The organism is Dyadobacter jiangsuensis (genome assembly GCF_003014695.1).
In the GTDB taxonomy this organism is placed as follows: Bacteria; Bacteroidota; Bacteroidia; order Cytophagales; family Spirosomataceae; genus Dyadobacter; species Dyadobacter jiangsuensis.
In genome coordinates this window covers 115,343-173,013 of record NZ_PYAS01000014.1, presented here as the reverse complement: position 1 = coordinate 173,013, position 57,671 = coordinate 115,343, and the positions used below count along the sequence as shown (strand labels likewise).

Below are 57,671 nucleotides of genomic sequence, written 5' to 3'. Positions count from 1 at the left end.
GCGGTCAATCGCAACGATTACGAGCGTTTCTACCAGCGATGCAAGTTCGGAGGGATATTTGATTGAATGCCTGTCCAGGAGTTTGGTGTTTCCGGCGAGGACAGTCCTGCCATCAACCGTACCTTTAAGGCCGTGCCCGGCGATTTCTTCGACATTGAGCGGCTTAGTCAACACGGCTGCGTCCGCAGCGGCCACCACTGCTTTGGCAACTGGGTGTGTGGAGTAACTTTCCAAGGACGCCGCGATCCGTATGAAATCGCCCTTATCAATGCTTGTTTCCACTTTTTGGACTTTAAAAACACCTTTGGTGAGTGTTCCCGTTTTGTCCGAAACAACCGTATCGATTTTGGTGATAACATCCAGAAAATTAGCGCCTTTGACCAAAATACCATTGCGGGACGCCAGCCCGATGCCTCCGAAATAGCCTAATGGAATGGAAATCGTCAATGCGCACGGGCAGGCGATCACCAGGAAGACCATGCCGCGGTAGAGCCATTGGTCAAAGTTGTAATCGGTTACAAAAAGTGCCGGAACCGCCACGATGAGCAATGCAAGCAAAAAGACAGTAGGCGTATAACTGCGTGCGAGGCGACTGATCAGCAGTTGGGTGGGGGCTTTGCGGGCGCTTGCCTCCTGCACCATTTCCAGTATGCGGGAAAGTTTGGAATCCTTGAAAAGCGCTTTTACCTCTACTTCGACCGATTTTTCGATCGCAATCATACCGGCAAGTGCTTTCTGACCTTTTTCGATGATTTGCGGCTTCGGTTCGCCGGTGAGGGCTGCGGTATTGAATATGCCCGATTCGGAGAGCATTTCACCATCCAGCGCCACTTTTTCACCAGCTTTTACCAGTATTTTTTCGCCAATTTGAACCCCGTCCGGTGTGACTTGCATTGGTTTGTCGCCGCGCAACACGGTTACCGTGTCGGGCCGGATGTCCAGCAAGGCCTTAATGGAGCGCTTGGACCGGCTGACGGCAATATCCTGGAAAAGTTCACCGATTTCATAAAAGATCATCACCGCTACTCCTTCGCTAAACTCCCCGATGTAAAAGGCACCGAAGGTCGCGATAGTCATCAGCGTGAATTCATTGAAAAAATCGCCGCGGCTTGCCTTGCGGAATGCCATCGCCACCGTCTTGTTGCCGGCCAGCACATAGGCAACCAGCATCATCGCGATTTCGATTGTCCGCGGGAGTTCAATTTTGGCAATGTATGTCAAAATGAGAAACACGGCCAGTATCGTCAGGCTAAGCCACAGCATCCACCGACTTTTGAGAATGCCGGCGTCGCCATCCGCCCCGTGGCTGTGGTCACCGTGGTCGTGGTCGTGATCATGGTCATGACTATCACCGTGCGCGTGGTTGTGTCCATTATGTTTGCTGTGCTTGTCCGTTTTCGTCGAGCAGCAATCGTCATGCGTATGGGCGGAGGTATTTTCGTCGAGTTTCATAATGCGATCATTCAAATACAAAGACCTGTCTTGTGCGGGCAACCCGCCGCAGGATCATTACAAAGGTAGGTTGCAAACCCGTGCAACAGGGTTACAGGTGCTGAAAATCAAGTAATTGCAATATTGTTGCGATTGTTTTTAAACTATCGATCAGCCACTTGCACATTGGAACGGGCCAGGATTTTGAATTGTTATAACAAATTATAACTTTGTATTATGCTGACCAAAATTAGACGGATCGGAAATTCCCAGGGGATTTTGCTTTCCAAAACCATGCTGGATCAAGTGGACATTGAAGAGTATGTCAATGTGGAAGTCAAAGGAAACGCCATTATGATTTTTCCTGCTACTACGAATCCGCGTGACGGATGGGCAGAAGAGTTCCGACTTGCCAGTGAGGACGTTGCGGCGAACGACGACGAAAATCTGATGGATGATGTTTCAAACGCATTTGACGATGCCGAATGGACATGGTAATCCAGAGATTCGAGATCTATTTCGCGTCGCTGGATCCCACGCTGGGCAGCGAAATCAAGAAAACCAGGCCTTGTCTTGTTGTTTCCCCTGACGAAATGAACGACCATCTCAACACGGTCATCATCGCTCCATTGACTTCTACTATTCGCAAGTATCCGACGCGCGTTGATTGCCATGTCGATGGAAGAGATGGACAAATTGCGCTGGACCAGATGAGAGCTATTGATAAAGCAAGACTAACAAAGAAAATCGGGCAACTGAATCCGGCTACGTCGCAGCAAGTTTTAAGTTTACTGAGAAAAATGTTTGCCTGGTAAGATTTTCAAACAGTTTGTGCCCAGATCAAATCTCCCAATTTCTTTAAGCTGGCATCTATGGCTGCGCTGAAAGGTGCGCCGAAGCTGATGCGAATGTAGTTGCAGAATCGGGCGTCGGTGCTGAAAATCTGACCAGGCGCGATACTGATGCTTTCCTGAATGGCGCTTTCAAAGAGCTCAAATGCATTGACCCGCTTGTTGAGTTCGATCCACAAAACGTAGCCGCCCTGCGGTCGGACGAGCCGGGTGTCGGGAGGGAAGTATTCGCTGATCGCTTGCACGTAGCGCAGGCATTGCGTGTGAAGTGCTTTGCGTAAATGCCTCATGTGTAAATCATAACGGCCTGTTTCGAAGAAATTGGCCACTGCTGCCTGCGTCGGTGCAGCGGACGAAACGGTATGTGTGATTTTGCTGCTCAATACCTTGTCCTTGAATTTTCCCGGAAGGCACCAGCCAACCCGGTAACCCGGTGCCAGCGTCTTGGAAACCGATCCGCAGAGCATGACCAGCCCATTTTTATCGTAGCTTTTGCAGGTGCCTGGTCTGGTTTTGCCAAAATACATTTCGCCATAAATATCGTCCTCGATCAGCGGGATCTGTCTCACCGCCAGCATTTCGACCAATTTTTTCTTTCTATGATCGGGCATCAGCGCGCCGGTGGGATTGGAGAAATTGGGGACGAAAAGTACCGCCTTGATCGTAGTGCTTTCCAATGCCTTTTCCAGGTATTCCAAGTCTGCGCCCTCGTCAGGATGACAGGGGATTTCAAGGATTTTAAGGCCCAGACTCTTCATTATATTGAATATACCAAAGTAGATCGGGTTTTCTATCGCGACGGTATCGCCGGGCTCGGTGACTGCTTTCAGGCAAAAAATCAGCGCTTCCATGCAACCCTGGGTCGTAACCACCTCGTCCTCGCTTACATTTCCCTTCCAGTTGAATGCGTATTTGGCAATCTGTTTACGCAATGCGGGGTTTCCCTGTACGTCATCGTATTGCGTGCAGCTGTTCGGACTCTTTCTAAGCGCTTCAACCATCGCCTTGTTCAACTTCGCTTCCGGAATCAATTCGGCGGCAGGCGCGGCTACCGACAGGCGGACGACCCGCTCGTAGGTCATGGTCTTGTAAACAGTCCGGATCATCTCATCGACGTTCGCCTTTTCGATAAGGGGTCTGGGAGGGGTATTGTGAAGTCTTTCAGGGCTATTGAGTGTCGAAAAACGCACAAAATAGCCGGATTTCGGCCGTGCTTCGATGATGCCCTTGTTTTCCAGTTCTACATAAGCCTTGAACGCCGTACTGAGGCTGATGCCCTGTTCCTTGCTCAAAGCCCGCAATGAAATCAGCTTGTCGCCGGCTTTCAGAATGCCTTTTTCGATCTGCGCCGCGAGTCGGTCGGCTATTTGTGAGTAGAGAAAATCTTCCCGTACAGGTTCATCCACCATGTTTCGTGCCATTTTGATCTGTTATGCTTCAAAATAACAAAAGTGAATCTGTTTTATTAAACTTTGGAGCGGGAATTTTGTGGCGTTCAATGTAAAACGGCTATGAAAAGTAATCTGACGGCATATTTCGCATTAGTATTGGTGTGTTTCTTTTGGGGTACCACCTACCTCGCTGCCCGTATCGGCGTGACGGGCTTTCCGGCTCTTTTCTTCATGGGCTTCCGGAATTTGGCTGCCGGTGTCATATTGCTGGGATTTTTAGTACTCAGGAACCGGTCGTTTCCATGGGCTTGGGCCGACATCCGTTTGCAGCTCGTTCCCGGTTTTTGCATGCTCACTTTCGGTACCGGTCTGGTGGGCTGGTGTGTACAGTTTATTCCCAGCGGTTTGGCGGCATTACTCTATGCGACGGTTCCGATTTTTACGATATTGATCAATATGCTGGCGAGGAGGGACGAGCGTATTAATGCCCACGTGGCAACGGGTATGATGCTCGGTCTGGCGGGCGTGATGCTGGTTTTCAGGGATAATTTCGAATACCTCACCAACCGGAGTTCGTTCCTCGGAATATGCGTTACATTGGCGTCGTGCGTGTCGTGGTGTCTGGGAGGATTGTATACCAAAAGCTTTCCGGGCAAAACGGATTCGTTTTTCAACGCAGCCATCCAGATGATAGCCGGCGGGGTCGGTTTGCTGACGCTGAGCGCGTTCAACGATGACTGGACCAATTTGCCCCATATGCGGCCGCAATCCGTCATGGCATTGTTGTACCTGATTTTCTTCGGTTCCATTCTTGCATATGCTTCGTATCTGTTTGCCATGTCCAGGTTGCCCGCAGGATTGGTGTCGATTTATGCGTACATTAATCCGCTGGTAGCTTTGGTATTAGGCTTTTTCATATTGGATGAAAAGATTACCTGGCTCACAGCGCTGGCATTCACGGTAACGCTGAGTGGGGTTTTTCTGGTCAACCGCGGTTACCAGCTTCAAAAGCGAAAAAACACATTAACCTTGATAAACAGTCATGAATAGCGACATATTCGCCACCTTGTTCAGCCGGGATTTGAAAAAACTCCGGAAAGAAATTGAGCAGTACCATTCGGAAACCGCATTGTGGGTGAAGCTGCCGGGAACCATCAATCCGGGCGGGAATCTCTGTCAGCACCTGATCGGAAATTTACGTACCTACGTGGGCCTTACGCTGGGCGGATACGCTTACGTGCGCGATCGCGAGGCAGAGTTCAATCAAAAGACATTTACGCAAAAGCAAATGCTTACCGAGCTTGACGAGCTCCATGAAATCGTAATGAACACCTTGGCTACGCTGGATGAGCAAAGGATGGAAGAGGAGTATCCCCACGATGTAGTCAACCTGTTCCCGGAACAGACTGTGCGATTGGTTCTTACGCATTTATTGGCTCACCTTTCGTGGCATTTGGGACACATTAATTACCACCGCCGCTGGATAACGCAAGTACAGGCGGCACAACAATAAGCAATATGCATTTGACAGAACAAGTAGCGCAATCCTTTGCAGAACAATGGATTGATGCCTGGAATCGCCATGACCTTACCGCGATTATGGCGTTGTATTCCAATGAAATCCGGTTCTACTCGCCGTACATTATCAAGCTGGGAATGAATGAAGAAGGAGTAATTACCAGGAAGGACGAGCTGGAAAAATACTTTGGAAAGGCCCTGAGCATTTATACAGACCTGCATTTTGAGCTGAGGCAGGTGCTTACCGGTGCGGGTTCAGTGATCCTATATTATAAAAGCGTTAGCGATAGGATGGCAGCCGAGATGATGGAACTCGATGAGTCCGGTAAAATCAGTTTGGTAAAGGCACATTACAATGGATAGTTTATGTTTGAAGTATTTGAAAATGAATTAAATAACCTGCAATCGATATTGGTGCAGGTTAAGAATGCAAGTCTGGATTTTCTGGAAAATATCGCTGAAAAACCTACCTATATTGCCGATCAGGCGGTACCTGTCGCTGACCTTGCGGATGCGGGCATCGGCGCCTCCGGTAGCCTGGAAGTTTTTAGAAAGCATTACGAAAAACTGATGGTAGCCAGTCCCGGACCCCGGTACTGGGGATTCGTCACAGGAGGCGCAACGCCAGCCGCCATCGCGGGTGATTGGCTCACGGCTGTTTACGACCAAAATACGCAAAGTACGCAAGGTGCGGGTGATGTTTCGGCCATACTCGAAAAGGAGACGATCGGGCTGTTGTGCCAGCTGCTGCATTTGCCGGAGGATTTCAATGGTGGTTTTGTAACGGGTGCTACGATGTCCAATTTTACCGGACTGGCGGTGGCCAGGCAATGGGCGGGTGAGCGATCGGGCCGGGATGTATCGCGCGAGGGCGTATCCGGCGATCTCGTGGTAATGGCGGCCACACCGCATTCATCGGTTGTCAAATCGTTGGGTATGTTGGGCATCGGCAGTAATAATGTGGTGCGCATTCAGGCGCTGGAAGGTCGCGAGGCTATGGATCTGACTGATTTTGAGCAAAAACTCATGGATAATCAGCATCGCCCGGTTGTCGTCAATTGCAGCGCAGGAACTGTTAATACCGTCGATTTTGACGATATCAAGGCTATTGTGGCACTGAAAAAGAAGTACACTTTCTGGCTGCATATCGACGCGGCATTCGGAGGCTTTGCCGCCTGCCTGCCGTCCCAGCGGCATTTGCTGGCTGGTTGGGAGCAGGCCGACAGCATTACCATCGACTGCCATAAATGGATGAATGTGCCTTACGACAGCGCAGTTTCATTGGTGAGGAAGGAGCATAGTCGCTTGCAGGTGAGCACTTTCCAGAACTCGAATGCCCCGTACCTGGGCGATCCCTCGGAGAATTTCTCCTATCTCAACTTCCTTCCCGAAAATTCGCGGAGGTTCAGGGCATTGCCTGCGTGGTTCAGCCTCACCGCATATGGCCGGAATGGTTTCGAGTGGATCGTGCGGAACAGTATTGCCCGTGCGGAGGAGTTTGGTGCTTACATTCAATCCAGCGAGCATTTCGAATTGCTGGCGCCTGTCAGGTTAAACGTCGTCTGTTTTCGCTTAAAATCAGGCCATGAAAAGATGCCTGTTTTTCTGGACCGATTGAATCGCCGGGAAAAAGTTTTCATGACGCCTACTTTGTTATCGGGCGAATCGGCGATACGAGCTGCGTTTGTGAATTACCGAACGAGGAAAGAAGACATTTTGATAGCCATTCGTGAAATGGAAGAAGTATTGCAGACACTGTGAAATTCGTTAATAAAGCTGTACATTGATTCACGTACAGCTTTATTCAAATTACACATGCTAAGCATATTCCCCACGGCCGCCATTGCGCTCGTCGGCTTGCTGATGTTCGGTTGCAAGTCGGGACGTTCTGTGTTGACTGTCAGTGAACTACCCAACTACGATACCCGGTCGCCTGACCATCTTTTGTTTCTGACTTTTCGCATTACCGGCAAGCCCGGAGGCAATGAGCGTGTGGAGCTGTCGAGCGCGAGCGTGGCTAACGGGCGTATGAAAAATCTTGCATACCCCGTTCATTTTCCAGTTCAAATCAAGGCTATTCCGAGGTACTCTACCAGCGCAGTGGAGCAGGAAATGGTGTTCGAGCATCCGCTTTATCGGGCGGTCGAAGTGAGCGATCCGTCCGGCCATATGCGGCGAGAAGAAGTACGGGCTGGCGAGGGCTCCCTCATGATTCGCATGCCACTGCATTCAGGACTCAACGCTTTGGAGCTTTTCAGTGTCACACCCGAAAAGGGTTCAGTGAAAATCTATACGCTCAGTTTTAACTAGCTATGAAGAGTATTTTTAGCACATTGTATGCGATTTGCATTGCTGCCGTCTGTTTCGGTCAGGAATATCAGGTTGATACCCTCTATAAAACCGGGCCGATGGATAACCGGATCAACGTCGTGATTCTTGGGGATGGTTTCACGCAGGAAGAGCTTCCCAAATTTGCGACGGAAGCTAAAAACTTTGCTGATTTCTTCCTGGGCTATAATCCCTATCTCCATTATCGCAACTATTTCAACTTTTTCGCCATTCGCACGCCGTCCGCCGAAAGCGGTGTAACGAACCCAGGCACCGCTCCCGACGCTTATAAAGACCAGCCCGTTGGTGTAAAAAACACATTTTTTGGCTCCACTTTCGGTAGCTCCATTCACCGATTGGTAACAATTTCTAAGTACGACGTGCTCTATGCGCTTCTTGCCAAGCAGCTTCCGATGTATGATCTGGTGATTGTGCTCGTGAATACGCCTTTTTACGGCGGCTCGGGCGGAAGTATCTCCGTACACACGCTCCACACGCAGGCGAATACGATCGGTGTACATGAAATCGGGCACACTTTTTCACACCTCAACGACGAATATTGGGCAGGGCCGGGTTACGGATGGGAGGCCCCGAATATGACGAAGGAAAGCAGCCCAGCACTCGTTAAATGGAAAAACTGGCTGAGCCAAACAGGAATCGGCATTTATAAACATGGAGAGACCGGGGACGCGGCACTGTGGCATAAGCCTGCAAATGGAACCTGCCTGATGGAATATTTAAATCAGGAATTCTGTGCGGTATGCCGTGAAGCGACGGTGGAGACGCTTCTGAAACAGGTTAACCCTATCGAAAATGTGGAGCCGGCGGCCGGGAGTGTCGTGACTGTCAATGATGCGCAAACCTTTAAAGTCGGTTTACTGGCGCCTAGCCCCAATACGTTACAGGTGCAATGGACTGTCAATGGTGAGCTGCTTTCAACAACGGGTGCGGAACTTACGCTCATGCCTGAGCAGGCGCCCGACGGCGCCATTCTGGCCGCCTCTGTTTTCGATACTACCGATGTCAGCAGGTATGACGGCGCCAGGGCTGATCGTACGCGGACACTGGAATGGACGCTCAAATCCGGTACCCCCAATGTATTTCGGGTCACAGCATCGAAGGATACTATCTGTGTCGGTCAGGAAGTTACACTCACGGCCTATGGTTGCCGGGGTACATTAAGCTGGACGGGTGGAGCGGCGGGAGCATCATTAAAAGTAAAGCCCGAACAGACTACAACCTATTCTGTTTTTTGTAAGGTGGAAGGAGCGCCTACCCAAACGATTGAGGTGCCCGTGCAGGTAATGCCATTGCCGAACGCAACCGCAGTAAATGGTGGCCCCTACCTGGTGGGCGGCACCATAGAGCTTACTGCGACCGGCGGCATCAGTTACCTTTGGAGCGGCCCAAGATCGTTTGCATCTACATTGCCGCATGTTCTTCTGCACGATGCAGTCCTGGAAAGTGCGGGTACCTATGAAGTGGGGGTTACGGATGCAAATGGATGTTCCAAGTCGGCTCAGACAGAGGTGAAGATCGATCCGGTCCTCTCGGTCCCTACCGGTCCGGAAGCATTCGTCACCATTTCACCGAACCCTGCACGGGAATTTCTTTCTGTTGAAACCAGGTTGGGCGGGAGGTCGAGTATCAAACTGTATGACCAGGCTGGGAGGGAAGTGTTCTCAAAATCTTTTGAGAAGAAAACAGATATTAAGCTGAATGTGGCTACGGGGCTGTATCTGTACAGGTTCACAAATGGCGGTCGGGTAGTTTCCGGCAAAGTAGCTGTGCAGTAAGGATAGCAGTGGGATCGCATTAGTATGAATTTTGACATTTCCATACTGAGATAAATGAAGGCACTGATTTTTACATTTTGCTTGACATTCGTAGTTATCAGTGCTTCGGGACAACACTATGAGGTTGATACCCTTCAAAAGACCGGCCCGCTCGACAACCGGATTAATGTTGTTATTCTGGGTGATGGGTTTATAAGTAGCGAAATGCCGAAATTTGCCGAGGAGGCCCGAAAATTTGCTGCATTCTTTACGTCGTTTGAGCCCTACAATCAATACCGCGATTATTTCAACTTCTTTGCCATCCGTACACCTTCCAGGCAAAGCGGTGTTACCAACCCGGGCAATGCCCCTGATGCATATCCGGATCAGCCTGTCGAAAAGAAAGACACTTTTTTTGGGGCTACATTCGGTTCTTTCATCCACCGGTCGGTTCAAGTAACCAGGCAGGACGTTCTTTCTAGCCTTTTAGCCACGCATCTTCCTGCATATGATGTCGTTGTGGTATTGCTAAACACACGCTATTACGGAGGATCCGGGGGATTAGTAGCTGTTTTTACATTGAACGAAACTGCCAACACGGTGGGAATGCATGAGATCGGGCATACACTCGGCCGTCTCAGCGACGAGTATTGGGGCGGTGGCGTTGTCGGCAGGGAAACAGCAAACATGACAGCCGTTTCCGACGAAGCAACGGTTAAATGGAAAAACTGGCTTAATACCCCGCCCATAGCGATTTACCCGTATGGCTCAAATGGCGAGGCTGCATTGTGGAACAAGCCGGCAAACGGAACTTGTCAGATGGAATTTCATGACAAGCAATTATGTGCAGTCTGCCGGGAAGGTACCGTGGAGCGCATTCTGCAATTTGTCAACCCGATTGAGAAGATGGAGCCGGATACGACTGGTACGGTCGACGCGGATGCAAATCACAATTTTAAACTGAGCCTTTTAAATCCTGTTCCGAACACATTGCGGACCGAGTGGCGATTAAATGGACGGCTGCTATCCGTCTCGGGTAACGAGCTGGATCTCGAAAGTAGGCAAATACCTGATATGTCCCTACTGACTGCTTCTGTGTTCGATTCTGTCGGGTTAAGCCGCAGGGATGATGCAAAGGTTTTGCGCACACATTCTGTTGCGTGGAAGTTGAAGTCCTCCGTTCCCGCTGTATTTCATATTGTTGCGTCCGCGGACTCATTGTGTGCGGGCGAGCAACTGACTTTGACTGCATATGGTTGTCCCGGAACCTTGGAGTGGTCGACCTTCGAGAATGCAAAGACCATACAGATCAGGCCATCGACTTCGGGTAGCTACCAGGCTCAATGCAAGGTTGCGGGTAAGCCCACTATTACGGCTGAGGCGTCAGTTAAAATGTTGCCTTTGCCCAAAGGAGCCATCGCTGGTGGTGGAATTTACTATGAAGGACAAACCATTCAGCTCCGTGCCTCCGGCGGGCATAGCTACAAATGGACGGGCCCGGGCAATTTTTTCGCGGACACGCCGGATGTTTTAATTCAAAATGCAGGAACAGCCAACGCAGGAATTTATCGGGCGGATATTCTGAGCGCGCAGGGGTGTTCAGTGACTGCCAAAGCTGATGTAAAAGTCGATCTGCTGCTTTCCGCGCCCAATGACCCGCAAATGCCGGTGATTGTTTCCCCCAATCCTGCAAAGGATTACATTTCTGTGGAGACAAAGCTGCCAGGTAAATCCAATGTACAATTGTTTGACCCGGCTGGGCGCGAGCTGATTTCCCAGTACTTTGAAAAGAAAACGCATATCAAGCTGAATCTGGCGGCGGGGATGTATTTGTACCGGTTTATCAACGGGGGCAGGGCGGTTTCCGGGAAAGTAGCGGTGCAGTAGCGAGTCCTGCTGTGATACAGAATTGTTCAATAACACACTATATATTTTATGAAGAGATTATTTCTTGTACTTATGCTCTTGTGCGCTACATTCTGCGCTTTTTCCCAGCATTACCAAGTGGACACGCTTTACAAAACAGGATCGCTGGATAAACGTATTAATGTCGTCATTTTAGGCGATGGATTTACCAAGGACGAAATGCCCAAATTTGTCTTGGAGGCCCGAAAGTTCGCCGATTTTCTTCGTGAGTGCGAGCCATTTGTTCATTACCGTGATTACTTCAATTTTTTTACCATTCAGACTCCATCCCCGGAAAGCGGGATCACAAATCCCGGCACTGCGGCGGATGCAGTTCCCGGACAGCCTGTTGAAACCAAAAATACCTTTTTCGGGGTGTCTTTTGGTTCATACACTCAGCGGCTGATGACGATCGCAAAATGGGAGGTTTATCAGGCATTGCTCAAAAGCCATCTTCCCGAACAGAACCTTGTGATCATGCTCGCCAACAGTTCCTACCTCGGTGGGTCCGGAGGAAGTACCGCGATATTTACGCTGCAAGGAATGCCGAATGAGACCGGCAGGCACGAGGTAGGGCACACCTTCGCAAACCTTGCCGATGAAAGCTGGAACGATGCTGTTTTTGGAAGGGAAGCACCCAATATGACTTCTCAGGAAATGCCGGGGCCGGTTAAGTGGCACAGCTGGCTTAATTATCCACCGATTTCCATTTATCAATACGGCAGCGGTGAAGCTTCGCATTGGTGCCGGCCTTCGCCCGGCGAGTGCTCGATGGCATACCTTGATAAGCCATTTTGTGCCGTCTGCACAGAAGCCATCGTCGAGCGGATTTTTAGTCTGGTAAGCCCCATAGACCGGTTCATACCAGGTAATGCAAATGCGACAAACGTGGATGCGGGCGCAACCTTCAAACTCGACTTGGTTAAGCCGGTACCCAACAGCCTTCAAGCCGAATGGCGACTCAACGGAATGCTGATAGCAGACAACGTCGATCAAGTCGTTTTGAAGCCGGACGAGGTTACGGACTGGTCGACGCTTGCAGCTACTGTTTTTGACTCTACCGCATTAAGCCGGAAAGACAACGCACGTCAGTTGCGGACGAAAACGATCAGCTGGTCACTGCGGTCGTCCCTTCCGGCGGTGTTGAAAGTTGCGGCATCGAAAGCGGTGACTTGCGCCGGCGATACGGTCATCGTAACTGCCTATGGCTGTCCGGGCAAGGTAAGCTGGGCGAATGGGGCGGTGGGCAATTCACTGACCGCGGTTCCTACTCAAACAACCACTTATTCCGCGTCCTGTGAATTTACCGGATATCCATCCATGCGGGCAGAGGCAACGGTAACGGTGCTGCCGCTGCCCAATGCGACGGTCGATAATGGTAGCCCGTACACAGTTGGCGCAACAGTTGAGCTTCACGCGGCAGGAGGAGTGGAATATGAGTGGGCGGGACCCAGGCTCTTTCATGCCGATACGCCCGACGCCAAGTTTCGGAATGTGACCCTCAGCCATGCAGGTACGTATCAGGTAAAAGTCTCCGACGACAAGGGGTGCTCGAAAACTCTGTATACGGAGGTTCATGTCGATCCGATTCTGTCTATGCCGACCGACCCGACACAATGGGTCAAAGTTTCGCCCAACCCGGCGAAAGAGCGCGTAGCAGTGGAGACGATGTTGCCCGGGGAGTCGCTTTTCACACTATTCGATCAGTCGGGCAGGAAATTGGTCAGTCGTTTGTTTAAGCAGAAAATGGAGATCCGGCTGGAAGGTGCTGCGGGACTTTACATTTATAAGTTTACCAATGGTAAGCGGCAAGTAAGCGGGAAGATTGTGAAGCAGTAAATGCAATGCAACAAAAAAGTCTCCCTCTCAGGAGACTTTCTTTTTTTATACCAATGCCGATTTCGGTTTGCGGCCTACTTTCGTCCGGTTGCGTATCTTATCGGGGCGTGGACGGATTTCTTTGTCCTGGAAATATAGCTTTAAGGATTCGATGATGATGTCTTTTTGCGTCAGACCTTCCCAGTAACCGTAATCCTTCATATTTTCCATCAGCACAAAATCACAATCGAAGGTAACCTTGGTGGGGGCGCCGTCAACGACTTCGGCAGTGGGTGCCGGGGTAATTGCTACGACGGGCTCGTCCTGTACTTCGGGTAGCGGTAGTGGCGCAAAATCAAACTTCCTTTCCTTTGCCATACGTGTCAGTTATTTATTCGTTCCAGTATTTCTTTTGTTAACTTATAATAGTCTTCTGCTCCGTTGCTTGTTGGCGCGTAATCGAAGATCGTCGTTCCGTTGGCCTGCGCTTCCGACAATGCGATGTTGTCGCGGATGTACGCTTCCATGAAAACTTCACCCAGCTGCTCCCTCGTCGCCATGATCAGTTCGTGGCTGATCTTCTTCCGGATCTTCGGATTGTAACGCGTCGCGAACACACCGCCGAGGTTAGTGCTCGGGCTGATCTTCTTGATTTCCGCAGAGTACACCAGGAAGTTCCGCAAACCCTCGTAGCTTAAAAACTCTGCCTGCAACGGAACATAATACTGGTGGCATGACACCAAAGCCAGCCTCGTATTTCCGTAGAGGGCAGGAGGGCAGTCGATGATCACGAAGTCGTAACGGTCCTTCACTTTTTCCAATGCAATTTTCAGGTTGAAAGGAAAAACCGGTGCCGACTTGATCGTGTCTTCCCGGTGGATCATTTCGGCTGATCCGGGTAAAACATCAATGTCTCCAACTCGCTTAACGATCTCATCAAATTCGTATTCGCCGGTGATGAACGAGCCGCTGTCTTTTTTTAGGCCGGCATGATGAATGCCGAAACTTTTGGTAAGACTGGCCTGCGCATCCAGGTCAATTACCAGCACTCGCGCATTGGCAAATTTGCTGAGACCGGCAGCAATACTCTGGGCAGATGTAGTCTTTCCCACACCACCTTTGTTGTTGACAATACTGATGATTTTCATTTAAAAGTATTATAAGTATAAAAAGTTAATAGTTTATTTCGCGTCCAATACGTAAATAAACGTAAAATATTTTTATCCCTAATCCTTATAAATAGAAAGTCGTAAAAGTTTTTGTCGTGGTAAATGTATCAATCATTTTAAATGAATAAAAAGTATTAAAAGAATTTTTTTGTAATTATTTTATAATGATTTGATAATAAGAATGCTATAAAATGACTGTCACGCTGAGCGGACCGGGCCGCCGGGCGGTCGAAGCGCGGTCCAGTCTACTCAGCGTGACAATATAGTTAGTCAAAAACTTTTAAACCGCCGGATTAGGCGCATTCGCAGGTGCTACTGCTGCTAATTTTGCTGCAACATATTTATGAATACGGTACATAAGTAATGCGGTAACGATTACAGCGAACACAACCACATCACCCAACAATGGATAGTTTTCAATGAAGCCGGTGCTCGTTTCCGAAACAATAAATCCTGCGAGTAACGAGGCAAGCCCGCCGGCGATTTGCTGGATCGACGAGTTGATACCCATGTAGGCGCCGCGGTCCTGCGGGTCGGGAACTGCCGTCATGAGCGCCGAAGCGGAGATCATCCGGCCGGTAATTCCGATGAAGAGCAGGACGTTCAAACCGATGATAATCCAGAGCGGGGTCACGCTGAGATTGCAATAAATGAGGGTCATGATACAGGTCACCGTCGAGCCCATCAGGAACACTTTGTACTTCCCGGTTTTGTCGCTGAGCTTCCCGATCATCGGACTAAACACGAGCATCGAAATGCCCGTTACCATATACAATGTCGGGAGCGATCCTTCGGCGATGCCCAGGTTGTGTACACCAAAAGCAGTACCGAATGGCATGAGCATAAACCCGCCAGTGGCAAGCAGCGCAGTGGCGGCGAAGCCCTGAAGGTAGTCGGGGCGGGCGAGCGTTTTGGCCAGGTGCTGGAATGCATTACCCTTCCGCGGGTTCTTCAAGTGCGCGTCGATCGGTTTCATTTGGGTTACGATCAACACCCCGACAATCAGACCAAGTCCGACGATCATCAGGAACGGCGCATGCCAGCTGAATTGGTTGGCCAGATAGAGCCCGATAGGGATGCCCAGGACCTGGCTGCTGGCGAAAGCCATTTGTACAAAACCCATCACGCGCCCGCGAACATTGATCGCGAACAAATCGGTAATGATGGCAAAGCTGATCGAACCGATTACGCCTCCGAAAATGCCGGTGAATATGCGCGCCGCCAGCAACAAATGGTAGGTAGGTGCGATCCCGCAAAAGAGTGTCCCGATCAGAAAGCCGACATAAAAGAAAAGCAGCAGTTTTTTCCGGTCGAACTTGTCGGCAAAACCGGCGGTGAGCAGCCCGGAAGCACCCGCGCTGAATGCATAAGCGGATACGACCAGCCCGAACTGACTGGTGGTAATGGATAATTTGTCGAGCAGAATGTAGCCCAATGGCGATAGCACCATGAAATCGAGTACAACTGTAAACTGCAAAGTGGCTAAAAGCGCTATGATGAACTTTTCATAGCCGGTAAATGTGGGTTTGGCTTCGGACATAGAGTTTGATTTTGTAAATTTTTAGTCTGTTAATTCTTCGCATGCGTAGCCCGCACGGGTGACCAGCTCGATCACGGGCCCGCAATGCGCGTGAGTCGATTCGACGCGCAGCACTTTGTCGATATCGGCCAGGTCGACGTTCCATTTCAGGATGTCGGGACAGTTATCGAGCATAGTCGCAATCGATTTGACTTGCTTTGGGTTATTGATGTTGGTCTTAAAAACCAGCACAAACGCTTCGGTAATACTATGATCGTTCATGGCAAACAAAATAGGATGCGGACCGGTTTCAGCTTTCCGTTAAGGTTTTAAGGCTTTTAATACCAATCCCAGTGTGAGGTTGATTTTCTCTTCATCAAATACAAATGGAGGGCGGCCGGGCATACTTTTACCCGCAATATGAAATTTGACAAGCTGGTAGAGCGGCGCAAATGCGATCGACCAGTATATTTCTACCGGCAGTGGCATAATTTCCTTCCGGTCGATCGCATTATGGACAAACCGCTGCATTGCCTGCAAAAATCGCGTATCCACGGTCGAGCGGTCGACGAGCGGCGAATGCTTTACCTGCTCCATGAACGTCATGCTGTACGGATTTTCGAGGCAATAGGTCATACGATTGATCCATTGCCGCTTCAAACCCTCATCGAAATGCGCATCCGGGTCGAAGTTGAGCAGCGTGGCCTCCGTCATTTTGCGCGATTCATCGGTGTAAACTTGCTGGATCAGATCCTCCCGGTCTTTGAAATAAATGTAAATCGTCGCGACCGATACACCCGCTGCTTTGGCGAGTTTGTGCATACTTAACCCGTCGAAGCCATGGTTGACGATCAATTCAATGGCCTTCTCGCGGATCAGTGCTTCCTTATTAGCGTCCCTGATTCTCAATCGTTAATCGTTTTTTCATGATGTAAATATAAATGAACGTTCGTTTATTTATGAATTATTTAAATTTTTTATTTGTGTATCGAACTGATTAGTAAGTTATTATTTGACGTAAATGGTGCTCCATGTGGTCGACATAGTCGTCAAAATACCATTTCAACGTATGCGGCTGGCCGTCCCTGCCTCTACCAATACGCGAAAGGTTTTCAGACGGAATCGCTTTCGCAATGGCTGCTAAATGAAGGTTATAATGCTTCCAGGTTGAAATCAGCTGTTCAGTAGCGATGTCGTTATACCGACTCAACCCAACCCAGTCGTTCTGGTTGTAGAAAATCACCGGCTCATGTTCGGACTGAATCCGGATAAACCGCTGATGATTATTGGCGGCACTGTCGATCAAATGGCCAAGAATTTCTTTTTTGCTCCATTTTTCGGGCGAAGGCTTACGTTCAAGCTCCTGCTCGGAAGCAGCTCCGATAAGTGTCGGAATGTGGTGGCATAGCCAGGTTAAACGGTCGATAGCGGCGTTAATATCCATAGTATCAGGAATGATTGGTGACAATAAAATTTTCGATTACCTTTTTGTTATAACCTTTGTACCCGCCCTGGAAATCCCGACCCGCCACAGCCACAAAATCAGCCATTCGTTGCGAATTGAGTTGTTTCAAAAGTGATTGATAATCACCATTATACTTAATAAAATAGCCTGAATATACCGTTACGTCCGGATTTTCATACAAAATGAAATTGGGTTCACGGTTCATCGGCGAGAAAATGATCTTCTTGCCAAATGCATTATCCAGTCCCTGTGCCCGCCCGAATGCGTACCATGCCACTGCGTTAGGCTTCCCGTTATCACGACGATCCAGTTCGGATTTTACTTTAAGCAGATAGGAATATGTTTGAGGAAATTCAGTTTTGAGCGTTTCTTCTGGGATAATGCGCTGTTTATCAAGTTCATCCTTTTGGTAGGGGAACAAAATATATTCCGTCACAACATCGTCCGCGCCTTTTAGTTTCGAGCCTTTGACGATCGGTTTTAAAAGTGCTTTTTCCAAATGCGTAAAGAATCCGCTCTTGCTTTTGGCATACACCAAGCCATTTTTTTCGCTGATGATTTGAAACAGGTAACAACCATCTGCGAGCGTTGTCAATCCAACAGAAATTTTACAAATATCACCCAGCCGCTGGCCTTCCTGCTTTGTTTGCTCGCGGACGGAGAGCTGCCACGGAATGTCGATCCGTAACTCGGAATGCGGAACGTCGCGGCCCTCATATTCAAAACGATTATTCAGGCAATGCTCGAACCGGAAATAGTTGGTCGATTCGCCACCGAAAATTGTAATAGCGGGGTAGGTGGACGCCGCTCCAAAAACAGGTATCGTGCGGTAATTGGTGATAAGCCGCAGGTTGCGTTTTTTATGAAAATACTTCCGCAGCGGGCCGCCAGACTCCGAAACCAGGTAGGAATTAGGCGTAATCATCGCGCAAATGCCATTGTCCGTCAATAGTTTAGCAGCTAGCTGAAAGAAGGCGATGAATGCGTCGGTCGATCCTGTACTGCAAAATGAATAGTGCTTTTGAATGTATTTTCGCTGAGCCTCAGGAAGGTGCTGAATGCGGATATAAGGCGGATTCCCGACGATCAGGTCGAATTTTTTTCTCGAACGCCATTGTTTCAACGCATCACATTTCCGCAAATTCCATTCCACGGACAACCCCAGTGGTGCTACGAGTGCATCCAGGTTTTCGCGGCATTGCTGCAATGCTTTTTGATCGATGTCCCAGCCGTGGAGTTGTTGCAGTTTCCCTGCGATCTGGTCGGTCGGAGTATTGCGAATGATAAATTCCGCCATGGGAACGAGGAAGCGCCCGTCACCGCAAGCCGGATCTAAAATGCGTTTTCCGCTCAAATCGGCCTCATAAAAGCCGCAATGCCCCAATATCTTATCGACAATATGAAAAGGTGTATAAACCTGGCCCAGCAATTTCTTGCGCGCATACGTGCGGGTTTGTGAAGCCATTTAAAAGTCGATGCCTTTTTGCTTTTGAAGCGTGTCGGTTAGGAAATGCAGTGGCGACATCACGAGCAAACTGTCATTGTTCCCTGATCGGAAATCCCGCAAATTGTTCGTTATCAGATAATCGCAGTTGTTTTTTAAGGCACATTGATATTGAAATGAATCCTCGACATCTCGGAAATTGTTGGAGAGGGCGCTCATTAAGCTTGCCTTGTCATGTTCTGCGATCTGAAAAATATGCAGATAAGACAATAATCTATTGGTCAGTTCGCTTTTCCGGATGCCATTTTTGTGCATCAAATAGGTAAAAGTATAAAAGCTTCCGGTAGACACGAACATAGGTATGCGTTGCTGATCAGCCCACGAAAGTATGTATTTTGCTTCATAAGGTTGCCCTGTCGCACGAAAAAGGGCGTGATCCAGCACGACATTGGTGTCAATAAACAACCTCATATGCCATACTTGTCCTTGATCATCATGTCTTTGATTTCGCGGTCGGTCATATTCCTCATCGGACTGTCTTTCAGGAAACCGAACATCTCGTTTATGCTGTAAGGGGGCTTGGTCGTCTCTTCTTGTGACGGAATATTGTTCAAATAGTTATCGACCAGAAGTGATAAGGTAGTACCATGTTCTTTGGCGTACTTTCTGGCATTTTCCAGACTGGATTTCCTGACACTCAATGTCAGCTTGCTCTTTTCTGTGCTCGAAGTTTTCATGCTAGTGCAAACAGTTGATGAATGTTAAATCAAATTTACGCACAAAACATACTCATTTCAATTGACACAAACGGAATCCCTTTATCCGGCGGAGCGAATTAGTTACCACCGGAGGCGCAATGTCGGAAAACAACACTTCGTAAGTCGATTCATTGAAGGTAAATGCACTCCCATCGGCCCGCACACGCTTTGTCCCTGCACGGAACAACTTTCCGATTTCGCCATTTTCCAAGGCTTGTTTGTCAATAAATCCGAGCAATGACGCAATGGTGCCTTCGGTTTCGGATTGGTGGAAAGAGATGCAAAAGTAATGCGTGGTTTTGGAGCCGGGCTTGTGAAGTTGGGACGAAGGTATGTTCAGTACATAGTCGCGGGCCAATATGCCGGAGCGGCGTTTCATAGATTTGATGTCTACGGCGAAATCCCCGGTGTCGGAGCGGATGAGGAAATCCTGGCCCCAGTCCTGGCCGTCGGAGGCGCCGAACGAGCGGGCAGGGCGGGGAAGGTGGTAGCAGTCCGCGAAGACGACCTCGCCGAGCGTACCCGTGAAACGCATCATGCGCGTCTGCGCGAGGCAATCTGTATTTTTATCCCAAATGTTCGAGGTGTGATGATGAATTACCGAGTGGTTCACCAGGTGACGGGCAAAAAGCTTCTGTTCGTCGCTGACAGAGATTTGAATGTACGTGCCGTTGTTCAGAACAATTTGCTCCATGCAAACCTGATGGCTAGCAAAGTGAGTACAAAACCGATTAGAATGACCGAAAATGGAACGTAAGTGAATGCTACTAAGTGGATTCTGTCGAAAAACCACATGACGCCGATGAGCGCGGCAATCAAGGTAAGAAATCCTGAAATTTTCCCAAAACCGGGAATCAGGGAGAATGGGATCTTGCTTTTGATCAGCATCAGAGTAATCGCCATCGAAATGATGGGCAAATATTGCAAAACGATGTTGGCGGTCCAGATGCTCTGACGTTCGAAGAGGAAAAGGTAAATGTTGAGGGTAACCGCAAAGATGCCTGGAATGCAAACTGCATAAACCAGAATGGCGTAAATGATGCCCCAGAATTTAATATCCCGGCTCCCGTCCGCGGCCATGCCTACCACCCACGCCGTAAATGGCAATATCAAAAAGTAAACTACCGCAGGCCACGGATTGGATGAAACGGAAGCGAAGAATTGTTGTAGCGTCATGGGTTGAAAAAGGGAGGAAAGGGAGGAAAGGGAGGAAAGGAGGAAGGGGAGGAAAGGGAGGAAAGGGAGGAAAGGGAAGAGGGGCAGGACTTCCATCCTCCCTTTCCTCCATCCTCCCTTTCCTCCCTGCTAATTACAGCCCAAGCAAAAAGCCAATCGTAAAATTAGCGTCCCAGTCGAATACGAATTGCTGGCAGCCGGTTGCGTCGGTTACAGCTTTATAAATGTTAACTCCGGCTTTGGATTTGGCATTGGTTAGTTTGGTGTACGCCAATGGAGCGCTCAAAGTAGTGTAACGCTCCTTGCCTTTGCGAACTTCCTTGGCCATTTCGAACGGTACGCCGCCAATGATAAAGCAGGTATTACGCAGATTGGCAGGTACTTGTTTCGCTTTCGCGCTCACTTCCTGGTATACTTTTGAGTCGTCGGTTCCCTCCTGGAAGTATTTCGCTCCGTAGGATTCCAGTGCGGAGATTTTACCGCCGCTGATCCAGGAAATTTTGGTGTTACCTGAGCCAATATCCACTACGAATGCTTTGTCGGCATATTCGGCGGGCAGTACTGATTTGAGTGCGAGCTGGCCTTCCTGTTCCGGAGTAACCTGGTTTACAACGTAGCCAAGCGACTTCAAAACGCGGGTAATTTTGGTAGTTACCTCTGCTTTTGCAGCCCCCGAACTCACCACAAAATGGATGTCTTTGCTGCCCACACCGTAATCGAGCATGGTACCGATGTACTTTTTCAAACCAATGCGCACATCTTCGTCGGTGGCCATATTCTCGGTTACGAGGCTGTTGCCAAACTCCGATTTTTCCAGTTTCCAGCGTTTCTCTTTGTCAACTGTGATGATAAATGAGTTGAAGCCGCTTGCACCCAGCTCGACAACTCCGCGGAGTTTTCCGTCCACGGGCGCGGGTGACGTGTAGGTGAATGCTGCGCTCTCGCCCGAAGCAGTGGCTTCGCTGTTCGATGAAGTGCCCGGATCCGACGCCGTGCTCTCGGCCTCGCCGGTGGTAGCTTCTGTCTGAGGGCTTTGCGCCTGATCTTCGGCCATTTGGTTGAGGGCTTTCTGCCCGCCCAGGTACTTATACCCGACGAAAATGGCCCCCAAAATGAGCGCGGTGATGATCAACCGGCCGGCAACTGTTAGTCTTTTCATGTAGTTATGATGTGAAAAATGAGAAATATGAAGCGAATAAATGAAGAATTATCAATCCAGTAAGCCTTTATAGCTCGAATCTTTCGGCGTATCTATCGAGCGGGTGGCAGGCGCGGGCGAATCCAGCTGGATCAGTTTAAATTGCCCGGAGTTGTAAGCTTCCAGCATGGCCTGTCCTTTGTCCGATAGCAAACCATTCTGCACGTCCACGCCATTAATAAAGTCCAGCGACAAATCCATCGCACGTTTCATTTCCCCCAGTTTCTGGCTCATATCATCCTGGATGTATTCCATCGATTCATCGAAATAGAACTTCTTATCAGGATTACCCTTGAAAATGCTGATTGCCGTACGCAATGCATTGGAGCTTTCTTTTACAATTCTATATTCTGCTTCTTTGAGTTTAACTTTTATTTCGGTCTCTTTAATAATGTAATCTGCACTCTTGTTTACTTTTTCCATAAATTCCAGCACAGTCTTCATATTCCGCTGCAAGGGGAGAAGTTTCTCGTTCATCTCCTGCAAACCGGCGCCTTCAATCGTCGCGAGCGATGCCGTTTCCTTCATGCCCGGGCGATCCAACATGGTGCTCGCCTTGTTGGCCTCCGCGAATTTCTGCTTGATGCGCTCGTTATTTTCGTTAATGTTCTTGTTGAGCTTCACCAGCTGGCCGGCCAGCGTGTTGATCTGCCCCTGCATTTTTTCGCGTTTCTCTTTCAGGTCGTCGACGTAAATCTTCATGATCGCGATCGGATCCAGCTTGATAATGAGACCGGTAATGCTCCGCATGAGCGATTTGAACAGGAAGAAGGTCGCCGTGCGCACATCCTTGCTCGTCAGCAGAAAGATTACGAGCGCGAGTATGGCCATCAGGAAGCCGAGGTACAGCGTATTTTGGGTTACTTCGATCAGGAAAGCCGCGATTTTGTTCCAGAAATAGAGCGCCACAGCCCCTGCACCTCCCAGGAAAAGGAGGGAAGTAATGCCTTCCGGTCGGCTCCAATAGGACTTCTTGGAAGAATCCTCCTGCGAGCCGCCGATCTGGGTGAAATCTGGTGTTGCCATTGTGATTTAGTTGTCAGGTTTTATTGAAGATATTGGTTGATTTTTGCCAGGTCGGACTGTATCTGGTCTACAAAGCTCACATAGGTGACCTCGAAACTGTCCTTATTGGTATTGATTTTCGCTGTCTGCTCCGAAACCTCCCCGGAAATCTGCCCCAGACGGTTTTTATTATCGTCGATTTTCTTTTGTAAATCAATGATTTGCTGCGCATAAGCCGCATTCGTTTGTTCCAGTTTCTGATGCTCGTCCTGCAATGCGCCGACTCGCTCCTTGATGGCCTTCTCGACATCTTTCAGGAACGACTCACGGTCCTTGACCAGAATCGTGAGATATTGATCGGCGGAAGTTTTGAGAACAGTGGTATCTTTTGCGCCGCCCATGGCCTTGAAACTCGCCCAGGCTGCCTGAAATTGCTTTTCTTCGCCCAATCCAAGCCCTTCCATACTTTGAAGCGCCTGTTTATATTCGAAATAGTCGGGGCCGGGCAGGTTGGCTTTCTCGAGTAGATTGACAAAATGCTCTGTAAACTTCTTGTCAATCTGGCCTGTACCCGCTGCATTCGTAACAGTCGCAGGTGCTGGTTTCGACGTTTCGGGAGCGGGGCTCGCTACCGCTGGTTTTGGAGCTTGTGCTCCTGAGGCGGTTTCGTCGGCGTCTTTGATGAAAAAGCTGAGTATCTTTTTACCAATACCCGGTTCAGAGTCTGCCATAAGTGATAAAGCGTTAAGGTTCATTGTTTTTGTCGGATCAATATTACTAAAATTCGCAGGATTTCATAGGGGGCGATATTTACCAGTGGTATCCTGCGTTGATGAAGCCTCGGAAATTTTGGATGGGAATTTCGGGTAACCCTTGAAACCCGGTCGTTTTTTGCGGATGTTTGCCAAAAAACTAAGTCCTTATGCTCAAATTAGGTTTTAATAGTGCAATCCTGGCCGATTTCGGCTTTGAACACGTCGTTCAATTTGCTGGAAATAATGGCTTTTCGTGTGTAGAAATGATGTGCTGGCCGGCCGATAATGCCGACAGCCGCCGGTACGCGGGCGTGACCCACATCGATGTCAACAACCTCACCGACCAGAAGGTATCGTCCATCAAACACAACCTCAGAGAAGCCGGGGTCTTTATTTCGGCACTGGGTTATTATCCTAATCCGCTCGATCCCGATCCGAACCGCTCGGAGTATTATATAGAACACATCAAGCAGGTAATCCGCGGTGCCGCGAAGCTCGATATCCCTGTCGTAACCACTTTTATTGGTCGTGATCCTTCCAAAAGCATTAAAGATAACCTGGCCCGTTTTGCCGACGTCTGGCCTGCGATCGTAAAGGTAGCAGCAGAAAACAACGTGAAAATAGGGATTGAAAACTGTCCCATGTTTTTCACCGACGACGAATGGCCGGGAGGAAAGAACCTCGCGATCAGCCCGGCTGTGTGGGACCGGATGTTCGAAATCATCCCGGATCCGTTGTTCGGCCTGAACTATGACCCGTCGCATATGATCTGGCAAATGATGGACGAGTTGCTACCAATTTATAATTATAAATCTCGTTTGCATCATGTTCATTTGAAAGATGCGAAAGTTTATAAAAATAAATTAAATAATGTAGGCATCCTTGCTAACCCGTTGGAGTACCATTCGCCTAAGCTACCCGGTCTGGGAGATGTGAACTGGCGCGGCTTCTTTGCCGCACTCACGGATGTACGCTATCGAGGACCCGTTGTGATTGAGGTAGAAGACAAGGCTTATGAAGGCAATATCACTGATGTGAAAAGCGCCATTCTGACCAGCCGTAACTATGTGAGTCAGTTTTTGGGTTGATAAGGCTGGTTTGGAGATGTTTGAAAGCGGAACACGGAGTGCAGAGAAGTCCGGTATGCCTGAGGATGGGTTGCTCCTTAGCTTTGTAGTTGCATGCTTGACAGCATTTAAAACGTTGGTAGTTGCCGGTATCCCTACCCATGTTACGTGCCTGACGGCACTGGATTGTGAAAATCCCAATCGCGTAGCAATGTAATATTGGTAGCACCGGCGATAGTCATTGGTTGCCCAAAATGCCACTAGGTATGTAACGACGCAAATGCCGCACGGTAAGCAATCTGTGCGGCATTTATGTTTTAGTTTATTTATATTTGTAAATTTTATCTACGTTACAAATATAAATGGCAATTATTTTTCGAGAAACCGTATCAAAGGTGTAATGAACTTGTTGAAATCTTCGATATGCGGTAAATGCCCGATATTTTCGAGCTCTACAAGCTCGCTGTGCGGGATTTTCGCTTTGGTTTGCCTGCCGAGTTCCGGATAATTTCCGAGCGTTTTTCGCACATGCTCAGGCGCCAGGTTCTTGCCCACGGCACTCCGGTCGCGCTGGCCGATGATGAGCAGCGTAGGAGCCTTAATATGGCCGAATTCATAGCAAACGGGTTGCGTGTAGATCATGTCGTACGTCAATGCGCTGTTCCAGGCCACTCTCGGATAGTCCTTCCCAAGTGTCCAGCCGGCCAGCAGATTTACCCATTTCGTGTAAGACTCCCTCCACTTGCCGTCATAATAGCTGTTCAGCTGATAGTTTTTAATGGAATTGAAATCGCTTTTCAACTCGCTCATATACCATTTGTCGACGGGCTGGTATGGTACCTTGGCCTTGTAATCTTCAAGACCTATCGGGTTTTCGAGGATGAATTTCTGCACCATTTCCGGGTACATCAATGTGAAACGCGTTGCCAGCATGCCGCCCATCGAATGCCCCAGAACGGCTATCCTGCCAATGCCCAGCTTGTCGAGGATCTTTTTGGTATTGGCAGCCAGGTCATGAAAAGAATACTGATAATGCATAGGCTTGCTGGATTTCCCGAAACCGATCTGATCGGGAATGATCACGCGAAAACCCTTATCTGCTAACGCTCTGGCGGTTTCTTCCCAATAGGCCCCGTTGAAATTCTTCCCGTGCAGGAGCATGACCGCCCGCCCGTTGGCCCGCGCAGGCCGCACATCCATATATGCCATGCGAAGCTTTTCGCCCTGGGATTCCCATTCGAGGTAGTCGACGGGGAAAGGATAGGTATATGCTTCCAGGTTCATGTCCAATGGCCGTAATGCGTCATTTTGTGCATTTACGCCAGTGAGGGATAGGATTAGCAGGCCAATGCCCAGGCTGAGTTTTTTCATAGGTCTTGCGCTTTAAAAACGAAAAGAGGATAACGTGACCGCTATCCTCTTTTCGCATTGAAAAATATGTACCAGTACGTCTTAGTCGATCAGACGGGCTTTGGTCGACAAATAGGCTGTCAGCGTTGCCAGCACACCTACAATCGCGAATGACCAGCGAAGGTTGGCAAACTGTGCTACGATACCGATCAACGGCGGGCCGATGAGGAAGCCGATGAAGCTGATAGACGAAACCGCCGCCAGGGCCATTCCAGCCGACATGGTTTTAGAACGTCCGGTAGCGCTGTATACCAGTGGAACAACCGATGATACACCGAAACCTACCAACAGAAAGCCCAATGTAGCAGTTACCAGGGTTGGGAATGCTACCGCGATAGCAAGCCCGGTACCCATTAACGTGCCGCTCAATTGCAGCATTTTGCGACGTCCGAGACGGTTGGCAAGCCAGTCGCCCGCAAAACGTCCGCCGGTCATGGTACCCATGAAGGCTACATAACCAAGGGTAGTCATCGAAGCAGGTACGTGAACGGCCTCCTGGAAGTAAACGCCGCTCCAATCGAACATAGCGCCTTCACAAACCATCGCACAGAAGCCGATCAAACCAAGGATCAGCAGGTCGCGGTCCGGTTTTACGAACATCGGTTGCTCTTCACCTGCCTCTTTCTCGGTATCAGGCATGGTGTGCTTGTACGCGGTGAAAATGATGGCGAATGCGATCAATGCGATGACGATGAAATGGATATGAGGAGGGACGTGTACCGAAATGAACAGCGAGCCGATCATCGCGCTTACGAAGCCCGCAAGGCTCCACAAGCCGTGAAAGGATGCCATAATGGATTTACCGTAAACCTGTTCAACTGCCACTGCCTGGGTATTTACAGCAATGTTGGTAAGGTTGCCCCACAAGCCGAATGCGAACAATGCGATGACGAGCTGCTCGGTGCGGGTTACAAAGCCGATGAATGTGAGTGTGATTGCATACAAAACGGCGCCGATCAATACCATCTTCTTGCTTCCGTAATGGGTTACCATCCAGCCGGAGATCGGAAGGCTGGCCATTAAGCCCAAAGGAAGGGCCAGAAGCACGGTACCGAGACCGCCTTCTGTGAGGTGGAGCATGTTTTTAATGTCCGGGATCCGGCTTGCCCAGGCGGCGAAGCTGAGTCCTTGTACGAAGAAGAAGGCCGCGACGGCCCATCTTAAATATCTTCGGGAGTCGGAAGGAGCGAAAATTGAATAATTCATGACTGTGTGATTAGTAATATCTTTATATAATTTTTTTAATTTTTTTGATTCAGGAGTAATGGGCCTTAAAATTGCATTATGTGCAGTTGTTAACTTTCAGTAATGCAAATTTAACGCATTAGGCAACCATTTGATTCATGAGAATTGGATTTTTTAAATTAAATTAAAAAGTATGTGTTGTACAAAACCAAGAAACGTTGCATTTTAGTGATTTAGCGGCTCGGGAAGGAGTGGTTGTAAGTAAAATAGTAGGCAAAACGGTGACTGTTTTTTAACTTCACCCATTCACCTAACCAACCCTTTTACTACCCGATGCGCGTCATTTTCACTTCACTCCTGAGTTTAATAGCATTTCAAACCTGGTCACAAACCGTTTCTCCGGAGCGGCTCGATAAAATCAGGGCAACACTGCCGGTTATCGAAAAACTCTATCGCGATTACGCGGAGAAAAACCATTTCCCGGGGCTGGCCTTCGGGTTGGTAGTGGATGGCAAGCTGCTGATTTCGGGCGGACAAGGCTTTTCAGAGATCGCTACCTCTACGAAAGCGACGCCCCAGTCGCTTTTCCGCATTGCATCGATGTCCAAGAGTGTGACTGCGATGGGTATTCTGGCGCTTCGGAAGGAAGGGAAATTGAAACTCGACGACCCCGCATACCTTTATATCCCCGAATTGAAGAACATGCCGTCGCTGACGAAAGATGCACCGGCGATTACGATCCGGCATCTGCTAACGCATATGGCGGGTTTTCCAGAAGATAACCCGTGGGGCGACCGCCAGCTGGATACCAAAGACGAGGAGCTGATCGCGTTGATTTCGAAAGGCATATCCTTTTCCAACGTGCCGGGCGTTACTTATGAATACAGTAATCTGGGTTTTGCGATGCTCGGCAAGATTATCTCCAATGTGTCGGGCAAGCCCTATCAGCAGTATATTAATGAAGTAGTTTTCAAACCGTTGGGCATGACCAATACCATTTGGGAATACACACTGGCCCCGAAAAATCTGCTTGCGCATGGTTACCGCTACGAAGACGATATCTGGAAGGAAGAAGAACTGGAACACGACGGTACCTACGGCGCTATGGGTGGGCTGATTACCTCCATCGACGATTTTAGCAAATATGTTGCGTTCCATTTGTCGGCCTGGCCGCCGTCGTCCGGCGCGGAAGCGGGCCCGGTGCTCCGCAGCGACGTGCGCGAAATGCAAATGCCCTGGAACTTCAACAGCCTCAATGCCTCGTACAAGTACCCGGGCGGGCGCGCCTGCGCGATGGTGTCGGCATATGGCTACGGCTTGCGTTGGAGCAAGGACTGCGAGGGTAGGACGGGGATCGGTCACACGGGAGGCTTGCCGGGGTTTGGCAGCCAATGGCAGATTCTACCGGAATACGGCATCGGTATCATCGCACACGCGAACCGCACGTATGCGGGAATGGCGACAATTAATACAGCAGTGCTCGACACAGTTATTGCGCTGGCTGGCCTGAAACCACTGCCGGTTGCCGTTTCGAATGTTCTGAAACAAAGAAAAGACCAGCTCGTTAAACTCCTTCCGACATGGCAGTATGCCGAGCAGAGCGGTATTTTCGCAGAAAATTTTTTCCCCGATCGCTCCGTCTCGCACCGTCGAAAAGAGTTGGATGCACTGCTTGCCAAAGCGGGAACGATCACCGGTTCGACCGAAATCGTCGCTGAAAATCAGCTCCGTGGCACATTTGTATTGAAATGTACCTCCGGCAATATTAAAGTATATTTCACGCTGTCGCCGGAAAATCCCGCATTGATCCAGCAGTTAGATTTCTCAGCTTTGAAATAATGATTTGATAAAAGTTGAAGGGCACATAGGGGGATACAGGAGGCCGGTTGTCTCGGAAGAAACAACTTAGCGATTATGAAAAGGACTCTTTTATCATTCACCTTCATTTTTGTGCTGGGCGCTACCGTAAGCTCTTTCGCACAGGATAACCAAACGCTCTTTCAAAGTCGGGGCATTTACCGCTCGGGCGGTTACGCGGCCATTTCCAATAAGTTCACGAAAATCAATGGGGATTATGCAAACATGGCCGAGCTGTATGGCGGCTGGTTCATCAATCAACGATTTTTACTCGGACTGGGAGCTTCCGCTACGACCAACTACATTCCGGTGCCGGCTTTGGAACAGAATTTCCCTGCTCGTAAGATGACTTATCAGTATGGCCAGTTCGGGTTAATGACGGAATATGTGTTCGCGTCGACGCGCAGGGTGCATGTCACGGCTAATTTGCTGACCGGTGCAGGCTTTACAATGCAATATGACCGTAACGATATCGACGACTGGGATTGGGACGACTGGGATGATCGCCACGACGATGACGACGTGAAATGCTTCTTTGTGATGGAACCGGGTGTGCAGGTAGAGTTTAATTTATTGAAATGGATGCGGTTTAGTCCAGGCGTTTCTTACCGTAAAGCATTCAATGCAAAAGGTAATGGGCTTACCGACAGCGATTTGAGCAATATTTCTTACAATCTGACCCTGAAATTCGGCCGGTTTTAAGCCATAGGGGGATTAGGTGCCGTTCACTAAGTGGTGTGGCATTTAATCCCCCTTTTTCCCGAACGGTCGCCACTCTTCCAGTGAGTTGCAGTAAGTTAATGGCCTGATAATCTTTGTTCAAGGGCAATAGGAACAGAAATAATGGAGTTATTAGGTGATTGCACACGATTGGTAACCAAAACAAGAGGGAAGATGCGTGTATCGGGATTTGTATTGATCGGGTGTTTCATGCTCGCAATGTCGGTGGCTCGCGGGCAAAATGTCTACGACGTGATCGTGGCGGGCCGGACTATCGGGTCATTGAAGGTATTTGATGAGAAAGGGGCGGACGATACAGAAACGCACCGCATCGAATCCGACTTTAAAGTGATGTTCTACAAAGGGTCGTACTCCACCCAGACTAATTACGTGCAGGGAAAACTCGTTTCCGCTACCTGCGCGCACCACGTGAACGGCGATCTCAAAGAGAAAACGCTCACCAAATCCGGTTCCAAATCGTTTTACGAAGTGCTCTTCTCGGGCGAAGATGTGGAGGACAAACCCAAAGTGCTGGTGAATAAGCCGATCAGCAGCACCATTACCAGCCTGTATTATAAGGAGCCTATTAATATCACAGAAGTCTATTCCGAACGGTATGGCAAGATGTGCAACATCCGAAAGCTCTCCGAGGGCAGGTACGGTGTGACGTTGCCGGACGGGAAGGAAGGGGTTTATTCCTACAAAAACGGCCTTTGCCGTGAGGTAAAGACCGATCTTGCAGGTTTTAAACTAAGAATTGTATTGAATGAGGGCAAAACCGCCCTGCGCTGACAGGCCTAAATGGCTTCCTGCTTCACATTTTTCAAATCCGAATTGTCGCGGATTTCTTCATTGGCTACTTTCACGAGCACGTCACCTTCTTTGACGTCCCCGAAAATCTCAGTCTTTTCGGTACTGCTGCTACCTGTTTTCACCGGTACCCAAACCGCCCGCTTATCTACGACCTTGATTACGTAGGTACCTTGTGTCGAATTCAGTACAGCCGTTCGCGGAACGGCAAAAGTGTTCGCATCGCCGGACAATGGGATCGAAACTTCGGCAATCATACCGGGCAAAAGTTTTCTATCACTGTTAACTACATCCATTTCCGTGCGCTGCGAGCGTAAACGAGCATCCAGCGCTCCCGCTAGGCGGCTTACCTTGGCAGGGAAATCCTGGTTAGGGAGCGACTTCACTTTGAAAGTAACCTGGCTCTGATTTTTCAGGTAGCTGGTATATTGCTCCGGCACACTCACCACCAAACGAAGCTTGCGCTGCTCCACCAATGTGAAAAGGGGAAACTCTGAGCCTTTTCCGGATGGCCCTACGTAAGCGCCTGTGCTCACATTACGCGCGGAGATAATGCCGCTGAAAGGCGCCCGTATTTCGAGGTAATTGCGGGTATCCGTGATTTCGCGGCTGGCAGAGCGTGCGGCGTCCAGCTGGGCGAGGTCGGAGCGTTGTTTCGCGAGCGCCACGTCCAGGTCGTTTTGGGAAACAGTACCAGGCGTTTTGCTGGTTTCGAGCAGACGTTCGTAATTGGCTTTGCTCGCCTGGTAAATCGCTTCAAACGATTTCAAACGTGATTCGCTCGTAACGAGTTGGGAGGTAAGCTCCGGCGCTTCCATGGTGGCCAGTAGCTGGCCCTCGCGCACTTCCGTACCCACATCCACATGGAGTTTTTTGACGAAACTGCTCACTTTGGCATAAATGTCCACCTGCTGGAAGGCCACCAGTTCTCCGGGGATCTGGATGCTTGATACGAGTTGTTCTTTTTTAAGCGGGAATGCGTCTACCACCGCAGCAGTTGCACTCGCTTCTGCCGCTGCTTTTTTGCCCTCTTCTTCTTCGGCCCGTGACGAACCGCAGCTTTGCAGGACCGTCGCTGCACCTGCAACGAGTACGGTCATGGCGATTTGATGAATATGTCTCATAGTCGGATAGGTTCGATGTTGTGATTAACGGGTCATTGGAACATAATACTTGCTTTCTTCATCCTCGGGGTCGAGGGAAACGCTTTGCGTCGATGCCTTGCCCTGTCCCCACGCGAATACGAGCGGGAGAATGAACAATGCTGCAAAAGTCGAGGCGATCAGCCCGCCGATAACGGCACGGCCTAATGGTGAGGATTGGTCACCTGCTTCGCCAAGCCCGCTCGCCATCGGGATCATCCCTACCACCATCGCTACGGCGGTCATCACGATAGGGCGGAGGCGGAGGCCCGCCGATTCCTTAGCGGCTTCGATGGCATTGCCGCTGTGCTTCCGCAGCTGTTCGGCATTGGTAATCAAAAGCACGGCATTCGAAATCGATACCCCCACGGACATGATAATGCCCATATAGCTTTGAAGGTTCAATGTGGAGCCGGTTACCATCAGCAATGCCAGCGAGCCGAGGATTACGGCCGGAACAGTCGCCAGAACGATCGCCGATACTTTAAACGACTGGAAGTTAGCCGCCAGCATGAGGAAGATCACCACAATGGCTACCACCAGACCGTTCTGGAGGCTGTCCAGCGTGTCAGTCAATGTCTGGCTCAAACCCACCAACTCTACGGTCAGCCCGCGCGGGAGTTCACCGAGGGAAGCTAATGCTTTTCTCACATCGGCCTGCGCCACGCCGAGGTCGGTATTGTTCAAATTGGCGGTTACCGAAAGCACCGGCATGGCACCGAGGTTGTCGTTCTCACCGTAAGTGGTATCAGGTGTAATGGTTGCGATATCGCCGAGTACCGGACGGTTGCTGTTGCGAAGCAGGGGGATTTCACTCATTTCCTGGACGCTGTTCATTTTGCTTTCCGGGATTTGCACCTGCACCGCGTAGCTGAAACCGCCTTTTTCATCAACCCAGATATTCTTGTCGGTATAGCGGGAGGAAGACGTCGACGCTATCAGCGATCTTGATACATCATTCATATCCACGCCCAGTTGCGCTGCGCGCATGCGATCGACTTCGATTTTAATGGCCGGATATTTGTTGGATTGCCCCAATTGAATATCACGCAAATAGCTGATTTCCTTCAATTTGGCGATTACCTTCTGCGCATATTCTTCGTTGAGCTTCTTGCTGCGTCCCGACATTCTTACTTCAATCGGCGTAGGGGAGCCCTGGCTGAGGATCTTGTCGGTGAGTTCAATCGGTTCGAAAGACATGGTCAGGTCCGGGATCGCTTGCCTTACTTCCCGGCGGATCTTTTCTTTCAGCTCATCCAGATTCGTGTGGAATTCTTCATGCAAACCCACCTGCAAAACGGCTTCCTGCGGCCCCGCCATGAACAGGTAAATAGGGTTTACCGAGAATAAAGACGGGTGCTGGCCCACATATGCCGAGGTTACCGACACATTTTGTGGCCCCACGATTTTCTTGATAATATCGATCGTTTTCAGCGTTTTCTCCTCCGTGCGCTCCATACGCGTACCCTCGGGAGCACGCAGGCGCACCTGGAACTGGCTGCCATTTACCTTGGGCAAAACATCCTTTCCAATATTACTCAACAACAATGCTGCTAATGCCGTAGTGATGATCAGGTATGCCGCCACGATGGGTTTGCGGAAAGGCATTACGCGGTTAATGAAGCGCATGAAACGTGCCCGGATGCGTTCGAACGGGCTTATTTTGCCATCTTGGTTGAAGTCGGCACGGTGGATCAATGCTTCTTTTTGGGATTCAGGGTCTTTGCTGAGGCCGGATGCGGCAAACTCTTCGGCATCGGTCATGGGCGAGCCGTCGGCTTTCTGGTGGTGTTTCACTTTCATGATCCAGTTAGCCATCACCGGTACGAACGTTTGTGCCAGGAAGTACGAAACGATCATACTGAAACCGATCGCCAGCGCCAGCGGCAGGAACAACGACCCCGGAATACCGCCCATGGTAAATGCGGGGGCAAATACGGCAAGGATACAGAAGAGAATCAGCAACTTAGGAAATGCGATCTCCTTACAGGCATCCCAAATAGCAAGTGCCTTGGGTTTACCCATATCAAAATGCTGGTGAATGTTTTCGATCGTCACTGTACTCTCATCCACCAGGATACCAATAGCGAGCGCCAAACCGCTCAATGTCATGATATTAATCGTCTGTCCGAACAAATTCAGGAACAAAACGCCGGAGATAATAGAGGTTGGGATGGTCAGGATCACGATCAACGCCCCGCGGGCATCGCCCAGAAAGAGCAGTACCATGAGCCCTGTTAGGATCGCGCCGATGGCGCCTTCCGTGAGCAAGCTCATCACGGAATTCATCACATAGGTAGACTGGTCGAACTCGTAGCTCACCTTCACATCCTCAGGTAATGTGCTCTGAATGCGAGGAATGGCTTTTTTCAGGTTTTGAACCACTTCCCAGGTCGAGGCGTCGGCGCTTTTGGCAATGCTCAGGTACACCGAACGCTTGCCGTTTACCAATCCGTAGCCCGAAGTAATGTCGGCACCATCTTCCACGGTCGCTACATCGCGCAGGTAGAGGTTCTGCACGCCGCCTTTGAAGAGGGGAATGTTTTCAAATTCCTTTACAGTATGAATGGTCGTGTTGGTAGGGGTAATGTAGTTTTTATCGCCGATGCGCACGTTTCCGGAGGGTGCTGTCTGGTTGTTCACGCGCAATGCTTCCACCAGCTGATCCGGTGTGAGGTTATGCGCACGAAGGAGCTCAGGATCGGCTTTGATCACCACGGTGCGGATATTACCACCGAACGGGGGCGCCGAAACCAGACCGGGGATCGAGGTAAACGTCGAGCGCACGTACACGTTCGCGAGGTCGAGCAGTTCGTTGTTGCTGCGCTTTTCGGAGCTTAATACCAACTGGCCCACCGGCAGCGTCGACGCATCGAAGCGGATAATGAACGGCGGGTTAGAGCCCGGCGGGAAAATGGCCTGCGCACGGTTGGTAAATGCGCTCAGCTCCGCCGAAGCCTGCGCCATGTTGGTACCGGGGTAGAAGTTCACCTTCATCAGGGTAAGGCCCTGGATGTTCTTCGTCTCTATGCTTTTGATCCCGTTTACATAGAGAAGTATGTTGATGTATTGCTTGGCAAAAAAGGTCTCCATCTGGTCGGGCGTGTAGCCCCCGAACGGGTGCGCGATGTACATCACCGGCAAATCGAGTTTCGGGAAAATATCGACCTTGATCTTCCGCACCGCATCGATACCGAAAAAGAATAAACCGGCTACTATCACCATGATGGTGATCGGTTTACGTAATGCAAAACGTATTAAATCCATGTTACGAAAATGTAAATTGTAACGGTACTACTTTATTGGTGACCGATATGGTCAGGTGTTGTCATTGGTAGTCAGGGCTTGGTCAGGAGTTGTCATTGGTAGTCAGGTGTGGTCAGGTATTGTCATATTTGGTCATTTGTAGAATATAGTGAGGGAGAGAAATGGAAAACCGTTCGTATAGCGAGAAGAACCAATGACAATACTTGACTAAACCTGACCACTTCTGACAATACTTGACTAAACCTGACTATAACCGACAACTCCTGACCATTTTCAACCTCACCTTGTTGACGAGGCTATTGGTTTAGAAACGTACCGATATCGCCACTTGCCGCTGCTTTGAGCAGCACCGCCTGCCAGATATTCGTCGCGGCGATGTCGCGGCTGGTTTCGGCGCGGTTGAGGACGTAGAGCGCCTGCGTCATGTCCACGATGTTGCTCAGGCCGTTTTTGTACAAAACACTTTTCTGCAAATAGGCGTCCGAAGCGGATTGTACCTGCACCGGAGCCTCCCGGTAATTGGCTATCGCATTGCTGATCTTCGTTTCCGAAAGAATGAGCTGGTTTTTCAGCTGTTGATCTGCCAGGTCGTATTCTTCTTTCAATGCATTGGAAACAAACTTCTGCGACATCACCTGTTGCCGGATGCGCAAGACGCTGGTCATGTTCCAGGTAGCGCCGATACCGAGCAGGTAGTTGGCCCTGACGGGCTTGATACCTTCGAAATAGTTATGCGTGTAAGCCGTCTGGTCGGTTGCGTAGGTCGATGAGAAGCCTGCGCCGCGTCCCTGAAAGACCCCGAATAGCGAGAATGTCGGCATGCCGAGGGTGTGGAAGTATTTGGCCTGCTGCTCGCTGACGGCAATGCGGTTGGCGTAAAATTTCAAAAGCGGGTGGTTCTCGGTCTTGCCGGCCGAATCGGCGATCGCGCGAGGCATGCGGGCGAGGAGCATGGTGTCGAGCTGGAAACGCTGGTCGGTAATACCCATCAGCTTCGCCAGTGTATTGGCTTGTTCCTGTTCAAAATCCCTTGCCTGGGTAATGCTGATCTTCGCATTGGACACTTCCGCATTGGCCAGCGAGGAGTCCACACCGGGTATCAAACCGTTTTTGGCGCGGGTAACCACGACGGTCTTCAATGCATTCGCACGTTCCAGGTTGTTTTCCCAGGAACGTATCAGGCGCTGGGCAGCCAGGAGGTTCAGGTAAGCGGCCGCTACGCGTACGCTGTGTTGAAATTGCTCCTGTTCCAGGTCGGCACGGTCGCGGTTCACGGCCTGCTGCGCTACGTTGATACGCTCTCGGGCGCGGCCGAATGCGAAGAAATCCCAGTTGACGTTCGTCAGGTACAATGCTCCGAATGCCGAATTCCAGTTTTGATGCGGCAGCGGCAGCCCCGACGATGCTACCGAAAGCCCAAGGCCGTACAATGGGCCGTTCTGACCATTGATCGTACCATAATCCTGTTGGGCCGACAGGTTGAGATTGGGAAGGTATTCTTTCTTGCTTTGAAGGACCGTCGCTTTGGAAGCGCTGAGGTAGTTGTTCTTGGCTTTGATGCTTCCGTAGTTGGAGACTGCCGTTTCTACGGCTTGTTGCAATGTAAGCGTTTGGGCACTCAGTTTTTCACCGGCTCCGACCAGCGAGAGGGTCAGCAGCAGGGAGGGGAAATACTTCTTCGATGTCATTTGCATTCAAAATTATATGGCAACTGAACCGGGGCGAGTGTGTGGGGTCAATAGATTGGCTGCCAAGCCCGTCGGATTGCTTCGCAAAGGTAATCCGACGTCCTGTGGCAATGTTTATTACTTTCAAACAATATCTTATAAAATTCAAACATCCCTAGCGTTCGTGCACGCGGTAGGATTTGGGGGTAGTGCCGATTTGTTTCTTGAAAAGGTTGTTGAAATAGGCAGGATACTCAAAACCGAGGCAGAACGCGATTTCGGCGACGCTCCAGTTGGAATGCCGCAGCATTACCTTGGATTGCGCCAGGACGCGGTCGATAATATGTTCGGTGGTAGTTTTTCCGGTGATTTCTTTCAGTGCCCGGTTGAGGTGGTTTACATGCACGCCGAGCCTGGTGGCGTAGTCTTTGGCGGTTTTCAGTTTGAGCTTATGCTCAGGGGATTCGATCGGGAACTGGCGTTCGAGCAGCTCGTGGAATTGCGAGGATAGCTTAGCCGAACCATTCACATGCACATCGCTTACTTCCGAAGGCTGCATTTTCATGGCCTCGTGCGCGAGCACATTCACGTAGTTGCGCATGAGATCGTACTTGTGCACATAGTTCGATTCAATATCGGCTTGCATTTTACCGAAGATACTGAGCAGGTATTCCTGCTGTTCTTCATTGATGAAATATACGGGAATGGAGTCGGTGCGCAGGATCGGGCAGTTGGAAACCGTCGCCGAACGGTTGATCGTACTCAAAAACTGGTCGGTAAACAAACAGAAGTAGCCCGATTGCTCTTCCGACAACGCCTGCCAGGAATAGGGCACATTGCGGTTGAAGAAAACCAGTGCATTGCGGTTGATCTCGATCTCCTGGTTGCCGTAGGTAATTTTCCCCTTTCCGAGGATGAGCGAGATCTTGTAGAAATCCCTTCTCGCATAGGAAGTGTACTTGTTGCAGAACACGCGGGAGAAGACGTTGAAATGACCTTCATCCCCGGTCGTTTTATCCGGACCTTTTAGCCCTTTCGCAGCCGGGTGCGTCTGGTAAAAATGCGCTACGGTCTCATTCGGTATCATGAGCTGAAATTATGAAATTCAAATATTGGCTACAAAGCCAGGGGGTTAAAAATTAATTAAATAGGAGACGCGCTTGGTATCGTCATAAATTTTCCCGGTTAAACCACTTTCAACGGGAAAAGCCGGTGCATTGGGCACCGGCTGGCAATGGGTAGCATTTGTTATAATTACATCGTACCGCAGATCCATTCTTCTTCGGGAACGGGCTTGATTGTATGCACACCATTGCCCGTTTTGTAGTTGCGGGTCGAGATGAGCGGGTTGATGGCGTTCCGCTGGGTACGCTGGCGCGTGAAGATCACGAACCGCACTTCGCGCGGCGCATATTTGGGCGTCGGGTCGTGCTCGGGGCGGCCGACATTCAATGTAGCAAAGCGGGCGGCGAGCGCCGGAGCAGAGGATTCGACAACCAGCCTGGCCTTAGGCGCCGCCGCCGCTTTGTTGGGATGCTTATAATTGTGGGTAGAAATGCCGGGGTCGGAGATACGAATCGGTTGCGACCATGCTGTGTGATTCAGGCTCGCCGCACACGCGAGCAGTGCTGCAAAAATGAGTGGTTTAGGATTCATTAGAAGGTTAATTAAGAAACAGGTTATTAGGACTTGTTTTCAAAATTACCTGCAAGCTTTTTTACAATACCTATCCATTTCAAACATTGAACTATAAAATTCAATCATGCAGAGAATTATTTTTCAGCGAGTTAGCATTCTGATCGGAAAGAATTTAGTTTTTTGAAGGCGTAAAAATCGTCGGTTTAAAACAGACAAAAAAAGCCTAAAAAATTCCTAATTGCCTTAATTTGAACTTTTTAATATTTAGTTGGATCGATTTTGGAATAATAAAAACGCCGGCCTCATCGAAGCCGGCGTTTTCTGCAATTATACAATGGTTAATCTTGCGTCGGATAAACCTTATCCGGACTATTATAATATTCAGCCATTTGCGCCGTGTCCTTGGTCACACTGATAGCGGGGGTTTTGTAATTTCTCGGCGAGGTGAGCGGATTGATTTCCACTCCTTCCGGCTTGTATTCGCGGGTTACCACGAGGGCGGCAGGCCGCGGCGCATACTTGGGCGTTGTGCTGGCATACTTCGTCTGGTACTTACCGTAGCGCTCGATAGTCCGCATGTTTGCAACGCGTATCGTTTTTTGATCCTTTCCGGCAGCTTTGGCTTGTGCCGCCTTGTTGGGATGCTTATAGTTATAAACCGAAATGCCCGGATCTACGATCGACTGCGCGTTGGCTGCAACGTTGAGTAATCCGACAAATAATATGGCGATTAAAAATGTGGCTTTTTTCATGTTGGTAATCGTTTATTCTGATTAATCGACCCTTCCGGACCGTCATAGCGGGGAGGGGTTGAATTGAAATTACCAACAGAAAGAGGCATTGCCAAATGCTCTAATAACTCCTAAAATTGAGTTTTTTGCGAAAATAGGGTGCTATTAGATGCTAATGTTAAGCGAAAATAAAGAGAGTGTAAAAATCAGGATTTGCGGGAAACCGATTTTTATGAAAAAAATGGGTAGGGGCAGAAAACACTTTAAAATGAGATCCTGTGAAAATCCCGGAAAAATTTTAGATTTTAATCAGTTTCTAACTACTTTCTAATGATTCCGGGATTTCAGGGTTACTTGAGCAGCGCGCGCGTCGTTGTGTGAATGCCTTTGCAGATCCGCTCCATAGGCAGATCGTTGCTATCGTCGCCAAACGGATCTTCAATTTCCTCGGCGATTACTTCAAGGCTGGCGAGAATGTAGAACACGAACATCACGAACGGAATGACGAGGAAATGCAGGCTGAACACGTACCCGATCGGTAGCGTGAGGCAGTAAATAAAGATGAATTTTTTGATAAATGAGCTGTAAGACAGTGGGATAGGGGTATTCTTGATCCTCTCACAGGCACCGCAGATATTCGTGAAGCCTTCGAGCTCGTGATTTAATATAATGGTGTGCTCCGGCAGCAATGCGCCTTTTCGTTGCAGCTCGATCACCTTGGCAAACAATGCGGCGGCGATCTGGTTCGGGACGTGATCGGTTGCGATCAATGCGGATTTGTTATAAAGGAGCGAGTTCTCGAACTCCTCCGAGATGTAAGTATTCCGCAAATGGTTTTTCAATGCGAATGCGTAGTTCGGGATCATCTTGGTAAAAAACTCGCGCTCCGCGACATACTCCGGGCCGATGAGCGCCGCTAGTTTCAAAGCAAGGTTACGGCTGCCATTCACGAGCGAGCCCCATTGCTTGCGGCCTTCCCACCAGCGGTCATAAGCGGTGTTGGTCCGAAACACGAGCAGCATCGAAATCACAAAACCCAGCAGCGAGTGCATGAGCGAGATGTTTTTCAGGTCGTTGTTCTCGGTGATTTTGAGGTGTATAATAATAATGTATGCGACAACGCTCGAATAGGCCGCCATGGTGAGGATCATCGGCGCGAGTTTGCGGACGGTGTCGGCCTTCTGGAAATAGAAAATGTAACGGAACCACTCTTTGGGGTTGTAATCGATCATATGAGCTTGACGTGGTCGATGAGCTTGAAGAATTCTTTAAAGCATTTGGCGGTAAGGCGGGCATCTTCCAATGCATTGTGCGTTTCCTCCTCCCGTTCGAACCCAAAATAGCTTGCCACCGACCCGAGGCTCAGCGAACGCGGCACTTGCCTGCCATTCTTTTCGAGGATCTGGAAAAATAAATAGGAGACGGTGTGCAGGTCGAGCTGCTTGTTGGAAAAGCCCCACTTCATTTTTTCGTTGCGGTAGGCGAAACGCAGGAAATTGATGTCGTTGATCACACTCTGGCCGCAAATGACCACATTGGCAAGGCTGGGTTTGCCGACGTTCAGTTTTTTGATCCACTTTTCAAATTCGGGGAGTACGTCGTAGATCATCGGCGCGTCTTCGAGGTCGTCGAGGGAAAGCCCGTGCACCTCTTCGGATTTCACCGAAAATGCCTCCTCATTCTCTGGATACACATTTTGCAGGTATGTTCCGAGCGATCGCCAGTTGTCGTCAAAAAACTCCGCGCCGATCTGGATAATTTCATTCCAACCCGGCTCCGGCCCGGTCATTTCGATATCTAAAACAAGGAAGGACATAGGCAGGCTTTCGGGGCTGTGTGAAAAATGGTCATGATTTGGAAACTCAAACTTATAGTTTTGTGTACAAAATTATGCAATCATTGCATGCAAGAAGATTCTACCAACACTCATTTATAGCAAATGGCTATCGATTTTAAAGAAATTCCGTCTCCCTGTTTCGTATTGGAAGAGGAGTTGCTCCGCAAGAACCTCGAATTGATCGACTCGGTCCAGAAGGCGGCGGGATGCCAGATTATCCTCGCACTCAAAGGGTTTTCCATGTATAGCGCATTCCCAATTGTGAAGGAATACCTTTCGGGTGCCACCGCCAGCTCGCTCAACGAAGTGAAGCTGATCAACGATTTTATGGGCTACCAGTCGCATACCTATATGCCTGCGTACCTCGACAGCGAGTTTGAAGAGATCATGCAGCGCAGCAGCCATATTACCTTCAACTCGCTCAGTCAATGGGAACGGTTCCAGGGCAGGGTAGAGGCTTACAAGGCGGCTAACCCGGGTAAGACATTATCGTGCGGTATCCGCGTGAACCCGCAGTACTCGGAGGTGGCCACGGACATGTATAACCCGTGCGTACCGGGCTCGCGCCTGGGCGTTACGCGCGACAAGCTGCCCGACGAGCTTCCCGCAGGGATCGACGGCATTCACTTTCATACGCTCTGCGAAAATGGCAGCGACACTCTGGAGCGTACGCTCGCCGCATTGGAAGAAAGGTTCGGGGATTTACTGCATCAGGCGAAGTGGCTCAACATGGGCGGCGGGCATCTTATGACCAGGGAAGGATATGATATTAGTAAGCTAATAAAATTAGTTAGTACTATCAAAGAAAAGTACAATCTGGAAGTGATCCTGGAACCGGGTTCAGCCATTGCCTGGCGCACCGGAATATTATACACGACCGTGCTCGATGTGCTCGACAGCCAGGGTATCGATGTGGCTATTCTGGACACCTCATTTGCAGCTCATATGCCCGATACGCTGGAGATGCCCTACAAGCCCGCGATCCGCGGTGCTCACCAGGAGCCGGTAGAAGGAAAGCCGACTTACAGATTGGGTGGAATGACCTGCCTGGCAGGTGACTACATGGGCGACTACTCATTCGATAAGCCCCTCGAAATTGGCGATAAAATTATATTTGAGGATATGATCCACTACACGATGGTGAAGACCACCACATTTAACGGTGTTAATTTACCTTCCATCGGGATATGGAAAGCTGACCAAAGTTTTCAACTTGTACGTTCCTATGGGTACGAAAGTTTCAAGGACAGGTTATCGTAGTAAGAGTAAACTGATTTGCAAGTTTCGTTACTTGTGGCTTGAAGGGATTCGCGGAAAAGTTCTAATGAGTGAATGAGTGAATGAGTGAATGAGTGAATATTTTGGACTGAAAAAACATTCACTCATTCACTCATTCGCACATTCACTCATTCATTTCGGCAGCATCGGAAATAGCCGCCTTACCTCGTCAGCCGAGGGCTGCTTTCCATATTCGGTGACCTCGAAAACCTCCACATATTTCACCTTCTCAGCCTTCTCGGTACCGTACCATTTTTCCAGCGAAGTCTTGATTTCCGGGTTCACTGAGGAGCGTCTTTCCATTGAGGCGAGGAGCCACTTTTTACGCTCGACTACGTCTTTGGGAACGTTAGCAAGATCGCCGCTCGTCCAGGGAAGCCACTCATAAAATTGGGAAACGTGTGCATCGAGTCCGTCTACTTTTTTAGCAAGCGTTTCGGTGATATCGATGGCAATATCCGGGCGGAATGGGTTCGGTCTTTGAAAACGGTCGCGGAAATAGAGGAAAACCGGGTTCTTGGTGAGCGGAGGCACGCTGCTCAAAATATTCGGTACGATTACCAGGTACGCAGCATCCTGCACGACCACGCCTGTATTGCGGTGATCGGGGTGATAATCGTTCGTACGCGGCGCAATGACCACATCTGCATTCCATTCGCGGATTTTACGGATCACGGCGAGGCGGTTTTCCAGGGTCGGGAACAGCTCGCCATCATGGTTATCGAGAATGTCGTATTGGATTCCCCAGCGGCGTGCGGCTTCCTGTGCTTCTTTGTAGCGGCGATTAGCCAATTCTCCGCCGCCAATGTCCTGGTGTCCTTTGTCGCCGTTGGTCATCGAGACGAATTTCACCTTGTGCCCCATCGATGAGTAAATGGAGGCAATGCCGCCGGCGCCGAGATCGCAGTCGTCGGGGTGGGCACCGAAGACGATAATGTTGAGCGGTTTCTTCGAATCCGAGGCTGCCTGCGCCCAGGCAGTGGCGCCGCAAAATAGCAATGCGGGAAGGAGCAATAACTTTCTGATCATTTGTATTGAGGTGATAAAGGTTTGGAATAAATGCAAAATAGAAATTTAAATTCTGGAAAGGCCTGCCGTTGCCTTATTTTGTATGTCGTTGCAAGGAATTGGCCACAGGCGTGCGAGAGCAGGGCGGAGTTTGAGAATATAAATTTTTCAATACATTTTTTTTAAATGGAATTTTACCCATTTTATGAAGGTGTCAGGTCGTACACTTTCGATCGAAAAGTGCGATTCCAGGGCGTGGGGCAAGAAAAAATTATATTTTATTACCAACCAGACAGCCAGGCGCTTACTGTTTTCCAGCCAAATATTTAAACACGCCCCGCTTAGATTCTTCTAATAATCCTGTATCTTTGTATCCCGTAATCATAGAAAAACAGCAAAGTCTTATGGCTTCCAAAGCACGAAAGACCGCTAAGTACATTTTCGTTACGGGCGGTGTTACATCTTCACTTGGCAAGGGAATCATTGCCTCATCACTAGCTAAACTACTACAAGCGAGAGGTCTCTCGGTCACAATCCAGAAATTTGACCCGTATCTGAATATCGACCCGGGCACCATGAACCCCTACGAGCATGGCGAATGCTACGTAACAGACGACGGGGCCGAAACCGATCTCGACCTGGGCCATTACGAGCGTTTTCTGAACGTTCGCACTTCACAAGCAAACAACGTCACCACAGGGCGTATCTACCACAACGTTATTACCGCCGAGCGTCGCGGCGACTTCCTCGGAAAAACCGTGCAGGTGGTTCCGCACATTACCGACGAACTGAAAAGAAACATGCTGTTGCTGGGCCAGTCCGGCGATTATGATATTGTGATTACGGAAATCGGTGGTTGCGTAGGTGATATCGAATCCCTGCCGTTCCTGGAAGCGGTTCGTCAGGTGAAATTCGAAATGGACCACCAGGATACGCTGGTGATACACCTTACATTGATCCCTTACCTGAACTCTGCGGGTGAGCTGAAAACCAAGCCGACGCAGCACTCTGTAAGAATGTTGCAGGAGTCGGGTATCCAGCCGGACATCCTCGTGTGCCGTACGGAACATCCGTTGCCTTACGATATCCGCAAGAAAATCGCGCTGTTCTGTAACGTACAGGTGAACTCGGTGATCGAAGCCATGGACGCGGACACCATTTATGCCGTGCCTTTGCTGATGCTCAAAGAGCGCCTCGACCAGCGTGCATTATATATGCTCGACATTTATAATGATAAAGACGTTGATCTCGACTCTTGGAAGACGTTCCTTTCCAGACTGAAAAATCCGATCGACTCCGTTCGTATTGGTCTGGTGGGTAAATATGTAGAGCTGCACGACGCTTATAAATCGATCGTGGAATCGTTTATCCATGCCGGTGCAGCCAACGAATGCAAAGTGAATATCGAATGGATACACTCCGAAAGCCTTACTGCCGAGAACGCGGTTGAAAAACTGGAAAACCTCGATGGCGTACTGGTTGCTCCTGGTTTCGGCGAGCGTGGTATCGAAGGCAAGATCGCCGCGATCCAATATGTGCGCGAGAACAATATCCCTTTCTTTGGAATCTGCCTCGGTATGCAAATGGCCGTGATCGAGTACGCACGTAATGTGATCGGGTGGGAGAATGCGCATTCGGTTGAAATGGATGCTACCACTTCACATCCGGTGATCCACCTGATGAAAGATCAGAAAGACGTTTCCAATAAAGGAGGAACGATGCGTCTGGGGGCTTATCCGTGCCGTGTTAAAAAGGACACATTGGCCCACAAGATCTACGGCAAGACCAATATCAGCGAGCGTCACCGTCACCGCTACGAGTTCAACAACAAGTATCTCAAAGAGTTCGATGAAAAAGGCCTGGTGGCTACCGGTATCAATCCCGACAATAACCTGGTTGAAATGGTGGAGATGCCTTCGCACCCATTCTACATCGGAGTACAGTTCCACCCTGAGCTGAAAAGCACGGTGATGAACCCGCACCCGATCTTCGTGAATTTCGTGGCTGCCGCGTTGGCCTATTCAACGCAGAAGAGATCCGTAGGAACCCTGACACCGGTTTCCCACTGATCACATTTTAAGGCCTGTTAAGCGAAAAAACTTGTTACCTTTGCCGCCTTATAAGCGGTATGTTATTTCAACAATTTAAAGTAAATAATGGATAAAAATTTTGTAATCGGCCTGGTCTTGATCATGCTGATGCTGATAGGCTACCAGGTACTGGTTCCGAAACCTGTGGAACCCACGCCGGTAGCGGAGGTGAAGAAAGCAGCTGCCAAGCCCGCGTCTGTCACTTCGGATACTACCCAGAATTCCTCACAATCAGTTGATTCCACCGTCGTTCCTCAAAAGGACCTGGTAATCGAAACGAAGGACGCCCGCGTGGTTTTCACCAACAAGGGTGGGGTTATGAAAGAGGTAATGTTGAAAAACTACAAAACCTACGATCAGAAACCACTTTACCTGATTGCCGAAAAACACAACAATTTCCAGATCGATTTGCCGACGCAAACCGGGGATGTGAGATTGACCAACCAGACTTTCAGTACCGATGCGCAGGACCGTACGTTGGCTGAGAAGGATTCGGCGGTGATTACCTACAAGACGACACTGAAAAACAACCAGACCGTGGAGCAGACTTACGTCGTACGCGGAAGCGGTTATGTGATCGACTATGGTATCAAAGCCAGCGGCGCATTGCCAGCCAACAAGTCGGTGGAATTCCACTGGGATAACGACCTGCTGCAACTGGAAAACGATATGAAGAAAAACCGTGAGGTAGTTACCGTTAACTACTACACGGACGAGCTGAAAAGCCTTCCTACCAGCCCTACTTCGAATGAAGAGGAGAAGACGGCTGACCCGGTGAAATGGTTTACTATCAAGCACAAATACTTCCTGGCGGGTCTGATCGCGGAAAAACAACCGCTGACAAACGTGACCATGCGTGCGAATGTGAATGCGGAAGACACGGTGATCGTGAAAAACATGAACATCTTCGCGGGTATCCCTACTGCCGCTGTGCAGAAAGGGGAGGCGAACTTCCAGTTCTATCTCGGACCGAACGAGTACCATATTGTAGACAAAGTAAAGGCGGAAAACTTCGATCAGAACGTGTACCTCGGCTACGCATTCCTGAAACCGATCAACAAGTTTTTCCTCGTTCCGCTATTCAACCTCATCGAAGGGTTTGTAAGCAACTATGGCTTGCTGATCATCCTCCTCGTATTGTTTGTTAAAACGTTGCTGACGCCGCTGACTTACAAATCGTACATCAGCATGGCGAAAATGCGTATCCTCGGGCCTGAGCTCGAACAGATACGCGAACAGAATAAAGACGATATCGCGAAGCAGCAGCAAGAGCAAATGAAGCTCTACCAGCAGGTAGGCGTGAGCCCGTTGAGCGGATGCGTACCGGTACTGGCCACCATGCCGATCCTGTTCTCGCTATTCTTCCTCTTCCCGAACCTGATCGAACTGCGCCAGCAATCGTTCCTGTGGGCCAGCGACCTTTCGACTTACGACTCGTTCTTCAAGCTGCCGTTCAATGTGCCTTTCGGTATCGGTAATCACATCAGCTTGTTCACGATCCTCATGACGGCTTCCAGCATTGGATATGCCTACTACAATAACCAGAACACGCCTACGCAACCTGGTCCTGTAAACATGAAGGCCCTGGGTTATGTAATGCCGCTGATGTTCATGTTCATCCTGAACTCGTTCCCGGCTGGTTTGACATTCTATTATTTTGTTTCAAACATCGTAACTATCGCGCAACAGCTGTTGATCAAGCGTTTTGTGAATGAGGATAAAATCAAGAACATCCTTGAAGAGAACCGCAAGAAAAACGCTACCGGCGAGAAGAAGCAGAACAAATTCCAGAAGTATCTTGAAAAGTCTTTGCAGGCTGCGGAAGAGGCAAAAAAGAAGCAAGCTGAATTAGAGAAAAAGACCAAAAAGAAATAAAAGGTTTTTCAGATCGTAATAATAAAGGGCAATGTTCCATTGGGATATTGCCCGTTTTTTTCCATTTTGGGCTGATTTTTGCAGTCCGGAAATCAGCACAATCTTGACCCCGAAATCCTGATGAGAATTATCTTTTTTTTGATTTTGACAGTTTATACCGGTCTGTACCAGCCGTCATTCGGGCAGGGAAATGCCCAGGCGGAAAGCAGGTACCGGTCGGCCCTGGCAGATTACAAACAAGGTAAATACGCCGTGGCGATGGAGAAGTTCTATCCCATGACGAGTGTGAATGCAAAGACGGCGTATTCGCCTTATGCGCATTATTATTACGCATTGAGCGCCTACCAGCTGAAACGCTACAAAGACGCCAAGCCCATGCTGCTGCAATTGCAGAGCCGGTATCCCGGTTGGAATAAAATCAATGATGTGTATTATTTGCTGGGCGCGGTAAGCCTCGCCAACGGGCAGATCAACGACGGCCTCGATCAACTGGCCAGGATTAAGGAATCTTCCCTGAACAAGGATGTGCAGGCATTGAAGCAGTACCATCTGGGCGCTATCAAAGACTTCCTGAAACTGAAAGACCTGCAAAAGCAATATCCCTCCGATCGCGACATTGCATTGATGGTGTATCAATCCATTCAGTCGGCACGCACGCCTGCGCAGGGCGACCTGGCCTATGCCGAGCAGCTGGATAAGCAATTCAAATTCCGCAAAAATGAAAAGGTGGAAGAGGCGCCGAAGCGCAGTACACCGAAGTCGGATACGCAATGGACGAAAGGTTACCTGGACGTAGCCGTATTGCTGCCGTTCCGCCTGGATGAATTCCATACTGCCAAACGTCGCTCGAACCAGTTTGCTTACGATTATTACCTGGGTATGACGGTTGCAAAAGAACAGCTCCAAGCTGAGGGAATCACCGTTAACCTGTGGGCTTACGACGTTAGTAACGATGCCAAAAGCATGCAAGCGATCGCCGACAACAAGAACTTCCAGCTTTCGGACATGGTAATAGGGCCATTGTATGCCGGTACTTTCGATGTAGCCGCAGATTTCGTTTCGGGGAGCAACGCCATTATGCTTAATCCGCTTTCGACCGACGGTGCGCTGCTGAAAAGCGGAAATATCTATCTCGGGCATCCTTCGATCGCCTACCAAACTCAGAAAGCTGCGCAATGGATGCGTACCCTCTCGCCGGGCCTTAACACTGTAATTTACTATGGTAACACCGCTAAGGACTCCGTGATGGCCGCTTCTTATGCTTCCGAATGGAAGGCCAAAGGAGGGAAGGTAATATCCCTTACCCGCATTCAGCCCGACCGCGAGTCGCTGGAAAGCAAAGTACCATCCTTTGAAACCAACAAACCGGCGCACATCGCATTGTTTTCATCGGACGGGGAATCGGGCGGCAACCTGATCGAAGTTCTGAACGGCCGCAAATTGAATACGCTGCCGGTTTTAGCGACTTCGACGAGCTTCAATACCCAGCAAGCCAGATTGTCGCGCTACGGAACGCGGTTAACATTGATCGATGCCGATTATGTGGATCGCGAGAAGGAGACGATCCGCCAATTCCAGAAGAATTATTATACCAAAACCAGTACATTTCCTTCGGTATATTCCTACCAGGGCTACGACCAGCTGCTTTTCTTCGCGCGGATGCTTTCCAAGTACAAGGACAAGCTTCCTTCCGGTCTGCAATCGCGGAAATTCGGCAGTGAGGAATACCTGCTCTCGGGCTTTGATTATACCAAAGCGAATGAAAACCAGATTACGCCTGTCCTGAAATACAGCGGTTCCAAATGGGTGCCGGTGGACAGATAATACCAACCTTTTTTAACAGAATGAATACTTCAACCAGCCAGCAACTTTTCGCAAAAGCACAAAATTATATTCCCGGAGGCGTGAACTCGCCCGTACGCGCATTTCGCGCGGTAGGCGGTAACCCGATATTTATTAAATCGGCCAAAGGCCCTTACATCTACGATGAGGATGGCAACGAGTACATCGAGCTGATCAACTCCTGGGGCCCGATGATCCTCGGCCACGGGCATGAGCTGATTCAAAAAGCCGTTTCGGACGCCATCCAGGATTCGTTCTCTTTCGGTGCGCCAACGCGCAGGGAAGTGGAGATTGCAGAACTGATCGTTTCGATGGTGCCTTCGATCGAAAAGGTACGCATGGTAAACTCCGGTACCGAAGCTACGATGTCGGCCATACGCGTGGCGCGCGGGTACACTGGGCGCGATAAGATCATCAAGTTCGAAGGCTGCTACCATGGCCACGGCGACAGCTTCCTGATCGCGGCCGGGAGCGGTGCGGTAACATTCGGTACGCCGGATAGTCCGGGGGTGACGAAAGGCGTCGCCAACGACACCTTAACAGCTCCTTACAATGACCTGGAAGCTGTGCAGCAACTCGTGGATGCGAATAGGGGCCAGATCGCCGCGCTGATCCTCGAACCGGTAGTGGGTAATATGGGTTGCGTGCTTCCAAAAGAAGGCTTTTTGCAAGGTTTGCGCCGCATTTGCGATGAGGAAGGCATTGTTTTGATCCTGGATGAAGTGATGACCGGCTTCCGTCTTTCGAAGGGCGGAGCGCAGGAAAGATTCGGAATTACGCCGGATCTAACAACGTTAGGAAAGATAATAGGTGGAGGAATGCCTGTTGGAGCCTATGGCGGCAAGGCAGAGATTATGAATTACGTGTCGCCGGCCGGCCCGGTTTACCAGGCTGGGACGCTTTCGGGTAACCCCATTGCCATGGCGGCGGGGTATACCATGCTCACCTATCTGAACGAGCATCCGGAAGTGTATACCCAGCTCGAAAACGCGGGTAGCAAGCTCGCAGCCGGTTTCCGCAGCTCAATGGAAAAGTTAGGTTTGAGATACACCTTGAACCAGATCGGTTCGATGTATACGCTGTTCTTTACGCCGGATGCGGTAACGGATTTCCCGTCGGCGAAATCTTCGGATTTGCCGCTTTTTGGTAAGTACTTCCATGCGATGCTGAACAGAGGCATTTACATGGGCCCAAGCCAGTTTGAGGCAATGTTCTTGTCGACAGCGCTGACGGATGCGCATTTGGAAAGGATTATTGCAGCAAATGAGGAGGCGTTGGTTGAGATAACCGCCTAATCGCGTAGCGATGTAACATTGGTAGCAGAGATTGAAATGCATATGGTTCCTAAATCCCGTCAGGGATGCAACAACAATGCTGGCGTGCAACGCAGATGTTTTGTTGTTACATGCCCAGGGGCATTTTAAAACCGATGTTGATTATTCATGCTACCAATATTACATGCCTAACGGCATTTAGTCATGTCGCCATTTATTGATCGCCTGAGGACCCGGTTATTGATTCAATCAATCATTCCCCGCTCCACGGCGGATCATTCAATCATTCACTCATTCAATCATTCAAAATTGAACCCGCGCCGCTACTCGATCATCATCCCCGTCTACAACCGCCCCGATGAGTTAGAAGAACTACTGGGCTGTCTGGCCGTGCAGACTTACAAAAACTTCGAAGTCGTGATTGTCGAAGATGGCTCGAAAATCAAGGCCGACGAGGTGGTAAAGTCCTTCGCAGGCAAGCTCGACATTCACTACCATTACAAAGAAAACGGCGGTCAGGGTTTTGCCCGTAACTACGGTTTTGAGCGTGCTGCGGGCGATTACTTTATATTGCTGGATTCGGATGCGCTGATTGAGCCGAACTATCTCTCTATCGTGGAAAACCGGTTGAATACGGATTATGTAGACCTCTACGGCGGGCCGGATACCGACCATCCTTCATTTACACCGATTCAGAAGGCCATTAGCTACTCCATGACCTCGGTATTTACGACGGGCGGCATTCGAGGCAAGAAGAACAACATGGGCGGTACATTCCACCCGAGGAGCTTCAATATGGGCCTCTCGCGTAAGGTGTGGGAGCGCACGGGCGGGTTTCTGACGAGCCGGATGGGAGAGGATATCCTGTTCAGCATTGCCGCATTAAGGCTCGGTTTTAAGTCGGCGTTGATTCCCGAAGCATTTATTTACCACAAACGCCGTACGCAGTTTGGAGCTTTTTTCAGGCAGCTGAAATTCTTCGGCCGTGCGCGCATCAATATCGCCCGCTATTACCCCGACGAGCTGAAACTCGTGCATACGTTCCCGCTGCTGTTCACGCTGGGCGTTTGCAGCATTCCGTTGTGGTACTTCATTTTTGAGCCGTTCTTTTACCTCGGATTGTGGTTTCTCGGCATTTACGTGACGTTATTGTTCATTGACGCATTTAAAAAGACCAAAAGCGCAGAGGTAGCATTCCTGAGTATCGGCGCGGCTTTCGTGCAGCTTTTCGGTTACGGGATCGGTTTTGTGCAGGAAGGGTGGAAGCGGCTTTGGGAAAACAAGTCGCATCGGGAAACGGGGGCGGCGATTGAGTATCCGTCGTGAAGTGGTCAGGAAGTAGTCAGGTGTGGTCAGGTGTGGTCAGGAGTGGTCAAGTGTAGCCAGGTATTGTCAATAATAGTTAAGTCTTTAAAGTAAGATAGGCAGCTTCTCGCGAAACTGCCTATTTATTTTTTCAACAATTCTTATTTACAACGAATGACTATTCTTGACCACACCTGACCACACTTGACTACACCTGACCAAACCTGACTATTCCTGACTACTTCTGACAGAAATAAACAATCTCTTCCCCCGGTAGCGAATATCGCAAAACTTCCGCCTTGCTTAGCTCATCCATTACAAAACGGTCCTCAGTTACTTTGAAACCGCCTTTTTCGAGCTCTCGACCGTAATTCCGGCCGAAAAGGCGCAGGTGGTCGTTTTGGAGGAAATGGATTTCACGCTCTTTCGGGTCGGTGATCGTCGGGTCTTCGTAGGTTACTTCGTATTTCATATCCTGCGGGGACTGGATCAATGCCCAGCCGCCGGGTTTCAGTACGCGGTGTAGCTCGCTCATGGCGAGAATATAGTCGTCGACGTGCTCCATTACGTGGTTGCAAATCGCGACGTCGAAAGTATTTTCAGGGAATGGGATCTGGTGGATGTCCATTTTCACCTTTGCGAGGGGTGACTCGATGTCGGCGGTGATGTAATCCAGGTTTTTCATCTGCTCGAAACGGTCGATGAAGCAGTACTCGGGCGCTACGTGCAGGACTTTGAGATTGGCAGTATAGAAATTGGTTTTCCGCTTCATATAGAGTGCCATTAGCCGATGGCGTTCGAGCGACAAGCAGCTGGGGCACAACGCATTCTCACGGCTCGATGTGTTGCGGCCATAGGGGAGAAACTTGCGGTATTTGCTGTTGCACACCGGGCATTCCACTTTGTTGCCGATATAGAAGATGCTGAGTCCCCGGGCTGCCCAGTGTCCGACAAGTTGGAGGTAGGGACGCGGAATGTAGCGCAGAACTAAACTAATGATGGATTTCATTAAACCAATTAACTAAAAATTAATAATTTTAGGATCATAACATCGAATAGCCTGAATAAATGATCCCCTCGATTGACCCGAAACCACCTGGTAAGCGACTGATAAAAAGAATGTCGACACGCACGAAATGGATGATTCTAGCTCCACTAGGCTTGTTGTTGTTCAGTTTTGGTCTTACCGTGCTCAGCGAAGCGGCGCATCAGCGGCGTATCGGTGAGCCTACGCAGGTTTGGGTCGTTTTGGGCCTGTACAGTCTCGCATTAATCAACGGAGGCCTGATCATGTTCGGGGAAGCGCTCCGTTTCCGTATCCTGCTCGATGTCCGCCGCGAAACGCGCCGTAGTATGCGCCAGCTGCTGCGGAAGGTCAATCTGAAAGCTGCTCCCGGAAAACATAAATCCGGTAAAAAAGCAAAAAGCCCTACCAAAACAGATTGACAGGACTAGTTGAATAACATTCCGAAGAGGCTCGATTATTTTTTATTTGCTTCGAATTGAGCCTTGATAGCCTCAACGTCAACATTGCGCACTTCTGGTTTGCGTAGAAGGTTTTTGATTTTAGCAGTGCGGTTGTTAGCAACTGCTTTGTTTCTGCGACCTTTACGTTTTAATTCCGTAACTCCCATTGTAAAAGTTTGTTTTGTGAAAGAGCCGCAAAATTAAGCATTTTAACGCAAATAATGCACGCAATAGTCATAAATATTGCATAACCTGCCCTAACTTTACGGTTTCATAGGCTATTAACAGCCGAAATCGATAGCATTATTATAATGAGTAAACCATCTCTTGCCCGCGGAACCCGTGACTTTGGTCCGGAGCAAATGGCAAAGCGTACTTTCATTTTCGACACCATCCGACGCTCTTTCCAACGATACGGCTTTCTGCCATTAGAAACACCCGCTTTTGAAAACCTGTCGGTACTGATGGGAAAATACGGAGAAGAGGGGGATCAGCTTTTGTTCAAAATCCTTAATTCCGGCGATTTCAGCGGCAAGCTGACCGATGCCGACTGGCAGGCCGGTTCGAAGCCATTGACCACCAAAATCTCCGAAAAAGGCCTGCGTTACGACCTTACCGTGCCTTTCGCGCGTTACGTAGTGATGAACCGTGGTACTTTGGCGATGCCTTTCAAGCGGTACCAGATCCAGCCCGTTTGGCGTGCCGACCGCCCGCAGAAAGGCCGCTACCGCGAGTTTTACCAATGCGACGCCGACGTGGTGGGCACCGATTCGCTGCTTTGCGAAGCGGAAATCGTGATGCTTTTGCATGACATCCTGCCGGCATTAGGCATTAAAGACTTTACTGTTAAGATCAATAACCGCAAAATCCTGACCGGTATCGCCGACATGATCGGAGCGCACGGCATGGAAGGACCGCTTTGTGTGGCGATCGATAAATTGGATAAAATCGGGAAAGAGAAAGTCGTTGAGGAACTCCTGGAACGCGGTTTCGCTTCTGATAGTATCAGTAAGCTCGAACCGATTTTTAGTCTGTCGGGCGAAAATGATCCGTTCACGGAGCTGAAAAGCTGGCTGGCCGAATCGGAGGTTGCATTGAAAGGTATTCAGGAACTGGAAGAGGTATGGGCGATGGTGAAGATCCTGGGATTGGAAAATGCGAAGATCGAGTTCGATGTCACGCTTGCACGCGGGCTCTCGTATTATACGGGCGCGATTTTCGAGGTGAAGGCCAATAATGTGCAGATCGGCAGCATTTCGGGCGGAGGGCGCTACGACAACCTGACGGGTACATTCGGTGTGCCGGGCATTTCGGGCGTGGGTATTTCGCTTGGTGTGGACCGTATTTATGATGTAATGGAGGAATTGAACCTTTTCCCGGAAAGCCAGAAGACGAGTACGAAGGTAATGATCTCGAATTTCGATGAGGAGGCATTTGCCTACGGACTGTCGATCCTGCCGAAATTCAGAAAGGCAGGCATTAATTCGGAGATTTACCCCGACTCGGTGAAGCTGAAAAAGCAGCTGGATTATGCCGACAGGAAGAGCATTCCATTTGTTGTTTTGATTGGTTCGGACGAAATCCAATCAGGTTTGCTGACTTTGAAAAACATGAAAACCGGCGAGCAGCAGAAACTGAAAACGGAAGATATCATAACTTTGCTCAACCGGGAAGACCAATAACCCTAATTCAATACCGACAAACGGCTGCGTGAGCATCCTATAACTTTATGAATGATAATATTTTAAGAATTGCCATCCAGAAATCGGGCAGACTTAGTGAAGATTCTTTAAAACTGATCAAAGAATGCGGCATCCGTTTCGACAACGGCGCCGGTAAGCTTAAAACCGATGCCACGAACTTTCCTGCGGAGATCCTTTTCCTCCGCGACGACGATATTCCGGGTTATGTAGAAGACGGCGTGGCACATCTGGGGATTGTAGGAGAGAATGTTTCAGAAGAATCGTGCAAGGATGTGGATACCGTTCACAAGCTGGGTTTTTCGAAATGTCGCCTGTCGATCGGCGTTTTGCGCGAGGCCGAGTACCATGGCGTACAGGACCTCGAAGGCAAAAGCATTGCGACTACTTACCCGCGTTTGCTGGAACAATATCTTAAATCCCATAATGTTACTGCGGATATTCACGAGATCAGCGGATCGGTGGAGATCGCGCCGAGCATTGGTCTGGCCGATGCGGTTTGCGATATCGTGAGCTCAGGCAGCACCTTGCTGAGCAATGGTTTGAAGGAAGTGGAAACAATTTTCCGCTCGGAGGCCGTCATGATTGCCAGCAAGCATCTTTCGCCCGTTCAGCAAGACCTGCTGGACCAGCTTTTGTTCCGTATCAAATCGGTGCAGGTGGCGAAGAATAATAAATACATTTTGCTCAACTGCCCTGTGGATGCGGTGGAGAATATCACCAAGTTCCTGCCGGGTATGCGTTCTCCGACGATCCTTCCATTGGCGACGGAAGGCTGGTGCTCGCTGCATTCGGTGATCAACGAGAACAAGTTCTGGGAGAATATCGAAAAGATTCGCCAGGCCGGTGCAGAGGGGATTCTGGTTATCCCGATCGAGAAAATGATTGTTTAAGACTGGGTTTGATTCTGACATTATGAATATTATTCCATTTCCGGAAAGGGCGCAGTGGCCTGCATTGCTGGCACGGCCTGTTCTGGAAGCCAAGGATATCGAAGGGCGAGTACAGCCTGTGCTCGAACAAGTGAAGAATGAAGGGGATGCGGGTATTAAAGCCCTGGCCCTGAAATTTGACAAAATTGAACTGACAGAACTCGCTTTTTCGGAAAAAGACATGGCCGAAGCGGGCGATAAGCTGGACGACGCATTGAAAGCGGCGATCGGCGTTGCTTACGAGAATATCTACAAATTCCACAAGGGGCAGCTGCAAGCGCCCGAAAAAGTGGAAACGATGCCTGGCGTTACCTGCTGGCGCAAAAGTGTAGGGATCGAGAAGGTGGGGATTTACATTCCCGGCGGCTCGGCTCCCTTGTTCAGCACGGTGTTAATGTTGGGTATTCCGGCCCAAATTGCGGGTTGTAAGGAAGTTGTGCTTTGTACGCCGTCCGATCACCCGGCTATTTTGTACGCGGCCAAATTGGTAGGTGTTACCAAAGCATTCCGTATCGGCGGCGCGCAGGCGATTGCTGCGATGGCTTATGGTACGGAGAGCGTTCCGAAGGTTTATAAGATATTTGGTCCTGGAAACCAGTATGTTACCACTGCCAAAATGCTGATTAGCAAGGAAGGTGTGGCTATTGACATGCCTGCGGGGCCGTCGGAAGTGGCGATTTTTGCGGACGACACCGCTTTGCCATGCTTCGTAGCTGCCGATTTGCTTTCACAGGCCGAGCACGGCGCTGACAGCCAGGTTTTGCTCGTTTCAACCAGCAAAAAACTGCTTGGTTCGGTTAATATCGCATTGGCGGAGCAGCTGGAAGCGCTGCCGCGGAAAGAGCTGGCCGCGCAGGCGATGGCGAACAGCAAGGCAATCCTTGTCGAAACAGAGGAGGAGGCCATTGAAATGCTTAACCAATATGCGGCGGAGCACTTAATCCTCAGCATTGCCAACGCGGAGGAGGTTACCGAAAAGATCTTCAATGCCGGCTCTATATTCCTGGGCAACTACACGCCCGAATCTTGCGGGGATTATGCCTCGGGTACCAACCATACCTTGCCTACCAACGGTTATGCGAGGGCTTACAGCGGCGTTTCCGTGGATAGTTTCGTGAAGAAAATCACCGTTCAGCATATTAACGAGGAAGGGATACGTAATATCGGCCCGACCGTGGAAGCCATGGCCGCTGCCGAATCACTCGACGCTCATAAGAATGCCGTGAGTATTCGATTGAAAAATCTTTTGTGAAAAATTTCAAGACCGGGAAATTTGTCCTAAATTAGAGGACAAATTTCAACGGCCTTAAAATTACACGGAAATGACAGCATACATGGTTAACGAACGTTTGGGAGGCTATGAGACCCTCAAACATGCTGTGAAAAATGACTTCGACCTGGCTTACCTGGCCGAAAACGGCGTTCCGAAAGCTTCTATTCAGCATCTCGCTGATTCTATCGGGATGGATATTAAAGATGTGATAGCGCTGTTGCCTGTTACTTCAAGGAATTTGCAGCGTTACAATGATATTGATCTGCTTAGCAATGTAGTTTCCGATCATCTGATCGCCCTCGCCGATCTGTTCTCTGTGGGGAACCGGGCGTTGGGGAAAGAATATTTCCTCGATTGGCTCAACAACGAGGTGCCTGCGCTGGGTAGTGAGAAACCGATCAGCTTTTTACGGACCCATGCGGGTATAGAGCTGGTCAAGACCGAATTAGGGCGCATGGAACACGGTATTTTCGCTTAATGGAGCTATTCAGGATAACAAGATCGGAATATCAGGAGGATTTGAGTGGAATAGGGGCATTTTATAATGGAGGACGATGGAACTCCCCCCGAAACGCTATGCTGTACACATCTTCGCATCGCTCGCTGGCCATGCTCGAAATACTCGTTCACTGGCACAAAACGGTGACACCTCCCAACTACGTGATTGTTTCCCTGGAAATTCCCGACAATGTCGCAAGCGTAACCGCTCCCAATCTGGTCCCCGAATGGTATGAGGACGAGCAATGGAGCAAAGGGATCGGTGATTCGTGGCTGAAAGCGGGCAACAGCC

55 protein-coding genes (2 of these 55 running past the window's edge) are annotated in these 57,671 nt (G+C 49.6%); 26 read left to right on the top strand and 29 right to left on the bottom strand.

The genetic code is table 11. The features are described from left to right. Positions 1-1,452, bottom strand: partial view of a heavy metal translocating P-type ATPase gene (locus CLV60_RS25885; protein ID WP_106598297.1) — the 5' portion only. The gene continues 564 nt to the left of window position 1, outside the view; only the first 1,452 of its 2,016 coding nucleotides appear in the window; the start codon lies at positions 1,450-1,452; its stop codon lies beyond the left edge, outside the window. Between the two features lie 216 nt (positions 1,453-1,668). On the opposite strand from CLV60_RS25885, the gene CLV60_RS25880 reads away from it, so the two are divergent. Beyond that, a complete protein-coding gene (locus CLV60_RS25880; RefSeq protein ID WP_106598296.1) occupies positions 1,669-1,929 on the top strand; it encodes an AbrB/MazE/SpoVT family DNA-binding domain-containing protein in 261 nt (86 codons plus the stop codon). Next, entirely contained in the window at positions 1,917-2,246 is a 330-nt protein-coding gene (locus tag CLV60_RS25875; RefSeq protein WP_106598295.1) for a type II toxin-antitoxin system PemK/MazF family toxin, read from the top strand. Before CLV60_RS25880 ends, CLV60_RS25875 begins: the two co-directional genes overlap by 13 nt. 5 nt (positions 2,247-2,251) lie before the next feature. Here CLV60_RS25875 and CLV60_RS25870 read toward each other — a convergent pair whose 3' ends face one another. After that, positions 2,252-3,703: an aminotransferase-like domain-containing protein gene (locus CLV60_RS25870; RefSeq protein ID WP_229211134.1), complete on the bottom strand. Its 1,452-nt coding sequence runs from the start codon at positions 3,701-3,703 to the stop codon at positions 2,252-2,254. A 90-nt stretch (positions 3,704-3,793) separates the two neighbouring features. Here CLV60_RS25870 and CLV60_RS25865 point away from each other — a divergent pair, with 90 nt between their 5' ends. Genes CLV60_RS25865 through CLV60_RS25830 form a run of 8 tightly spaced genes read left to right on the top strand, consistent with a single transcriptional unit; the run spans position 3,794 to position 13,038 of the window. Further along, complete coding sequence (locus CLV60_RS25865; RefSeq protein ID WP_106598293.1) at positions 3,794-4,723, top strand: DMT family transporter; 930 nt, start codon at positions 3,794-3,796, stop codon at positions 4,721-4,723. Then, complete coding sequence (locus CLV60_RS25860; protein WP_106598292.1) at positions 4,716-5,186, top strand: DUF1572 family protein; 471 nt, start codon at positions 4,716-4,718, stop codon at positions 5,184-5,186. The genes CLV60_RS25865 and CLV60_RS25860 overlap by 8 nt, the downstream gene beginning before the upstream one ends. 5 nt (positions 5,187-5,191) lie before the next feature. Continuing rightward, complete coding sequence (locus CLV60_RS25855; protein ID WP_106598291.1) at positions 5,192-5,554, top strand: nuclear transport factor 2 family protein; 363 nt, start codon at positions 5,192-5,194, stop codon at positions 5,552-5,554. Between the two features lie 3 nt (positions 5,555-5,557). After that, complete coding sequence (locus CLV60_RS25850; protein ID WP_106598290.1) at positions 5,558-6,952, top strand: pyridoxal phosphate-dependent decarboxylase family protein; 1,395 nt, start codon at positions 5,558-5,560, stop codon at positions 6,950-6,952. Between the two features lie 54 nt (positions 6,953-7,006). Then, on the top strand, positions 7,007-7,501 hold the full coding sequence (locus CLV60_RS25845; protein WP_106598289.1) for a hypothetical protein: 495 nt from the start codon (positions 7,007-7,009) through the stop codon (positions 7,499-7,501). A gap of 2 nt (positions 7,502-7,503) precedes the next feature. After that, positions 7,504-9,315, top strand: coding sequence for a M64 family metallopeptidase (locus CLV60_RS25840; RefSeq protein WP_106598288.1), 1,812 nt, complete (start codon positions 7,504-7,506; stop codon positions 9,313-9,315). Positions 9,316-9,369: 54 nt separating this feature from the next. Next, a complete protein-coding gene (locus tag CLV60_RS25835; RefSeq protein ID WP_106598287.1) occupies positions 9,370-11,181 on the top strand; it encodes a M64 family metallopeptidase in 1,812 nt (603 codons plus the stop codon). 48 nt (positions 11,182-11,229) lie between these two features. After that, a complete protein-coding gene (locus CLV60_RS25830) occupies positions 11,230-13,038 on the top strand; it encodes a M64 family metallopeptidase (RefSeq protein ID WP_106598286.1) in 1,809 nt (602 codons plus the stop codon). A gap of 45 nt (positions 13,039-13,083) precedes the next feature. On the opposite strand, the gene CLV60_RS25825 is transcribed toward CLV60_RS25830, so the two are convergent. From CLV60_RS25825 to CLV60_RS25760, 14 genes are all read right to left on the bottom strand, one after another. Further along, positions 13,084-13,395 (bottom strand): hypothetical protein, encoded by a 312-nt coding sequence (locus CLV60_RS25825; protein ID WP_106598285.1) that lies wholly within the window; start codon positions 13,393-13,395, stop codon positions 13,084-13,086. A 5-nt stretch (positions 13,396-13,400) separates the two neighbouring features. Further along, complete coding sequence (locus tag CLV60_RS25820; protein ID WP_106598284.1) at positions 13,401-14,165, bottom strand: ParA family protein; 765 nt, start codon at positions 14,163-14,165, stop codon at positions 13,401-13,403. 301 nt (positions 14,166-14,466) lie between these two features. Continuing rightward, positions 14,467-15,726, bottom strand: a complete 1,260-nt coding sequence (locus CLV60_RS25815) for an MFS transporter (protein ID WP_106598283.1) — start codon at positions 15,724-15,726, stop codon at positions 14,467-14,469. Between the two features lie 21 nt (positions 15,727-15,747). Continuing rightward, positions 15,748-15,987 carry a hypothetical protein gene (locus CLV60_RS25810; protein ID WP_106598282.1) on the bottom strand — a complete coding sequence of 80 codons (240 nt, stop codon included), beginning with the start codon at positions 15,985-15,987 and terminating at the stop codon, positions 15,748-15,750. A gap of 39 nt (positions 15,988-16,026) precedes the next feature. Beyond that, on the bottom strand, positions 16,027-16,614 hold the full coding sequence (locus tag CLV60_RS25805; protein WP_211302277.1) for a TetR/AcrR family transcriptional regulator: 588 nt from the start codon (positions 16,612-16,614) through the stop codon (positions 16,027-16,029). 88 nt (positions 16,615-16,702) lie between these two features. Next, a complete protein-coding gene (locus CLV60_RS25800; protein ID WP_106598281.1) occupies positions 16,703-17,149 on the bottom strand; it encodes a DinB family protein in 447 nt (148 codons plus the stop codon). A 4-nt stretch (positions 17,150-17,153) separates the two neighbouring features. Continuing rightward, positions 17,154-18,635: an Eco57I restriction-modification methylase domain-containing protein gene (locus CLV60_RS25795; protein ID WP_106598280.1), complete on the bottom strand. Its 1,482-nt coding sequence runs from the start codon at positions 18,633-18,635 to the stop codon at positions 17,154-17,156. Next, positions 18,636-19,085, bottom strand: coding sequence for a PIN domain-containing protein (locus tag CLV60_RS25790; protein WP_106598279.1), 450 nt, complete (start codon positions 19,083-19,085; stop codon positions 18,636-18,638). After that, complete coding sequence (locus tag CLV60_RS25785; protein WP_106598278.1) at positions 19,082-19,351, bottom strand: DUF6364 family protein; 270 nt, start codon at positions 19,349-19,351, stop codon at positions 19,082-19,084. The genes CLV60_RS25790 and CLV60_RS25785 overlap by 4 nt, the downstream gene beginning before the upstream one ends. Positions 19,352-19,403: 52 nt before the next feature. Continuing rightward, positions 19,404-20,066 (bottom strand): hypothetical protein, encoded by a 663-nt coding sequence (locus tag CLV60_RS25780; RefSeq protein ID WP_106598277.1) that lies wholly within the window; start codon positions 20,064-20,066, stop codon positions 19,404-19,406. Then, positions 20,048-20,548, bottom strand: coding sequence for a hypothetical protein (locus tag CLV60_RS25775; RefSeq protein WP_106598276.1), 501 nt, complete (start codon positions 20,546-20,548; stop codon positions 20,048-20,050). The genes CLV60_RS25780 and CLV60_RS25775 overlap by 19 nt, the downstream gene beginning before the upstream one ends. 133 nt (positions 20,549-20,681) lie before the next feature. Then, a complete protein-coding gene (locus tag CLV60_RS25770; RefSeq protein WP_106598275.1) occupies positions 20,682-21,707 on the bottom strand; it encodes a Ppx/GppA phosphatase family protein in 1,026 nt (341 codons plus the stop codon). A 51-nt stretch (positions 21,708-21,758) separates the two neighbouring features. Then, positions 21,759-22,772 carry a hypothetical protein gene (locus CLV60_RS25765; protein ID WP_106598274.1) on the bottom strand — a complete coding sequence of 338 codons (1,014 nt, stop codon included), beginning with the start codon at positions 22,770-22,772 and terminating at the stop codon, positions 21,759-21,761. 20 nt (positions 22,773-22,792) lie between these two features. Continuing rightward, positions 22,793-23,482 (bottom strand): hypothetical protein, encoded by a 690-nt coding sequence (locus tag CLV60_RS25760; protein ID WP_106598273.1) that lies wholly within the window; start codon positions 23,480-23,482, stop codon positions 22,793-22,795. A 191-nt stretch (positions 23,483-23,673) separates the two neighbouring features. Here CLV60_RS25760 and CLV60_RS25755 point away from each other — a divergent pair, with 191 nt between their 5' ends. Further along, entirely contained in the window at positions 23,674-24,594 is a 921-nt protein-coding gene (locus CLV60_RS25755) for a sugar phosphate isomerase/epimerase family protein (protein ID WP_106598272.1), read from the top strand. A gap of 348 nt (positions 24,595-24,942) precedes the next feature. Here the strand turns inward: CLV60_RS25755 and CLV60_RS25750 are convergent, their stop codons facing one another. Both CLV60_RS25750 and CLV60_RS25745 read right to left on the bottom strand, forming a co-directional pair. After that, positions 24,943-25,944, bottom strand: a complete 1,002-nt coding sequence (locus tag CLV60_RS25750; RefSeq protein WP_106598271.1) for an alpha/beta fold hydrolase — start codon at positions 25,942-25,944, stop codon at positions 24,943-24,945. 81 nt (positions 25,945-26,025) lie between these two features. After that, positions 26,026-27,189 (bottom strand): MFS transporter, encoded by a 1,164-nt coding sequence (locus tag CLV60_RS25745; RefSeq protein WP_106598270.1) that lies wholly within the window; start codon positions 27,187-27,189, stop codon positions 26,026-26,028. 312 nt (positions 27,190-27,501) lie between these two features. Here CLV60_RS25745 and CLV60_RS25740 point away from each other — a divergent pair, with 312 nt between their 5' ends. The 3 genes from CLV60_RS25740 to CLV60_RS25730 all read left to right on the top strand — a co-directional run bounded on the left by CLV60_RS25740 (position 27,502) and on the right by CLV60_RS25730 (position 30,537). Further along, a complete protein-coding gene (locus tag CLV60_RS25740) occupies positions 27,502-29,007 on the top strand; it encodes a serine hydrolase domain-containing protein (protein ID WP_106598269.1) in 1,506 nt (501 codons plus the stop codon). Between the two features lie 75 nt (positions 29,008-29,082). After that, positions 29,083-29,727, top strand: a complete 645-nt coding sequence (locus CLV60_RS25735; RefSeq protein WP_106598268.1) for a hypothetical protein — start codon at positions 29,083-29,085, stop codon at positions 29,725-29,727. A gap of 192 nt (positions 29,728-29,919) precedes the next feature. Then, a complete protein-coding gene (locus CLV60_RS25730; protein WP_106598267.1) occupies positions 29,920-30,537 on the top strand; it encodes a DUF6134 family protein in 618 nt (205 codons plus the stop codon). Positions 30,538-30,542: 5 nt separating this feature from the next. Here CLV60_RS25730 and CLV60_RS25725 read toward each other — a convergent pair whose 3' ends face one another. The 8 genes from CLV60_RS25725 to CLV60_RS25690 all read right to left on the bottom strand — a co-directional run bounded on the left by CLV60_RS25725 (position 30,543) and on the right by CLV60_RS25690 (position 40,816). Further along, a complete protein-coding gene (locus CLV60_RS25725; RefSeq protein ID WP_106598266.1) occupies positions 30,543-31,679 on the bottom strand; it encodes an efflux RND transporter periplasmic adaptor subunit in 1,137 nt (378 codons plus the stop codon). A 24-nt stretch (positions 31,680-31,703) separates the two neighbouring features. Beyond that, positions 31,704-34,964, bottom strand: coding sequence for an efflux RND transporter permease subunit (locus tag CLV60_RS25720; RefSeq protein ID WP_106598265.1), 3,261 nt, complete (start codon positions 34,962-34,964; stop codon positions 31,704-31,706). 296 nt (positions 34,965-35,260) lie between these two features. After that, a complete protein-coding gene (locus CLV60_RS25715) occupies positions 35,261-36,652 on the bottom strand; it encodes a TolC family protein (protein ID WP_229211133.1) in 1,392 nt (463 codons plus the stop codon). Between the two features lie 154 nt (positions 36,653-36,806). After that, positions 36,807-37,718, bottom strand: coding sequence for a helix-turn-helix domain-containing protein (locus tag CLV60_RS25710; protein ID WP_106598263.1), 912 nt, complete (start codon positions 37,716-37,718; stop codon positions 36,807-36,809). A 167-nt stretch (positions 37,719-37,885) separates the two neighbouring features. Beyond that, entirely contained in the window at positions 37,886-38,287 is a 402-nt protein-coding gene (locus tag CLV60_RS25705; RefSeq protein ID WP_106598262.1) for a hypothetical protein, read from the bottom strand. A gap of 320 nt (positions 38,288-38,607) precedes the next feature. After that, positions 38,608-39,021 (bottom strand): hypothetical protein, encoded by a 414-nt coding sequence (locus CLV60_RS25700; protein ID WP_106598261.1) that lies wholly within the window; start codon positions 39,019-39,021, stop codon positions 38,608-38,610. 329 nt (positions 39,022-39,350) lie between these two features. Then, positions 39,351-40,232: a bestrophin family protein gene (locus CLV60_RS25695; protein ID WP_106598260.1), complete on the bottom strand. Its 882-nt coding sequence runs from the start codon at positions 40,230-40,232 to the stop codon at positions 39,351-39,353. Next, positions 40,229-40,816 carry a 3'-5' exonuclease gene (locus tag CLV60_RS25690; RefSeq protein WP_106598259.1) on the bottom strand — a complete coding sequence of 196 codons (588 nt, stop codon included), beginning with the start codon at positions 40,814-40,816 and terminating at the stop codon, positions 40,229-40,231. Before CLV60_RS25690 ends, CLV60_RS25695 begins: the two co-directional genes overlap by 4 nt. 123 nt (positions 40,817-40,939) lie before the next feature. Here CLV60_RS25690 and nspC point away from each other — a divergent pair, with 123 nt between their 5' ends. Further along, entirely contained in the window at positions 40,940-42,097 is a 1,158-nt protein-coding gene (gene nspC, locus CLV60_RS25685) for a carboxynorspermidine decarboxylase (protein WP_106598258.1), read from the top strand. Positions 42,098-42,247: 150 nt separating this feature from the next. Here nspC and CLV60_RS25680 read toward each other — a convergent pair whose 3' ends face one another. Then, positions 42,248-43,144, bottom strand: coding sequence for a PIG-L deacetylase family protein (locus tag CLV60_RS25680; protein WP_106598257.1), 897 nt, complete (start codon positions 43,142-43,144; stop codon positions 42,248-42,250). Between the two features lie 383 nt (positions 43,145-43,527). Between CLV60_RS25680 and pyrG the strand changes: the two genes are divergently transcribed. The 5 genes from pyrG to CLV60_RS25655 all read left to right on the top strand — a co-directional run bounded on the left by pyrG (position 43,528) and on the right by CLV60_RS25655 (position 51,530). Beyond that, positions 43,528-45,192: a CTP synthase gene (gene pyrG / locus CLV60_RS25675; protein WP_106598256.1), complete on the top strand. Its 1,665-nt coding sequence runs from the start codon at positions 43,528-43,530 to the stop codon at positions 45,190-45,192. 87 nt (positions 45,193-45,279) lie between these two features. Further along, complete coding sequence (yidC, locus tag CLV60_RS25670; RefSeq protein WP_106598255.1) at positions 45,280-47,088, top strand: membrane protein insertase YidC; 1,809 nt, start codon at positions 45,280-45,282, stop codon at positions 47,086-47,088. Positions 47,089-47,208: 120 nt separating this feature from the next. After that, positions 47,209-48,912, top strand: a complete 1,704-nt coding sequence (locus tag CLV60_RS25665) for an ABC transporter substrate-binding protein (protein ID WP_106598254.1) — start codon at positions 47,209-47,211, stop codon at positions 48,910-48,912. Positions 48,913-48,932: 20 nt separating this feature from the next. After that, positions 48,933-50,225: a glutamate-1-semialdehyde 2,1-aminomutase gene (gene hemL, locus CLV60_RS25660; RefSeq protein ID WP_106598253.1), complete on the top strand. Its 1,293-nt coding sequence runs from the start codon at positions 48,933-48,935 to the stop codon at positions 50,223-50,225. Between the two features lie 288 nt (positions 50,226-50,513). After that, entirely contained in the window at positions 50,514-51,530 is a 1,017-nt protein-coding gene (locus CLV60_RS25655; RefSeq protein WP_106598252.1) for a glycosyltransferase family 2 protein, read from the top strand. Between the two features lie 217 nt (positions 51,531-51,747). Here the strand turns inward: CLV60_RS25655 and CLV60_RS25650 are convergent, their stop codons facing one another. Next, positions 51,748-52,518 carry a class I SAM-dependent methyltransferase gene (locus CLV60_RS25650; RefSeq protein ID WP_106598251.1) on the bottom strand — a complete coding sequence of 257 codons (771 nt, stop codon included), beginning with the start codon at positions 52,516-52,518 and terminating at the stop codon, positions 51,748-51,750. 110 nt (positions 52,519-52,628) lie between these two features. Between CLV60_RS25650 and CLV60_RS25645 the strand changes: the two genes are divergently transcribed. Then, positions 52,629-52,955: a hypothetical protein gene (locus tag CLV60_RS25645; protein WP_229211132.1), complete on the top strand. Its 327-nt coding sequence runs from the start codon at positions 52,629-52,631 to the stop codon at positions 52,953-52,955. Positions 52,956-52,990: 35 nt separating this feature from the next. Here CLV60_RS25645 and CLV60_RS34320 read toward each other — a convergent pair whose 3' ends face one another. Beyond that, positions 52,991-53,143 carry a hypothetical protein gene (locus tag CLV60_RS34320; protein WP_015810647.1) on the bottom strand — a complete coding sequence of 51 codons (153 nt, stop codon included), beginning with the start codon at positions 53,141-53,143 and terminating at the stop codon, positions 52,991-52,993. 144 nt (positions 53,144-53,287) lie between these two features. Between CLV60_RS34320 and hisS the strand changes: the two genes are divergently transcribed. From hisS to CLV60_RS25620, 5 genes are all read left to right on the top strand, one after another. Then, positions 53,288-54,658 carry a histidine--tRNA ligase gene (gene hisS / locus CLV60_RS25640; protein WP_106598250.1) on the top strand — a complete coding sequence of 457 codons (1,371 nt, stop codon included), beginning with the start codon at positions 53,288-53,290 and terminating at the stop codon, positions 54,656-54,658. A gap of 47 nt (positions 54,659-54,705) precedes the next feature. Beyond that, positions 54,706-55,569, top strand: coding sequence for an ATP phosphoribosyltransferase (hisG, locus tag CLV60_RS25635; RefSeq protein ID WP_106598249.1), 864 nt, complete (start codon positions 54,706-54,708; stop codon positions 55,567-55,569). 22 nt (positions 55,570-55,591) lie between these two features. Continuing rightward, entirely contained in the window at positions 55,592-56,860 is a 1,269-nt protein-coding gene (gene hisD, locus CLV60_RS25630; protein ID WP_106598248.1) for a histidinol dehydrogenase, read from the top strand. Positions 56,861-56,930: 70 nt separating this feature from the next. Next, positions 56,931-57,359, top strand: a complete 429-nt coding sequence (locus tag CLV60_RS25625; RefSeq protein ID WP_090152622.1) for an Xre family toxin-antitoxin system antitoxin — start codon at positions 56,931-56,933, stop codon at positions 57,357-57,359. Next, on the top strand, positions 57,359-57,671 hold the 5' portion of the coding sequence (locus CLV60_RS25620; protein WP_106598247.1) for an RES family NAD+ phosphorylase. It continues 140 nt past the right edge of the window; only the first 313 of its 453 coding nucleotides appear in the window; the start codon lies at positions 57,359-57,361; its stop codon lies beyond the right edge, outside the window. The genes CLV60_RS25625 and CLV60_RS25620 overlap by 1 nt, the downstream gene beginning before the upstream one ends.

Coding starts and splice junctions, on each gene's coding strand:
- CLV60_RS25880 (WP_106598296.1), top strand. CDS start 1,669: ATGCTGACCAAAATTAGACGGATCGGAAATTCCCAGGGGATTTTGCTT.
- CLV60_RS25875 (WP_106598295.1), top strand. CDS start 1,917: ATGGACATGGTAATCCAGAGATTCGAGATCTATTTCGCGTCGCTGGAT.
- CLV60_RS25870 (WP_229211134.1), bottom strand. CDS start 3,703: ATGGCACGAAACATGGTGGATGAACCTGTACGGGAAGATTTTCTCTAC.
- CLV60_RS25865 (WP_106598293.1), top strand. CDS start 3,794: ATGAAAAGTAATCTGACGGCATATTTCGCATTAGTATTGGTGTGTTTC.
- CLV60_RS25860 (WP_106598292.1), top strand. CDS start 4,716: ATGAATAGCGACATATTCGCCACCTTGTTCAGCCGGGATTTGAAAAAA.
- CLV60_RS25855 (WP_106598291.1), top strand. CDS start 5,192: ATGCATTTGACAGAACAAGTAGCGCAATCCTTTGCAGAACAATGGATT.
- CLV60_RS25850 (WP_106598290.1), top strand. CDS start 5,558: ATGTTTGAAGTATTTGAAAATGAATTAAATAACCTGCAATCGATATTG.
- CLV60_RS25845 (WP_106598289.1), top strand. CDS start 7,007: ATGCTAAGCATATTCCCCACGGCCGCCATTGCGCTCGTCGGCTTGCTG.
- CLV60_RS25840 (WP_106598288.1), top strand. CDS start 7,504: ATGAAGAGTATTTTTAGCACATTGTATGCGATTTGCATTGCTGCCGTC.
- CLV60_RS25835 (WP_106598287.1), top strand. CDS start 9,370: ATGAAGGCACTGATTTTTACATTTTGCTTGACATTCGTAGTTATCAGT.
- CLV60_RS25830 (WP_106598286.1), top strand. CDS start 11,230: ATGAAGAGATTATTTCTTGTACTTATGCTCTTGTGCGCTACATTCTGC.
- CLV60_RS25825 (WP_106598285.1), bottom strand. CDS start 13,395: ATGGCAAAGGAAAGGAAGTTTGATTTTGCGCCACTACCGCTACCCGAA.
- CLV60_RS25820 (WP_106598284.1), bottom strand. CDS start 14,165: ATGAAAATCATCAGTATTGTCAACAACAAAGGTGGTGTGGGAAAGACT.
- CLV60_RS25815 (WP_106598283.1), bottom strand. CDS start 15,726: ATGTCCGAAGCCAAACCCACATTTACCGGCTATGAAAAGTTCATCATA.
- CLV60_RS25810 (WP_106598282.1), bottom strand. CDS start 15,987: ATGAACGATCATAGTATTACCGAAGCGTTTGTGCTGGTTTTTAAGACC.
- CLV60_RS25800 (WP_106598281.1), bottom strand. CDS start 17,149: ATGGATATTAACGCCGCTATCGACCGTTTAACCTGGCTATGCCACCAC.
- CLV60_RS25795 (WP_106598280.1), bottom strand. CDS start 18,635: ATGGCTTCACAAACCCGCACGTATGCGCGCAAGAAATTGCTGGGCCAG.
- CLV60_RS25790 (WP_106598279.1), bottom strand. CDS start 19,085: ATGAGGTTGTTTATTGACACCAATGTCGTGCTGGATCACGCCCTTTTT.
- CLV60_RS25785 (WP_106598278.1), bottom strand. CDS start 19,351: ATGAAAACTTCGAGCACAGAAAAGAGCAAGCTGACATTGAGTGTCAGG.
- CLV60_RS25780 (WP_106598277.1), bottom strand. CDS start 20,066: ATGGAGCAAATTGTTCTGAACAACGGCACGTACATTCAAATCTCTGTC.
- CLV60_RS25775 (WP_106598276.1), bottom strand. CDS start 20,548: ATGACGCTACAACAATTCTTCGCTTCCGTTTCATCCAATCCGTGGCCT.
- CLV60_RS25770 (WP_106598275.1), bottom strand. CDS start 21,707: ATGAAAAGACTAACAGTTGCCGGCCGGTTGATCATCACCGCGCTCATT.
- CLV60_RS25765 (WP_106598274.1), bottom strand. CDS start 22,772: ATGGCAACACCAGATTTCACCCAGATCGGCGGCTCGCAGGAGGATTCT.
- CLV60_RS25760 (WP_106598273.1), bottom strand. CDS start 23,482: ATGGCAGACTCTGAACCGGGTATTGGTAAAAAGATACTCAGCTTTTTC.
- CLV60_RS25755 (WP_106598272.1), top strand. CDS start 23,674: ATGCTCAAATTAGGTTTTAATAGTGCAATCCTGGCCGATTTCGGCTTT.
- CLV60_RS25750 (WP_106598271.1), bottom strand. CDS start 25,944: ATGAAAAAACTCAGCCTGGGCATTGGCCTGCTAATCCTATCCCTCACT.
- CLV60_RS25745 (WP_106598270.1), bottom strand. CDS start 27,189: ATGAATTATTCAATTTTCGCTCCTTCCGACTCCCGAAGATATTTAAGA.
- CLV60_RS25740 (WP_106598269.1), top strand. CDS start 27,502: ATGCGCGTCATTTTCACTTCACTCCTGAGTTTAATAGCATTTCAAACC.
- CLV60_RS25735 (WP_106598268.1), top strand. CDS start 29,083: ATGAAAAGGACTCTTTTATCATTCACCTTCATTTTTGTGCTGGGCGCT.
- CLV60_RS25730 (WP_106598267.1), top strand. CDS start 29,920: ATGCGTGTATCGGGATTTGTATTGATCGGGTGTTTCATGCTCGCAATG.
- CLV60_RS25725 (WP_106598266.1), bottom strand. CDS start 31,679: ATGAGACATATTCATCAAATCGCCATGACCGTACTCGTTGCAGGTGCA.
- CLV60_RS25720 (WP_106598265.1), bottom strand. CDS start 34,964: ATGGATTTAATACGTTTTGCATTACGTAAACCGATCACCATCATGGTG.
- CLV60_RS25715 (WP_229211133.1), bottom strand. CDS start 36,652: ATGACATCGAAGAAGTATTTCCCCTCCCTGCTGCTGACCCTCTCGCTG.
- CLV60_RS25710 (WP_106598263.1), bottom strand. CDS start 37,718: ATGATACCGAATGAGACCGTAGCGCATTTTTACCAGACGCACCCGGCT.
- CLV60_RS25705 (WP_106598262.1), bottom strand. CDS start 38,287: ATGAATCCTAAACCACTCATTTTTGCAGCACTGCTCGCGTGTGCGGCG.
- CLV60_RS25700 (WP_106598261.1), bottom strand. CDS start 39,021: ATGAAAAAAGCCACATTTTTAATCGCCATATTATTTGTCGGATTACTC.
- CLV60_RS25695 (WP_106598260.1), bottom strand. CDS start 40,232: ATGATCGATTACAACCCCAAAGAGTGGTTCCGTTACATTTTCTATTTC.
- CLV60_RS25690 (WP_106598259.1), bottom strand. CDS start 40,816: ATGTCCTTCCTTGTTTTAGATATCGAAATGACCGGGCCGGAGCCGGGT.
- nspC (WP_106598258.1), top strand. CDS start 40,940: ATGGCTATCGATTTTAAAGAAATTCCGTCTCCCTGTTTCGTATTGGAA.
- CLV60_RS25680 (WP_106598257.1), bottom strand. CDS start 43,144: ATGATCAGAAAGTTATTGCTCCTTCCCGCATTGCTATTTTGCGGCGCC.
- pyrG (WP_106598256.1), top strand. CDS start 43,528: ATGGCTTCCAAAGCACGAAAGACCGCTAAGTACATTTTCGTTACGGGC.
- yidC (WP_106598255.1), top strand. CDS start 45,280: ATGGATAAAAATTTTGTAATCGGCCTGGTCTTGATCATGCTGATGCTG.
- CLV60_RS25665 (WP_106598254.1), top strand. CDS start 47,209: ATGAGAATTATCTTTTTTTTGATTTTGACAGTTTATACCGGTCTGTAC.
- hemL (WP_106598253.1), top strand. CDS start 48,933: ATGAATACTTCAACCAGCCAGCAACTTTTCGCAAAAGCACAAAATTAT.
- CLV60_RS25650 (WP_106598251.1), bottom strand. CDS start 52,518: ATGAAATCCATCATTAGTTTAGTTCTGCGCTACATTCCGCGTCCCTAC.
- CLV60_RS25645 (WP_229211132.1), top strand. CDS start 52,629: ATGTCGACACGCACGAAATGGATGATTCTAGCTCCACTAGGCTTGTTG.
- CLV60_RS34320 (WP_015810647.1), bottom strand. CDS start 53,143: ATGGGAGTTACGGAATTAAAACGTAAAGGTCGCAGAAACAAAGCAGTT.
- hisS (WP_106598250.1), top strand. CDS start 53,288: ATGAGTAAACCATCTCTTGCCCGCGGAACCCGTGACTTTGGTCCGGAG.
- hisG (WP_106598249.1), top strand. CDS start 54,706: ATGAATGATAATATTTTAAGAATTGCCATCCAGAAATCGGGCAGACTT.
- hisD (WP_106598248.1), top strand. CDS start 55,592: ATGAATATTATTCCATTTCCGGAAAGGGCGCAGTGGCCTGCATTGCTG.
- CLV60_RS25625 (WP_090152622.1), top strand. CDS start 56,931: ATGACAGCATACATGGTTAACGAACGTTTGGGAGGCTATGAGACCCTC.